Below are 57,416 nucleotides of genomic sequence, written 5' to 3' on the forward strand. Positions count from 1 at the left end.
ACCTCATCGACGAGCTCACCGAGGAGCGTCCGCTCAAGCCGGTGTTCCTCGTGCCGGGAACGACACCCCTTGAGGCTGCGCTCGACCTCGCGCGCACCGTGGTGAGGCGCGCGGAACGCCACACGCTGCGCGCGAAGGATGACGGGCACGTGGTGAGCGAGCCGGTTCGGCACTACCTGAATCGCCTCTCCGACCTCGTGTTCATCCTCGCGCGCCGTGCCGCGGATGAGGCGGAGGAGCCCGCAAGCCACGAGTGACCGCCTCAGGCCCGGAAGAAGGCCCTGATCCGGCCGACACCGTCGAGGAAGGCGGCCACCTCCGCATCCGTCGTGTACACCGAGGTGCTCGCTCGCGTGGATGCTGCCAGCCCTAACCGTCGGTGCAGTGGTTCGGCACAGTGGTGACCCACGCGGACGGCGATCCCCAACTCGTCGAGGAACTGCCCGACGTCGTGCGAGTGCACGCCGTCGACGATGAAACCGGCGAGTCCGACCCGCGGTTCGCCGGGCGCGGGGCCGAGCACCCGGATGCCCGGGATCGCGGTGAGGCCGGTCACGAGCGCCTGCCCCAGCTCGGCGTCGCGCTCGTGGACCTGCTCCATCCCGAGTTCGTCGAGGAAGTCCACTGCGGCAGCGAGGCCGATGGCCTGCGACACCGGCTGCGTCCCCGCCTCGAATCGTGCGGGGGACGGGAGGTATTCCGCGCGTTCCATCATGACGCTCGTGATCATCGAGCCGCCGGTCAGGAACGGTGGCATCGCATCCAGCAGTTCGCGGCGGCCGTACAGCACTCCGATGCCGAGGGGGCCGAGCATCTTGTGGCCGCTCAGCACGGCGAAGTCGACATCGAGCGCTTTCAGATCGAGCGACAGATGGGGAGCGGACTGGCATGCGTCGAGCACGACGAGAGCGCCGAATCGTCGTGCGAGTGCGACGAGCTCTGCGACGGGGTTGATCGCCCCGAGCACGTTGGAGACGTGGGCGAAGGCGAGGACCCGGGTGTGCTCGCCGATGACCTCCACCGCCTCATCCATCCGGAGGCGGCCGGCGTCGTCGACCCCGATGGGGCGGAGGGTCGCCCCCGTGCGGGCGGCGAGCTCCTGCCAGGGGATGAGGTTCGCGTGGTGTTCGAGTTCGGTGACGACGAGTTCGTCACCCGGCCCCAGACGGAACCGCTCCGCGGGCTCTCCACCTCGCCCCCTGCTCGCGTTGGAGAAGGAGTAGGCGAGAAGGTTGAGCGCGGCAGTGGCGCCCGCCGTCCACACGATCTCTTCCGGCGCCGCGCCGAGGAAGCGGGCGAGTCGCTCGCGGGACGATTCGAAGAGTTCGGTCGCCTCGGCGGCGAGAGTGTGCGCTCCGCGATGAACCGCCGCGTTGTGCTGCTCGAGAAACGTGCGTTCCGCGTCGAGCACGACGGACGGCTTCTGGCTCGTCGCCGCCGAATCGAGGTAGACGAGCGGATGATCGTTGACGCGACGCCGCAGTGCGGGGAACTGCGCGCGAATCCGGTCGATATCGAGCGGCATGATTCCAGCTTAGGCGTGTCGATCGTTGGGGAAGGTCGGCCCCCATCAGGCGTCGATGCGGGTCAGACCGTCTTCGAGAGCGGTCCAGGCGAGCATCGCGCAGTTGATGCGCGGCGGGTACAGCGAGACGCCGCTCAACGCGACCGCATCGCCGAGTAGCTCCTCGTCCCCGTCGTCCTTCCCCCGCGACTGCAGCATCGAACGGAAACGGTCGAGACAGCGAGTGCACTCGTCACGGGTCAGACCGGCCACGATGTCAGAGAGCATGGATGCCGACGCCTGCGAGATGGCGCAGCCGTGGCCGGTCCAGCCGACCGACTCGATGACACCGTCGCCTGCGCGGATGTGGAGGGTGATCTCGTCGCCGCACGACCGGTTGATCCCGTGGGATTCTGCGGTCGGGTCCTCCAGCAGACCGTAGCCGTGGCGTTCGTGCGAATGATCGACCAGAACGTCCTGGTAGAGATTGCGCAGGTCCTGGCGGCTCATATTTTCACTCTAGACCGGCGCACGAACGAGCGCCCTGGGGCCTGACGATCAGACGTTGAGCGCCTGGCCGACCGTCGCACCGCCGTCGACGATGAACTCGGTTCCGGTGGAGAACGTCGCATCGGCCACCAGGTACAGGATCAGCCTGGCCACCTCATCCGGTTCGCCGATTCGGGGTATCGGCTGGGACGCGTACATCTCGTTGCCCTCCAGTCCCGCCGTCATGGGCGTTCGGATTCCGCCGGGGTGTACAGACACCACGCGGATGTTGTCACGACCCAGGTCGAGGGCGGCGGCCTTCGTGAGTCCCCGCACGCCCCACTTGCTGGCGACATACGCGCTGAGGTTCGAGTAGCCCATCATCCCCGCCGTGGACGAGAGATTGACGATGACACCGCCCCCGGCGGCCTTCATCGTCTCCACGACGGAACGGATGCCGAGGAAGACGCCGGTGAGGTTGATGTCGATGACTCGATTCCACTCCGCAAGCTCCGTCGTCGCGACCGGGGTGAACGCGACGACGCCCGCATTGTTGACCAGGATGTCGATGTTCCCGATCGTGGCCACCACATCGGCGACGACCTCGCGCCAGTTGTCCTCGCTCGTGACATCGAGGTGGCGGTAGTGACCACCGATCGACGCCGCGACGGCGTTGCCATCCTTCTCGTCGACATCCGTCACGACGACCGTGGCACCCTCGCTCGCGAGAAGCGCCGCGTCCGCCGCACCCATGCCCATCGCGCCGCCGGTGATCAGAGCGACCTTTCCCTCCAGCTTTCCCATTGCCCTGCCCTTTTCTCTTCTGCCGGCCCCGGATGGGTCAGCTCGGCTTCTCTGCGTGCGGCCGCGCGTAGTACCACCACGCGAGGACCGTGCAGAACGCGCACCACACTGCGCAGACGATGAAGAACGCGGTGGGTGCCATGACGGACAGGGACATCCCGACGAGGAACGGCCCGAACGCCCCGATCGCCGCGGTCCATCCGATGGCACCGCCGGCCTGCCTCGGGGGGAAGATCATCGGCATCTGCTTGAAGGTTCCCGCGTTCGCGAACCCGGAGAAGAAGAAGATGAGCGTCATCCCGGTGAAGAAGCCGGAGAACTCGCTCGCCGAGGTCGGACTCAGGAAGAACAGGGTGACAATGGTTCCCCCCGTCATCCCGAGCCCGCCGATGAACGTGAATTTCGCACCGCCCCACCGATCGCACAGCGGTCCGACTGCCGCGCGAACAAGCGCGCCGAGCATCGGACCGATCCAGGCCCAGGTGAGCGGGTTCGGGGCATCCGGGAACGAGCCGTACACGTTGAGGATGATGAGGCCGGTCTGCGCGGCCAGACCGCTGAACGCGCCGAACGACATGAGGTAGATCGCGGTCATGATCCAGGTGTGCTTGAGGCGGAAGATGTCCAGCTGTTGCCGGAAGTTCGCCGTCACCGGCACGCGGCGCAGCACGACGACGGCCATCGCGACCGCGAGCAGGACCCAGGGGATGAGCACGAGACCGCCATTGTGCAGCCAGACGAGCTTGCCCTCCGAGTCGCTCTGCGGGGTGAGGAGCGCGGTGCCGAAGAGGCCGAAACCGACAACCCACGGGAGGAGGAGCTGCATGAGCCCGATCCCGAGGTTCCCGATCCCCGCCTGGATTCCGAGCGCCGTCCCGGCGAGCCGCTTCGGAAAGAAGTAGCTCGTGGAGGCCATGAGCCCGGAGAAGCTGCCACCGCCGACACCTGCGGCCAGCGACAGCGAGATGAGCACCCAGTACGGCGTCGTCGTGTCGCGTGCGGCGAGAGCCCATCCGAAGAGCGGAAGTACGAGGAGGGCGCCGCTGAAAGCCACGAGGATGCGGCTTCCCATAATGGGAGGCAGGAACATGAACACGAGCCGAAGGGAGCCGCCGGCGAGCCCGGGGACGGCCACGAGCCAGTAGAGCTGCTCCGTCGAGAGCATGTTCTCCGGGAGGCGGATGTCGTTCAACCGTGGCGCGATGGCGCTCACGAGATACCACGTGGCGAACGCCAGGATCATCGTGTACGTGGTCACCCAGAGGGTGCGCCACGCGAGCTTCTTATCCCAGGTCGATTCGTCTTCCGGGTTCCAGTTCGAGAGATCGGGTTTGAGCGCCGAGCCTGCGACGGTGGTCATCGGGGGCCTTTCATGGACGTAGTGATGGTGCTAACGATCGGAACTGAGCTTCTGCTTCTGCTTCGGCCTGGTCGAGTCGATCACGGGGCTCTTCTGCCAGCCGCGACGGATGGCACGGGCTCCGCGGTGGTCGTCGCGCGACCGGTAGACCACATACGGGCGGAACAGGTACATCACCGGCACGGACAGCACATGCACGAGCCGCGTGAACGGCCAGATCAGGAACAATCCCGTCGAGGTGAGCACGTGCAGTTTGAACGCGAGGGGAACGCCGACCATGAAGGTGGCATCCGGCTGGAACAGGATGAGGCTCCGGATCCACGGTGAGACCGTCTCGCGGTAGTTGTATCCGGTGGCCGGCGCCTGGAACTGGCCGATGACCTGGAACTGGACGACCGCGATCATGCCGAACACGAGTGAGCCGGCCAGGAACGCGTACATGATGACATCCATGGCGGTCGTGACCCGCAGGACCCTGCGAACAGCTCCGCGGCGCGCCATCAGGATGGCGAGCCCGGCCACGGTGATGGCTCCGACGATGACGCCGGCCCAGGTGGCCCCGAGGTGGTAGAGGTGCTCGGTGATGCCGAAGAACTCCAGCCACTGGTGCGGGATGAGCAGGCCGACGACGTGCCCGACGAAGACCCCGAGGATGCCGTAGTGGAACATCGGAGAGCCCCAGCGAAGCCATTTCGTCTCGTAGGTCTGGCTCGAGCGGGACGTCCAGCCGAACTTGTCGTACCGGTAACGCAGAATGTGTCCGACGATGAAGCTTGCGGCGGCGATGTAGGGGAACGCCACCCAGAGCAGAACGTCAAGGACGGTCAGGTCACTCATACCCGTACTCCTTCGCTGGACTCACCCGATGGGCTGAACGGCGCGAGCGCGCCGAGGAAGGTGGTGACCCCGACCATCTCGGTCGGCGGTCCCTCATTGACGAGGCGCAGGTAGCGCTCGCGGGTAGCGGCGTCGATCTCGGGGAACGAGCGGCAGACAGCGGCCACCACGTGGGAGTACGGGCTCCCGAACGACTCCAGCGCCGTGCGAAGCACCTCGATCCCCTCGCGGTAGGAGCTCAGGAGCTGGCCGGCGATGGGGGAGTCGCTGCGGGCGGAGAACTCGAGCACCATGGGCAGGTAGTCGGGTAGTTCGCCCTCCTCCACCTCCCAGCCGGCCGCACGATACGCCTCGATGAAACCGACGAGCGCCATCCCTCTCCGACGCGTGTCTCCCGTGGAGTAATAGGTGAGGTACGGGCAGCACTTCCGCTTCTGGTCGAAGATCGAGGTGAAGTGCGCCTCGAGCTCTCCCTGGCTCATGGCGGTGGCCTCGGAGAGGAACGCGTCGAAATCCGCCGCGATCTCCTGGGGAAGCACTGCGACGACGGATGCCACCTGGTCGAACTGCGCACGACGCTGCGGCTGGGGATAGTCGAGCAGGATGGAGGCCGCCATGTGCACGGTCCTCCGCTCGTCGTCGGTGAGCGCGGAGGTGTCGAGGCTCTTCGGCGCCTTCTTTCGTCGGCCTCCTGGCACCCTCCTGCGCTCGGTCACGGTCGTCATGCCGGGCTCCCGGACCCTGCAGGCGGGAACATCCCGTTCGTGATGCCCTTGCCGTTCCAGTTCAGGAGGTTGAGCCTGCCCGGTGTCGACGGCTCGCTCGGGTCGCTCACGTTCCGCAGCGCGTCGAAGCTGGCGACGGTCGAGTCGATCGGCGTGCCGGGGATGCGGTCCGTCGCACGAATGTCGCCCGTCGATCGCGCACCGCCCATGCCGGGGCCACCGTCCGTGTCGAGGGAGCACGCGAAGTCCTCGAGGTCGCGCGCAGACTCGACGTGGGCCTTCGGGATGACGTAGCGGTCCTCGTACTTGGCGATCGCGAGCAGGCGGTACATCTCCTCGATCTCCGCGCCGGACATCCCCACGGCCTGGGCGATGTTCTCGTTCGCCTCATTACCGAGGTTGATGTCGCGCATGTACGCGCGCATCGCGGCGAGCTTCTTGAGCGAGTACTCGATCGGAACGGTGTCGCCTGCGGTGAAGAGGCCCGCGAGGTACTCGACGGGGATGCGCAGCTTGTCGATCGCGGCGAACAGGTTGCGCACGTCCTCCCCGTCGTTGCCGCTGTTGGAGACGACATCCACGACGGGAGAGAGCGGCGGGATGTACCAGACCATCGGCATCGTGCGGTACTCGGGGTGCAGAGGAAGCGCCACCTTGTACTCGCTGATGAGCTTGTAGATCGGGCTGTTCTGGGCCGCCTCGATCCAGTCGTCGGCGATGCCGTCCTTCTTCGCCTGGGAGATGACGGCCGGGTCGAAGGGGTCGAGCATGACGGAGCGCTGTGCATCCAGCAGTTCGTGCTCGTCTTCGATCGCGGCGGCCTCGAGCACCCGGTCCGCGTCGTAGAGCATGAGGCCGAGGTAGCGCAGGCGCCCGACGCAGGTCTCGGAGCAGATCGTGGGCTTGCCCTGCTCGATGAGCGGGTAGCACAGCGTGCACTTCTCCGCCTTGTTCGTCTTGTGGTTGAAGTACACCTTCTTGTAGGGGCACGCGGAGACGCACATGCGCCAGCCGCGGCAGTCGTCCTGGTCGACGAGGACGATGCCGTCCTCTTCGCGCTTGTACATCGCACCCGAGGGGCATGCGGAGACGCAGGACGGGTTCAGGCAGTGCTCGCAGATGCGCGGCAGGTAGAACATGAAGGTGTTCTCGAACTCCATCTTCACGTGGTCGCTCATGTGGGCGAGGATCGGGTCATCCTGGGCGGTCTCCTGTGAGCCGCCGAGGTTGTCGTCCCAGTTGCCGGACCACTTGATGTCCATGTTCTCGCCGGTGAGCAGCGACTTCGGTCGCGCGACGGGGCCGTTCTTGGTCTGCGGCGCCGAGGTGAGCATGTCGTAGTCGTAGGTCCACGGCTCGTAATAGTCGTCGATCGTCGGCAGGTCGTTGTTGGAGAAGATGGTCGCGAGCTTCTTGAGGCGGCCGCCGGACTTGAGCTTCAGTCGGCCGTTCTTGTTGCGAACCCAGCCGCCGTTCCACTTCTCCTGGTCCTCGTACTGCCGCGGGTATCCGAGACCAGGCCTGGTCTCCACGTTGTTGAACCAGACGTATTCCATGCCGTCGCGGTTCGTCCACACCTGCTTGCAGGTGACGGAACAGGTGTGACATCCGATGCATTTGTCGAGGTTCATCACCATCGACATCTGGGCCATAACGCGCATCAGTACTCCACCTCCTGGCTGCGGCGACGGATCACGGTGACCTCATCACGCTGGTTCCCGGTCGGACCGAGATAGTTGAATGCGAACGAAAGCTGGGCGTAGCCGCCGATGAGGTGGCTGGGTTTCAACAGGATGCGGGTGAGCGAGTTGTTCGTTCCGCCTCGCTGTCCGGATGTCTCCGCGATCGGCACGTTGATCGTGCGATCCTTCGCGTGGTACATGTACACCGTTCCCTCCGGCATCCGGTGGGAGACGATGGCGCGGGCGACGACGACGCCGTTGCGGTTGTACGACTCGATCCACTCGTTGTCGCGGACCCCGATCTTGTTCGCGTCCTGCGGGGACATCCAGATGGTCGGACCGCCGCGCGAGAGCGTCAGCATCATGAGGTTGTCCTGGTATTCGGAGTGGATCGACCATTTCGAGTGCGGCGTGAGATAGCGCACGGTGACCTCGGCCCGGCCGGCCGAACCCGGCGCACCCGTGGCCTCCATCGAACCGACCGGCGAGTACCCGTCGAACAACCGGTGCATGTCGAGCGGCGGCCGGTACACGGGCAGTTGCTCTCCGAGTTCCGCCATCCAGTCGTGGTCGAGGTAGAAGTGCTGGCGACCGGTCAGCGTGTGCCAGGGCTTGAGGTTCTCGACGTTGACCACGAACGCGCTGTAGCGGCGCCCACCGTGCTCGCTCCCGGACCATTCGGGGGAGGTGAGGACGGGCACGGGCGCGTCGGAGACGTCCTTGAGGGTGAAGCGCCTGCCCTCGTTGTCGCTCGCCAACTGGGCGAGCTTCTGGCCGGTCTGCTTCTCCAGGACGCGGAAACCCTGCGTTCCCAGTCGCCCGTTCGTCGTGCCGGAGAACGCGAGGATCATCTCTGCTGCACGCTTGTCGGTGTCGAGCTTCGGGCGGCCCTTCGTCGGTCCGCTCCGCACCACACCGTTGCGGCGGGCGAGATCGGCGACCTCGACGTCCGGATTGAACTTCACGCCCTTGGTGATGAGTCCGAGCTTCTCGGAGAGCGGTCCGAGCGATGCCATCCGCGCGGCGAACGCCGGGTAGTCCCGCTCGACGACGGCGAGTTTCGGCATCGTGACCCCCGGGACCAGTTCCGGGTTGTCGACGACGATCCCGTGCGGGGTGGCCATCGCATCCGGAGTGTCGTGCAGGAGCGGGGACGCGACGAGGTCCTTGCGCACCCCGAGGTGCTCGACCGCGTACTCGGAGATCTTCTTCGCGAGCAGGTGGAAGATGTCGAAGTCGGTCTTCGCCTCCCACGGCGGGGCGATCGCCGGGTTGAAGGTGTGGATGAAGGGATGCATGTCCGTCGTCGAGAGGTCGTTCTTCTCGTACCAGGTGGCCGGCGGAAGCAGGACGTCACTGAAAGTCGTCGTCGAGGTGTTCCGGAAATCGCTCGTGACGAGCAGGTCGAGTTTGCCCTCCGGCGCCTCATCGACCCAGTCGATCGTCTTCGGCCTGCGGTCCGGACCGGATTCCTCGCCGCGGATGGCCGCATCCGTTCCGAGGAGGTGCTTGAGGAAGTACTCGTTCCCCTTGCCGGAGGATCCGATGATGTTCGCGCGCCAGACGTTGAGCACGCGGGGGAAGTTCTCCGGGGAGTCCGGGTCCTCGCACGCATAGCGGAGGTCGCCGCTCGTCAACTGGTCGACGACGTATTTCGCCGGTTCGACTCCGGCCTTCTCGGCCTGGTCGACGATGTCGAGCGGATTGCGGTTGAACGTCGGGTAGCTGGGCATCCAGCCCCGTTTGGCGGACTCGACGAGGGTGTCGGCCGTCGTGCGGCCCGCGAACAGCCCGTTGCCGAGCTCCGTGGACAGGCTGTCGGCCGGCAACCCGTCGTAACGCCACTGGTCCGTCGCGAGGTACCAGTACGCGGTGCTGATCATCTGGCGCGGCGGGCGCACCCAATCGAGACCGAAAGCGAACTGCGCCCATCCGGTGAGCGGACGCACCTTCTCCTGGCCGACGTAGTGGGCCCAGCCGCCCCCGTTCTTGCCCTGGCATCCGGTCATGGTCGTGAGGGCGAGGAACGAGCGGTAGATGAGGTCCGAGTGGAACCAGTGGTTCGTTCCCGCGCCCATGAGGATCATAGACCGGCCGTCGGAGTCCTCCGCGTTCTGGGCGAATTCACGCCCGATGCGCATCGCGGTCGCGGCGGAAACCGAGGTGATCTCCTCCTGCCACGCGGGCGTTCCCGGGGATGAGGCGTCGTCGTAACCGGTCGGCCATTCGCCGGGGAGCCCATCGCGACCGACGCCGTACTGCGCGAGCAGCAGGTCGAACACGGTCGTCACGGTGCGCCCGGCGACCTGCCGGACCGGAACCCCGCGGCGGATGGTGCCGGAGCCCCCTGCATGCTCCTGGCCGGGCTGCGGCTCGAGGTCGAACCGCGGCAGGTCGATCGAGACGGATTTCTTGTCATAGTCTGCTGCATCCGCGATCGACAGCAGAGGGTCGACGTCGCCGAGGTCGAGGTTCCAGAGGCCGGCGTCGGCCTCTGAGAAGCGGTGGCCGAGGGAACCGTTGGGAACGACGGGCGCGGCGTTCTGGTCGAGGAGTACGGGCTTGAACGCCGCGTTCGCGACCTTCCCGTCCTTGCCGGGAAGGGCATCCGCCATGAGGAACTTGCCCGGCACCCAGGCGTCGCCGCGCTTCACGAGCTCGATGAGGTACGCCGAGTCGCTGAACCTCTTCATGTAGTCGATGAACATCGGGGTCTTGCGCTCGAGGAGGAACTCCTTGAGGATGACGTGCCCCATCGCGATCGCGAGCGCGGCATCCGTACCGGGGTGGGTCGCGAGCCACTCGTCGGCGAACTTCGTATTGTCGGCGTAGTCGGGGGAGACGACGATGACCTTCTGGCCCTTGTAGCGCGCCTCCACCATGAAGTGGGCGTCGGGGGTGCGAGTGACGGGAACGTTCGAACCCCACATCATGAGGTACGACGAGTTCCACCAGTCGGCGGACTCCGGCACGTCGGTCTGGTCTCCGAAGACCTGGGGGGATGCGACCGGCAGGTCCGCGTACCAGTCGTAGAAGGAGAGCATCGTTCCGCCGAGCATCGTGACGAACCGCGAGCCGACCCCGTGCGAGACGATCGACATCGCAGGGATGGGCGAGAATCCGGCGATGCGGTCGGGGCCGTAGGTCTTGATCGTGTGCACGTGGGCCGCTGCCACGATCTCGGATGCCTCCTCCCAGCTCGCCCGGACGAGGCCGCCCTTTCCGCGGGCCTGTTTGTACGCGCGAGCGGTCTCCGGGTTTCCGGTCACCTCTGCCCAGGCCAGGACGGGGTCGCCGGTCTTCGCCTTCGCGGCGCGGAAGGCCTCGAGCAGCACGCCGCGCACATAGGGGTAGCGAACTCTGGTGGGCGAGTAGGTGTACCAGCTGAACGCTGCGCCGCGAGGGCAGCCGCGTGGTTCGTACTCGGGCGAGTCCGGTCCGACGAGCGGGTAGTCCGTCTGCTGCGTCTCCCAGGTGATGATCCCGTCCTTGACGTAGACCTTCCAGGAGCAGGAACCCGTGCAGTTCACCCCGTGGGTCGACCGCACCTCCTTGTCGTGGGACCACCGGTCGCGGTAGAAGGAGTCCGCCTCCCTCCCGCCCTTGAGGAACACCGAGCGGAGGTCCTCGGAGACCGCGCCAGGGCGGAGGAATCTGCCCAGATTGACGAGGGTGTCGGCGAGAAGGCCGTCCGTCCCTGCGCGTGTGGTGCTGGCATCCTTGCGAGTGCTCACGGCGGCTCCTGTAGTGCTCGGGGCGCCCCGCGGTCGCGATCGCGTCCTTTCGAACAGTCTTGTCGACACGCTCGAGGGCGGCAAGGACAAAGGCCGTGATAAATATCCGGGTCGAACCGGACTCAGGAGGCGTCCTCCGCGTCGGAGTCGTCCAGGTCGACCGTGCAGGTCTCCGGTCCGCAGAACGGGTGAAGCTCCGTCGCGCGCATCGGCCCGTCATCGATCGCCAGGGCGTCCTGTACGAGGACGAAATGCACCGCGCACACCTGCGGGTTGTCATGGGCGAGCCCGGCGAACGGACATCCGAACATCGTCATGTGGGTGCCGCTCGCGTTGATCTCGGCGTCGAATCCGCACTGCTCCATGTGGTCGTCGAGGGAGTCGAGCTGGCGGGTCCTCGCCTCATTCTCGCCCGTCACCTCCCGCACAGGGAGCAGGCGATGCAGGAGGGCTGTTCTATTCTCCGAGGACTCCTGCCTGCGCTTCCTGGCCGGGTCCTGCCGGTCACGGGCGGCACGGTAGCGCAACTGCGGCCGACCCCTCCCGATGCTCGGAATCGACTCGGAGTCGACGAAGCCCGCTTCGATCAGGCGGTGAAGATGCTCGCGCGCCGTGTTGTGGTGCAGGCCCGTCACGTCGGCGAGTTCTGTGACCGTCTTCGCGCCGTGTTGCTGCAACTCGTGCAGCAGGTTGATTCTGCTGAGCGAGGCCAGTGTCCGGTAATCCGGGAGACGGCGCGGAGCCATGTCCCTATTCAACGCCAACCCGCGCGGGAATGCCAGTGCCCTCCGCGGACGATTCCCGCGCGACCACGACATCCTTCTTTCCTGCGCCGAAGCGGACCAGCCGGACCGCGTTCAGGATGACGACGAGAACGCTCACCTCGTGCACGAGCATGCCCGTGGACATGAACACCTGCTGGGCGAGCACCCCCGCGAGCAGCAGCACGACGGTGCCGAGCGCGATGACCGTGTTCTGCTTCATGTTGCGCACGGTCGCCCTGGCCAGCGCGAGGGCGTGGACGAGCTGATCGAAGCGGTTCGCCATGAGGATGACGTCGGCGGTGTCGATCGACACGTCGGTTCCCGCGCCCATCGCGATGCCGACGTCGGCGGTGGCGATGGCCGGGGCATCGTTGATCCCGTCCCCGATCATGGCGACCCTGCGCCCTTCGGCCTTGAGCTCGCTGACCGCGGCGACCTTGTCCTGCGGGAGCAACTCGGCCCGGACCTCGTCGATGCCGAGTTCGTCCGCCACCCGCTGGGCCGTATGCGCATTGTCTCCTGTGAGCATGACGAACCGACTCACCCCTCGGCTCCGCAGGTCGGCGATCGCGGCGCCGGCCTCCGGCCGGATCCGGTCGGCGATGGAGGTGATGCCGGAGAGTGCCCCGTCGACGGCGATGAACACGGCGGTGTTACCGGCGCGCTCACGCTCCTCGGCGTAGGTCGCCGCGTCCTGCGGCAGCAGTACGCCCTCCGTCGCGAGTACCCGGCGCGAACCGATCGCGACCACGTGGCCGTCCACGAGTCCGCGGATACCGCCCCCCTTGATCACCTCGACGTCGTGCGGAGAGGCGGGAAGGGTCAGGCCGCGGACCTTCGCCTCGTCGACGATCGTGCGACCGAGTGGATGCTCGGAGGCGACCTCGAGGCCGGCCGTCAGCCGCAGCATACGGTCGTCGTCGTCGCCTGCGGCGGTCCAGATCTCGGTGACCTTCGGCATGCCCTGCGTGAGGGTACCCGTCTTGTCGAACACGAATGTGTCGGCCTTGGCGAGGCGCTCGAGTGCGTCGCCGCCCTTCATGAGCACCCCGTGCCTGGCACCGTTCCCGAGCCCGGCCACCATCGACACCGGGGTCGAGATGACGAGTGCGCCGGGGCAGGCGATGACGAGGAACGTGAGCGCGAACTCGACGTCGCGGGAGAGGACGAACACGAGAAAGGCGAGCACGACGATCGCCGGCGTGTAGATGCCCGCGAACCGGTCGAGAAACCGCTGGGCTTTCGTCTTCGTCTCCTGGGCCTCCTCGACGAGCTCGATGATGCGGGAGAACGTCGTCTCCTCTCCCACCCGGTCGGCGACGACCTCGAGGTAGCCGCTGTCCACGATCGTGCCGCTGAACACCGGTTCGCCGACGGTGCGGGAGACGGGCAGCGGCTCACCCGTGATGGTGGCCTGGTTCACATGTGCCTGGCCGAGGACGATCGTGCCATCGACGGCGATCGTGCCGCCGGAGTGCACGAGGACGCGGTCGCCCGGCACGACATCCTCGGCCGGGACGGTGACGGTCTCACCGTCGCGCAGTACCTGCGCCACCTGGGGGGAGAGATCGACGAGGTCCCGAAGCGACCGCCTCGTCTTCTCGAGAGTGCGAGCCTCCAGCCAGGCGCCGAAGACGAAGAGGAACGCGACGACCGCCGCCTCCACGTACTCGCCGATGATGAGGGCGCCGACGACCGCGATGGTCACGAGAAGGTCGATGCTGAAGGCCTTCGCGCGCAGGGCCTGGAACGCGCGCACAGCGGTGGGGGCCCCCGCTGCGACCGCGGCCACGACGAGCGCGAGGTCACGGACCGGCTCGAGAGAGCCCAGGTGCAGGCCGAGCGCCACGAGCAGCAGCCCGCCGGATGCTGCGGCGATCCAGAACTTCATGCGACCGGTCATCGGTCTCTCCTCACTCCATGCGCCGTGAACTCCGACGCGACCCCAGTCCACGGCACGCGACGCGAGGGCGCCTTGACCCCGATCAAGTTCCCGGGGCCGTGATTTCAGACGAGGCGAAGCGCCCGCGCTGTTTCAGACGAGGCGGAGCGCCCGCGCTGTTTCAGACGAGGCGAAGCGCCTCGATGTCGAGGATGTCGACGCGGCGGTTGCCGTTCAGGTGGACCCACTTGTTGTCCTCGAAGGCGGCGAGCCGGCGGCTCAGGGTCTCCGGCGTCAATCCGAGAAAGGAGGCGACATCCTTCTTGCTGATGGGGAGCATGAAGCTGTTCCGCTGGTAGTCGTCGGCGAGCCCGACGAGGTACGCTGCAACCCGGCCGGCGGCATCCTCGCCGGTCATCGCGCTCACCTGCTCCTCGGTGGTGCCGAGCCTGGCACTCAGTGTCTCCAGCATCGTGAACGCGACGGAGGGGTAGCGCAACAGGTAGCTGCGCATGTCCTCGTGGCCGAGGGAGCAGATCTCCGACTCGTCGAGCGTGACAGCGAAGTGATCGGACGCGCTCGGCGAGATGACGGCCCTCTCACCGAGGAAGTCGCCCGCTCCGAGGACCCGGATGACCTGCTCGTGCCCGGACTCCGTGATCCGGTACACCTTGACCGTTCCGGTGTGGATGATCCGCAGGTACGGATTGACGTCGCCCGCCCCGTAGAGCTGCTCATTGCGCGGGACGACCCTGGGCCTGACCCTGCTCGCGATCTCACTGATCTGCGCGTGGGTCAGGCCGGCGAAGAGCGGCACCTTCGCGACGAGTGCCTCGAGCTCTGCGTGTGCACCATCGCCGCCGCTCTCGTGCCCGTGGTGGTGATCCATGCCTCTAGTGAATCAGTTGACCTTCTGGCCGAGGACCGGATAGCCCAGTTTCGTGATCGAGTCGGCGATCTCGTCGGCCGTCACAACCGTCTCGTCGAAGGACACCTTGACCTTGTTCGAGTTGAACATGACCTGGGCCGATTCCACGCCGGGCTTCCTGCCCACGACGGCCTCGATCTTGTTGATGCACGACGGGCACGTGAACGGCTCCGTCTCGAACTTCGCGGTGCGGATGCCGGTGTTCATGATCTGACCTCCCTGTACCGAGCCCCTGCGGCCCGGTATCCCCATTGAGCCACCTGGGCGGCCGGTGCGCCTTGACGCAGGTCAACTCCGCCCGCGGCACTTGTCACGGCGCCCTCCATGGCCGGTCGAGAAGGTGAGGGCTACGCTGGAAGACATGATCCACCCGCCGTCCGACGACCAACTCTTTCCAGCACCAGACAAGGGCTACGCCACGAGCGGGGTCCACACGAGCTATCGGACGGAACTGGTCAAGAAACCCCACGACGTGGTGGACGAGGACTGGGCGGGCGGAGTACCGCCCCAGTACGGAGTCGCCCCGCGCATCCGTGTCGGTCGTGACAAGTGGTTCAACCTGCTCTGGCTCATCCCCATCGGACTCGTGCTGCTCGTGGCCGGCATCGCCGTCGCGAAGGGGCTGAGGGATCTCCCCGGCGTCCAGGAGTTCATCGCCCAGTACCCGGGAGAGTCGGAGCTCCCCGCCGGTGCTCCGGTCGGCTTCCCCGCCTGGCTCGGTTGGCAGCACTTCCTCAACGCCTTCTTCATGATCTTCATCATTCGCTCTGGAGTGACGATCCTCGCCGACCACCCGCGCCTCTACCTCACCCGGCACTCGACGCCGGGCAAGGACTGGTTCCGGATGCAGAAGCCGGTTCCCGCAGACCCGCTCTATACCGCGAAGATGGATTCGCTCACCCTGCCGGATGGCGTCGGACTGCCAGGACGCCGGCACTCGATCGGCCTCGCCCGCTGGTGGCACCTCGGCATCGACACGCTGTGGCTTCTGAACGGGCTCGTGTTCTTCGTCCTCATCTTCGTCACCGGCCAGTGGATGCGGCTGGTCCCGATGAGCTGGGACGTCATCCCGCACTCGATCTCGGTCGCCATCCAGTACCTTTCGCTCGACTGGCCGCTCGACAACGGCTGGGTGAACTACAACAGCCTCCAGCTCATCGCGTACTTCCTGACCGTGTTCGTCGCGGCGCCGCTCGCCCTCATCACCGGGCTCGGGATGTCTCCCGCCCTGTCGACCCGGTTCCGCTGGATCAGTTCGATCTTCAGCATTCAGGTCGCCCGCTCGCTGCACTTCGCGGTGCTGTGCTGGTTCGTGATGTTCATCATCGTGCACGTCTCGCTCGTGTTCGCGACCGGGGCGCTTGCCAACCTCAACCACATGTACGGGGGGCGGGACGACGAGTCCTGGGTCGGCTTCTGGGTCTTCGCGGCATCCCTCGTCGTCATGATCGTGGCCTGGGTGGCTGCGACCCCGCTCACCTACCGGTTCCCGCGGAAGGTGCAGAAGGTCGGTTACGCCCTCATCGGCCCCGCCCAGAAGCTCTTCGAGCACATCGACGCGAAGCCCGGCCAGTACACCGAGAAGGACATCTCCCCGTACTTCTGGCACAACGGCAAGTACCCGGAGACCGAGGAGTACCAGAAGCTGCGCGACGGCGACTTCGCCGACTACAAGCTGCGCATCAACGGGCTCGTGGAGAACCCCGTGGAACTGGACCTGGCCCAGTTGCGCGCTCTCGCCCATCACGAGCAGATCACCCAGCACTTCTGCATCCAGGGCTGGTCGGGTGTCGCGAAGTGGGGCGGCGTCTCGATGTCGACGATCCTCGACCTCGTGAAACCGAAGCCGGAGGCGAAGTGGGTGATCTTCTACTCGTTCGCCCTCGGGCCGGATGGCGGCATCTACTACGACGCCCAGTCGATCGAGCAGATGCGGTACCCGCTCACGATGCTTGCCTACGAGATGAACGACGAGGACCTCTCGTTCGGACACGGCGCGCCCCTTCGGCTGCGCAATGAGGTCCAGCTCGGTTTCAAGATGGTGAAGTGGATCAAGGGTGTCGAGTTCGTCGAACACTTCGATGAGATCGGTGGTGGTCACGGTGGATACAACAACGATCACGAGTTCTTCGGATACCGACAGTCGATCTGACGCCGCGCCGCTCGTCGACGTGCGGGGCCGCCCGCTCCACGACATCCGGTTCTCCGTCACGGACCGCTGCAATTTCCGCTGCGTGTACTGCATGCCCAAGGAGATCTTCGGGCGGGACTACGCGTTCATGCCGCGCGAGGAGCTGCTGACGTTCGAGGAGATCACTCGGCTCGCCGCCATCGGAATCGGCCACGGTGTCGAGAAGATCCGGCTCACCGGTGGCGAGCCGCTGCTGCGCAAGGGGCTCCCGGAGCTCGTCGCCATGCTGAGCGAGCTGCGCACACCGTCGGGGGCTGCTCCGGACATCGCCCTCACCACGAACGGCTCCGCGCTCGCCCACCTGGCCCCCGCGCTCAAGGATGCCGGGCTGCGCCGGGTGACGGTCTCGCTCGATTCCCTCGACGACGCCACGTTCCAGTCGATGAACGACGTGCGGTTCCCCGTGGCGAAGGTCCTGCACGGCCTGGACGTCGCCCACGAGGTGGGCCTCGGACCCATCAAGGTCAACATGGTCGTCAAGAAGGGCCTGAACGACCAGGACATCGTCGCGATGGCGCGCCACTTCAAGGGCACCCCGTTCATCCTGAGGTTCATCGAGTTCATGGACGTCGGAACGACGAACGGCTGGCAGCTTCGCGAGGTCGTGCCCTCCGCCGAGGTCATCGCCCGCATCCACGCTGAACTGCCGCTCGAGGAGGTCGAGCCGAACTACCGCGGCGAGACCTCACGGCGTTGGCGGTACCGGGATGGCGAGGGCGAGATCGGCGTGATCTCGAGCGTCACGCAATCGTTCTGCCACTCCTGCTCCCGGGCGCGCATCTCCGTCGACGGCCGGCTCTACACCTGCCTCTTCGCCGACACGGGGCACGATCTGAGGGCGCTCCTGCGGGGCGGGGCATCGGATGACGACCTGTCTGCTGCCATGGCGGCGATCTGGCGGGCGCGGACCGACCGGTACTCGGAATTGCGTGGTCTCAACACCCCCCGGCACTCCAGGGGAGCGAAGCGAATCGAGATGTCCTACATTGGCGGCTGAGACGGGTACCGGCGTGATCGTTGCGGTCAGATACTTCGCTGCGGCGGCGGATGCTGCGCAGTGCGAGGAGGAACAGCTCGTGCTCGACGACGGCGCGACGCTCGGCTCGCTCAAGGTACTTCTCGTCGAACGGTACGGCGACCTCATGCGCCGCGTCGTGGAATCGGGCTCCTTTCTTCTGAACGGCGTCGTGTGCAAGGACGACGCGCTTCCGGTGGGCGACCGAGTGGATGTGCTCCCGCCCTTCGCCGGCGGCTGACGCCGGTGCCCAGGGATCGCGGCGCCCCCTACGCCCAGGCGGTCGCCGACAACGCAGCGCAGGACCAGCTGCGGCTGAACGTTCCGGGCCACAGCGCCGATGCCGGGTCAGCGCCGGAACTCATCGAGTTCTTCGGCGAGGACACGGTCCGCAAGGACATCAGTCCACTCCTGGGCGGTGTCGACCTCGGGCCGGACAACCCGCTCTCCCGCGCCACAGCACTGGCCGCCGAGGCGTGGGGTGCCCGCCGCACCTGGTTCCTCACGAACGGTGCGTCGCAGGCGAACCGGATGGGCGCACTCGTCTTCGGTGCGCTGGGCGGGCCCCTCCAGCAGGTCGTCGTGCAGCGCAGCGCTCACTCGAGCTTCATCGACGGCATCATCCTCGCCGGACTCACGCCGGCCTTCGCGCAGCCGCTCATCGATGACCGCTACGGCATCGCCCATGGGCTCTCGCCCCGCGAACTCGCCCGGGTGCTGGCCGCGACGAACGACCCGAAGGGCGTCTACGTCGTGACGCCGAGCTACTTCGGCGCCGTCGCGGACGTGGCCGCGCTCGCCGAGGTCGCGCACGCCGCCGGTGTGCCGATCATGGTCGATGAGGCGTGGGGAGCCCACTTCGGATTCCACGAAGATCTTCCGGCGAATGCGCTCTCCCGGGGCGCCGACCTCGTCGTCTCGAGCACCCACAAGCTGGGAGGGAGCCTGACCCAGTCCGCGATGCTGCACCTGGGCGACGGCCCGTTCGGCGACGCCCTCGAACCTCTCGTGCAGCGCGCGCTCATGATCACGATGTCCACGAGTCCGAGCTCTCTGCTGCTCTCCTCACTCGACATCGCTCGCCAATCCCTGCAGACCGGGTGGGATCGGATCGGCGCGTCGATCGCGGCGGCGGAACGCATCCGAACGCGCGTCCGCGACGCCGGCGTCTTCGGGATCGTGAGCGACACCTGGGACTTCGAAGAGATCGTCGCCACGGACCCGCTCAGGGTCTCGATCGACGTGCGCCGGGCCGGATTCAACGGTCACGCCGTGCGCGAGGAACTCATGCGCACCGAGGGGATCTACACGGAGATCTCCACGGACTCCTGCATCGTGGCGTTCCTCGGGCCAGGATACGAGCCGGACGTGGATCGCTTCGTCGACGCACTGCACCGGCTGGAGCCGGTGGGGAGACTCGCGTACGCCGACACTCACGCACTCCCGTTGCCGCACTTCGGCCGCCCGAGCATGCGACCGCGGGACGCCTGGTTCTCTCCCGCCGTCACGATCGGGGCGCGCGAAGCGGTCGGCCGCGTCTCGGCGGACACGCTGGCCGCCTACCCGCCCGGAATACCGAACCTGCTGCCGGGGGAGATCATCACGGCCGAAGTGGTGGACTTCCTGCGGACCGTGGCGGCGAGTCCCGGCGGGCATGTGCGTGGCGCGATCGACCCCGCCGTCGACCGCCTGAGGGTCGTCGAGAACTGACCCGGGCGGCATCCTCGCGATTCAGGAGAACGCGGCGATTCCGGTCTGCGCCCGCCCCAGGATGAGCGCATGCACATCGTGGGTGCCCTCGTAGGTGTTGACGACCTCGAGGTTCACGAGGTGCCGTGCGATGCCGAACTCGTCGCTGATCCCGTTGCCGCCGAGCATGTCGCGGGCCTGGCGCGCGATGTCGAGCGATTTGCCCGCGCTGTTGCGTTTCATGATCGAGGTGATCTCGGGGGTCGCCGTACCGTCGTCCTTCATGCGCCCGAGGCGGAGGCATCCCTGCAGCGCGAGGGCGATCTCGGTCTGCATGTCGGCAAGCTTCTTCTGGATGAGCTGGTTCGCGGCGAGCGGACGGCCGAACTGCTTGCGGTCCAGCACGTACTGCCTCGCGGTGTGCCAGCAGTCCTCCGCCGCGCCGAGCGCACCCCAGGAGATGCCGTACCGGGCCGAGTTGAGGCACGTGAACGGCCCCTTCAGGCCCCGGATGTCCGCGAAGGCGTTCTCCTCCGGGCAGAACACGTCATCCAGGACGATCTCGCCCGTGATCGACGTGCGCAGGCCCACCTTGCCGTGGATGGCGGGGGCGGTCAGCCCCTCCCAGCCCTTCTCGAGCACGAACCCGCGGATATCGCCGGCGTCATCCTTCGCCCACACGACGAACACATCGGCGATGGGGCTGTTCGTGATCCAGGTCTTCGCGCCGGAGATGCGGTACCCGCCGTCCACGCTCCGTGCTCGTGTGACCATGCCGCCCGGGTCGGAACCGTGGTCCGGCTCGGTGAGTCCGAAACAGCCGATGAGCTCGCCGCTGGCCAGCTTCGGGAGGTATTTCTGTCGCAGCCCGTCCGTGCCGAACTCGAGGATGGGCACCATGACGAGGGAGGACTGCACGCTCATCATCGAGCGGTAGCCGGAGTCCACCCGTTCGACCTCACGGGCGATCAGCCCATAACTGACGTAGTTGAGGCCGCTGCCGCCGAACTCCTCTGGGATCGTCGCGCCGAGCAGCCCCAGCTCTCCCATCTCGCGGAAGACCGCGGGATCGGTGTGCTCGTTGCGGAACGCATCCAGCACCCTGGGGGCGAGCCTGTCCTGCGCGTATCTCGCCGCGGCGTCGCGGATCATCCGCTCGTCGTCGGTGAGTTGCTCGTCGAGGCGGAGCGGGTCTTTCCAGTCGAAGGCGGGTGCCATGCGCTCATTCTTCCCTATCGGTGGCCCCCGCCGTGGCGGGAGGTCAGGAACCCATCAACTGGCTGATCCAGTCGAAGCGGATGATGGTGCCGATCGCGACGAAGGCGAGAACGTTGAGGGCGACTGTGAACCAGAAGTACCGCGCGAACCTCTCCTTCTTCGTCTTGTGGCGGAACAGGTTCTGGGCGACGATGCCGCCCGGCCAGCCGCCGACGAGACCGAGCAGGTGGAGCTGCTCCTCCGGCACGCGCCAGGTTCCGGCGATCGCCGCCCTCTTGTCCTGCCAGTACAGGGCGAAGGAGATGATGCTCACGCCGCCGTAGATCGCGAAGACCCAGGCCGGCATGCCCCAGAATTCCACCTCGAGGACCATGATGACGAGGAAGCAGGCGACGGCCAGGTAGCCGATGATCTGCGTGCCGATGCGCCCCGCGGCCGGCGCGTGGGACCACTTCTCGCCGACCTCGACGACGTGCAGCGCCCGCAGCTGACCCTCGCGGTTGAGGAACGGCTCATACGTGACGGTCATGCCATCGTGCGGCCTCTGCCCGGCGCCCTGGAACTCCCTCATGTGCAGGAAGAGATCCGGCCCGCCCCCGTCCGGAGCGATGAAGCCGAACCCGCGTTCGTCGTGCCAGTTCGTCACGACGCCGCTGTGCCGCGTCGTCACAATCCGACCCACTCCGAACGGCCATCAGTGAAGTACTGGCGTTTCCAGATCGGCACGGTCGACTTGATGCGTTCGACGAGCAGTTCACAGGCGTCGAACGCCTCGCGTCGATGGGCTGCGGATGCCGCGGCGGCCAGGGCGACGTCCCCGATCTCGAGGTGGCCGATCCGGTGGATGGCAGCGACCGTGAGACCCGTCTCCTCCGACACCGACCGGCAGCACTCCGCGAGGATGCGCTCGGCATCCGGATGCGCACGGTAGTCCAGGGATTGGATATCCTGCCCTTCGTCGTGGTTTCGCACGACGCCGTGGAAGACCACGACGGCTCCACTGTGCGGCGCCCCGACCGCTTTCTGAACGGCACGCACGTCGATCTCATCGCTCGTGATGATGGCGAGGAGGTCCTGCGCTGTTCTCGAGTGCATGGTCAGTAGCGAACCAGAGCGGGGGAGACGGTGGCGGAGTACGAGTCGATCCCACCGACGAGATGGGAGGCGTTGTGGAATCCGGATTCGCGGAGGAATGCGAGGGCGCTCGCCGAACGCACCCCGGTATGGCAGTACAGCACCACGGGAATGTCGCGGCGGATCTCGTCGATTCTGTGCACCAGCGTGCCGAGTGGAATGAGCTCCGAGGGTTCGATCGCCGCGATCGCCCTCTCGTACGGCTCGCGGATGTCGATGAGCTGGATCGGGTCGCCGTCGGCCAGGAGGTCGGCGAGTCGCCGCGCGTCGATTTCGAAGCCGGGATCGAAGCCCGGCTCGAAGTTCGGTTCGAGGTCGGAGCCGACCGCTGACTTCTCGTCGCCGCGCACGGGCTCCGACGAGATCCCGCAGAACGCCTCGTAGTCGATGAGCTCGGTGATGGGCGAGCTGTCCGGGTCGGCCGCGAAGTCGATCTCCCTGAATCGCCCGGAGAGCGCGTCGTACGTCGTCACCGTGCCGAGGAGCGGCCGGCCGATGCCCGTAATGAGCTTGATCGCCTCGGCGCCCATGATGGCCCCGACGACCGCGCAGACGCTCGGCAGCACGCCGCCCTCGGAGCAGGAGGGGATGGTACCGGGGGCGGGAGGCGTGGGGAACAGGTCCCGGTAGGTCGGCCCGTGCCCCGCCCACGCGACGCCGACCTGGCCGTGGTACTGGAGGATCGCGCCCCACACGAGAGGCTTCCCGGTGAGCGCTGCGGCATCGTTGGCGAGGTACCGCGTCGGGAAGTTGTCGCTGCCGTCGAGCAGCACGTCGTAGTCGGCGAGGATGTCCAGGATGTTGCTGGAATCCACGCGCACGTCGTGGCGGATTATCGTGGTCGCGGGGTCGATCCCGGCCACCGTGTCGGCGATCGAGTCCAGCTTGCTCCTGCCGATGTCGGCGACGCCGTGCACGATCTGGCGGTGCAGGTTCGACAGCTCCACGACATCCGTGTCGATGACGCCGATCGTTCCCACGCCGGCCGAGGCGAGGTAGGGGACGGATGCGCTGCCGAGCCCTCCTGCGCCGATGACGAGCACCCTGGCGTTCGCGAGCCTGCGCTGGGCGACGTCGTCGAATCCCGGCAGCGCGAGTTGTCGGCTGTAGCGCGCGAGTCTCTCCGGCGCCAGACGGGCGCCCGGTTCGACGAGGGGGACCGGTGAACTCACGCTGACCTCCCTCATGTCGTCGGCGGAGGTTCGTCGACTGGCTGAGACCATTCTATTCGGCGGCAGCGAGCCCGGTTGCCGTGACGATCGCGTCCGAGACCGCAGTGGCGGGGTCGCTCCCTCCGGCGGCCGCGCGTCCGGCGGCATAGCCCACGAGGAAGGTCGTGACGGGCGCGGCAGGGCGCACGACGGAGCGTGCGGCGTCTCCGGCCAGATCGAGCACGCGGTCGATGTCGAACTCGAGGTCGTTCAACTCCAGCGCCTGGCGGAGCTTGTCCGCCCAGGCGTCGAGGGCAGTACGTTCGTCGTCATTCATGGGTATCCCTTCGTCGGAGGTGGAGTGGTACGGTCATCGGTTGGTCGGCGGCAGTGCGCTGAGTCGTGCAGCATCGGCCCACGAGTCGACATCGGAGGTGGTGCCGGCCGGCACGATGACGGGCCTGAGGTCGAGGTCCTCGATGAGTTCGAACACGCGCATCGAGTCGAGCGGCCCTGCTGCCCTCCGTCGTGCGACGGCCTCGGCGATGGCATGGGTACGGTAGCACGCTGCGAGCGGCTGTTCGCGATCGCCGGAGTCGACGGCGATGACTCCGTCCGCATCCGGATGCGCAGCGAGCGCCTGCTCGAGCGCTCCGACCGCGAGGTGAACCTGCGGCATGTCGCACGCGAGCACGAGTGTCGCCTCACTGGGTTCCGCCACGTCGCCCGCCCTGCCCGTCGGGCTCAGGAAGCCTTCGCGAAGTGCATCCAGTCCAGCTGCGATCGCGGCGACCGGCCCGGAGTAGGGTGGATCCTCCCGTGCCAGGAGCACGCTATCCGGAAGCGGCCGGCCGGGCTGCGGCCCGACTACCACGATGTGGCGGGCGCCCTCGATCGCCGCGATCGTCCGCTCCAGAAGCGTGACACCATCGACCGTGAATTCCGACTTGGGGACGGAATCCAGCCGCGCAGAACGTCCTCCGGACAGGACGATCGCGTCGATCAGCACGGGCTCGGCCCCGAGGCGGTGTCAGGCCGCCAGCAGCTGCCGCAGCACGTACTGCAGGATTCCGCCGTGCCGGTAGTACTCCGCCTCAGCCGGGGTGTCGATGCGTACGGCAGCCTCGAATTCGCGCGAAGTGCCGGCGTCGGCATCCGGTGTCACCGTCACCGTGACGCGAGCCGGAGCGGCGGTCGCCCCCTCCAGGCCCGAGATCGAGTAGGTCTCCTCGCCGGTGAGGCCGAGGCTCTCGGCGGTGTCGCCGGGCAGGAACTGCAGCGGCAGTACCCCCATCCCGATGAGATTCGAGCGGTGGATGCGCTCGAAGCTGGTCGCGAGCACCGCCTTCACTCCGAGCAGCAGCGTGCCCTTCGCCGCCCAGTCGCGGGAGGAGCCCGACCCGTACTCCGCTCCGGCGATCACGAGCAGCGGCACACCGTCGTCCAGGTACCGGCGAGAGGCGTCGAAGATGCTCGACTGCTCCCCATCGGGGAAGTGCCGCGTGAATCCGCCCTCGACCCCGGGCACGAGCTGGTTGCGCAGTCGGATGTTCGCGAAGGTTCCGCGGATCATGACCTCGTGGTTGCCGCGCCGCGACCCGTACGAGTTGAAGTCCTTCGGCACGACCCCCTGCTCCTGAAGCCACGTCCCGGCCGGCGAGTCGCGCTTGATGCTGCCGGCAGGAGAGATGTGGTCCGTCGTCACGGAGTCGCCGAGGAGCGCGAGCACGCGGGCGCCCCGGATGTCGCTGAGAGGCTCAGGGTCCCGCGGCATGCCGTCGAAGTACGGGGGCTGTCGCACGTAGGTCGAGGTGTTGTCCCACGCGAACATGTCCGCGTCGGGGATCTCAAGCCCCTGCCAGTTCTGGTCTCCGTCGAAGACGTTCGCGTAGCCCTTCGAGAACATGTCGGCCTCGACGACCTCGCCGACGACGGCCTGGACTTCCGCGACGCTCGGCCAGATGTCGCGCAGGTAGACGTCCTGACCGTCCTTGCCGACGCCGAGGGAGTCGGTCTGCAGATCGGTGTTCATCGTGCCGGCGAGCGCGTAGGCGATCACGAGCGGCGGGGAGGCGAGGAAGTTCATCTGCGTCTGCGGGTGGATGCGGCCCTCGAAATTGCGGTTGCCGGAGAGCACAGCGGACACGTTGAGGTGGTGGTCGTCGACCGCCGTCTGGATCTCCGGGATGAGCGGCCCCGAGTTGCCGATGCAGGTCGTGCAGCCGTATCCGACGAGGTCGAAGCCGAGCTGGTTGAGGTACGGGGTGAGCCCGGCCTTCTCGTAGTAGTCGGTGACGACACGGGAGCCGGGGGCGAGGGAGGTCTTGACCCACGGCTTGGAACTGAGGCCCAGCTCGACCGCCTTCTTCGCCATGAGGCCGGCGCCGATCATGACCTCGGGGTTCGAGGTGTTCGTGCAGGAGGTGATCGCCGCGATGACGACGTGGCCGTTGTCGATCGTCGTCTCACTGTCGCCGACTGTGACCGTGACCGGATCGGAGAGCCACGGGATCTCCTTCTGTTTGACCGTCCGGTCGATGGGCAGCGCGCTGCGGCCGACATCGCCGAGCGCGATCGGATCGCTCGCGGGGAAGGATTCGGCGCTCGCCTCGTCGAGACCGACGAGATCCTCTGGCGCCTGTGATCCTTCGGTGAGAATCGCGCTCACGACCTTGCGCGCCTTGCGCAGCGGGATGCGGTCCTGCGGGCGCTTCGGCCCCGCAATGGACGCCTCGACGCCTGCCAGGTCGAGTTCGAGCACGAGGGAGTAGTCGGCCTCGTGGTCCGGATCGTGCCAGAGCCCCTGCTCCTTCGCATAGGCCTCGACGAGAGCGACCTGGCTCTCCGGACGACCGGTGAGGCGCAGGTAGGAGAGCGTCTCGTCGTCGATCGGGAAGATCGCGCACGTCGATCCGTACTCCGGACTCATGTTGCCGAGGGTCGCACGGTTGGCGAGCGGGATCGCCGCGACCCCGGGGCCGAAGAACTCGACGAACTTGCCGACGACGCCGGTCTTGCGCAGCAGCTCGGCGACGGTGAGCACGAGGTCGGTCGCGGTCGTCCCCTCGGTCAGCGAACCGGTGAGCTTGACGCCGACGACCGGCGGAACGAGCATGCTCATCGGCTGGCCGAGCATGGCCGCCTCGGCCTCGATACCGCCGACACCCCAGCCGAGCACGCCGAGGCCGTTGACCATCGGAGTATGGGAGTCGGTGCCGACAAGGGTGTCGCAGTAGGCCTGGTTCGTGCCTCCACGCTCGCGCGTGAACACGACGCGGGAGAGGTACTCGAGGTTGACCTGGTGGCAGATGCCGGTGTCCGGCGGCACGACGAGGAAGTCGTCGAAGGCCTGCTGCGCCCAGCGCAGCAGCTGGTAGCGCTCCTGGTTGCGCTGGAACTCGAGGTCGGCGTTGATGCGGAACGCCTTCGGAGTGCCGAACGCATCCGCGATGACCGAGTGGTCGATCACGAGCTCGGAGGGGATGAGGGGGTTGATCTTCTGCGGGTCGCCGTCGAAGGCGGCCATGGCATCTCGCATCGCGACGAGGTCGACGACGCAGGGAACGCCGGTGAAGTCCTGCAGGAGTACGCGTGCGGGGGTGTACTGGATCTCGGCACCGTGGTCCGCTGCGGGATCCCACTCGGCCACTGCGCGCACCTGGTCGGCCGTGACGAGCGTGCCGTCCTCATTGCGCAGCAGGTTCTCGAGCAGCACTTTGAGGCTGTAGGGGAGGCGTTCGTATCCCGGTACGGCATCCAGTCGGAAGATCTCGTATGTCGTGCCGCCGACCGTCAAGTCCGCGCGCGCACCGAAGCTGTTCATGAGTCACTCCTCCGCCGGACCGCCGGAGATGCGCTCACCTTCGGCGGTGATTCTTCTCCCATCGTCCGCTGTTGTCTCCGAGGTGTCAACGTGAGGTGCCTTCGTGAACAAGTCGGACGTCCTAGTAATAGGCTGGAAGAGAAGCGGTCTAGGGAAAGCGAGGCCCGAATGGCGGACACACGACGTCCGGCAGGCGCCAGGAGGACCGCGAAGCAGGGTGGCGACTCCGCCGAGACGCTTCGCGGGTACTACGAGCAGATGGTGCTCGTGCGCGAGTTCGAACTGCGGGCCAGCGAAATGTACGCACGCGCGAAGATCGGCGGTTACTGCCACCTCAACCTCGGGGAGGAGGCCACAGTCGTCGGTCTTCTGGCCGCGCTTCGCGACACCGACTACCTCTTCACGACCTACCGCGACCACGGGTACGCGCTCGTGCGCGGCATGGAGCCCGGAGCGGTCATGGCCGAGCTGTTCGGGAAGACGACGGGTGTCGTGGGCGGCCGCGGCGGCTCGATGCACATGTTCGACGCAGACCTCCGGATGCTCGGGGGCTACGGAATCGTCGGCGGCCAGATCCCCCCGGCGACGGGGGCCGCCTTCGCGATCGACTATCGCAGCAAGGCGGGCAAGAACGCCGAAGCGGTCATGTGCCTCATGGGGGACGCCACCACCAACATCGGCGCGTTCCACGAGTCGCTCAACCTCGCCGGCCTCTGGAAGCTCCCCATCGTCTACGTCATCGTCAACAACCGGCTCGGTATGGGCACGCCGGTCGAGCTCGCCTCCGCGGAGCCGGACCTCTACAAGCGCGGCTCCGCCTACCGCATCCCAGGGGTCCGCGTCGACGGCGACGATCCCGTGGCCGTGCGGGATGCCGCGATCGCCGCGCTCGACAAGGCTCGGGCCGACCGTCAGCCGAGCATCCTCGAGACCATGAGCTTCCGCCTCAAAGGGCACTCGGTCGTCGATCCAGCGCGGTACCGCTCGAAGGAGGACAACGAGGAGGCCCAGGCCAATGATCCGGTGCCGGCCTTCCGCAACCGTCTCCTGAAGGCGGGCGCGCTCGACGAGAAGACGGCAGACGGCATCCACGACGCGATCGAGAAGCGGGTGACGGATGCCGTGGACTTCGCGGACGCGAGTCCGGATCCCTCCCCCTCCGAGCTGTTCGACGCCGTGTACGCGACGCCGGTCGCGAACGAGTCCCGTGCGTACCCCGGCGATCCGGTCACGACCGTGGAGTCGGTGGCGTCATGACCGAGCTGACCTACCGCCAGGCGCTCAACGACACCCTGCGCGCAGAGCTCACGCGAGATGAGAACGTGTACCTCATCGGCGAGGAGATCGGCGTCTTCGAGGGCTCGTACAAGATCACCGCCGGCCTGCTGAAGGAGTTCGGCCCCAAGCGCGTCGTCGACACCCCGATCTCCGAGGAGGGGTTCACCGGGGTCGCGATCGGCTCCGCCATGCTGGGCCTTCGCCCCGTCGTCGAGATCATGACGCTCAACTTCTCACTCATCGCGATCGACCAGATCGTCAACCACGCCGCCAAGATGTACGGGATGTTCGGCGGACGCGTGAAAGTGCCCCTGGTCATCCGCACTCCTGGCGGAGGCGGCCAGCAGCTCGCCGCGACGCACTCGCAGAACCTCGAGGTCTGGTACGCGCACATCCCCGGGCTCAAGGTCGTCGCCCCCTCGAACCCGGCCGACGCGAAGGCGTTGCTCACGGCCGCGATTCGCGACGACGACCCCGTGCTGTTCCTGGAGAACCTGGGCCTCTACAACACGAAGGGCGACGTTCCGGATGGCGAACAGGTCGCCGAGATCGGTCGCGCAGCGATCGCGCGGGAGGGTACGGACCTCACGGTCGTCAGCTACTCGCGCGGCGTCGTGACCGCTCTCGAGGTCGCTGAGCAGCTCGCAGGGGAGGGGATCTCCATCGAGGTCGTCGACCTGAGGAGCCTGCGTCCTCTCGACCGAGTGACGTTCTGCGAGTCCGTGAAGAAGACGAGCCGCGCCGTCGTCTTCGAGGACGACATGTTGAGCTACGGCGTCGGAGCCGAGATCTCGGCGACGATCGGTGAGGCCGTCTTCGACTGGCTCGACGCCCCCGTGCGCCGCGTCGCCGCCGCCGAGGTGCCGCTCCCATACGCGAAGCCGCTCGAACTCGCAGCGATGCCGGATGCCGCTGCGCTCACGAAGGTCATCCGTGAGACGCTCGCGGCGAGCGGTTACCGGAAGTAGGAGGCTGCCATGTCCGAGGTTGTGATGCCCCGCCTGTCCGACACGATGGAGGAGGGCGAGCTCTCCAAGTGGCTCAAGAATGTCGGGGACACGGTCGCCAAGGGCGATGTCCTCGCTGAGATCGAGACCGACAAGGCGACCATGGACCTCGAGGCCTTCGAGGCGGGCGTGCTCGAGCAGCAGCTCGTGGAGGCCGGCGCCGTCGTGCCGATCGGAACCCCGGTTGCGGTCATCGGCGACGGGAGCGGTTCGGCGGCGAAGCCCGCTCCGGCGCCCGCCGCCGAGGAAACCGCCGGGGCATCCGCTGACGCGCCTGCTGAGGCACCTGCAGGGGTTCCCGCCGAGAAGCCGTCGGCTGAGGAGCCGGCCGCCTCACCTGCTGAGGAGCCGTCGAGGACGGCGTCGGCTAGCCGGTCATCCGAGCAGGCCGAGCAGTCATCGGCTTCGTCGGCCGGCAAGCCGAGGACCTCCCCCCTCGCACGCAAGATCGCGAAGGAACACGGCATCGACCTCGCGACCCTGACGGGCTCCGGCACGCAGGGCCGCATCGTCCGCGCGGATGTCGAGGCCGCCATTTCGGCGGGCACGGGCAGCTTGGCAGCGCCGACGCCGTCGGCTGTCGCCCCGGCTCCCGCACCGCTCGGCGCCGACCAGCAGCGTGCGGACGTGCGCGTCCCCGCCAACCGCCTCAGGTCGGTTGCGGCGAAGCGGCTCACGCAGAGCCAGGCCGTGCCGCACTTCTTCCTCACGAGCGTCGTGGATGTCGAGAAGCTCCTCGCGTTCCGCGGCCAGGTCAATGAGGCGCTCGCCTCCCAGAACCTCAAGGCGAGCATCAACGATGTCATCGTGCGCGCGGTCGCTGTCGCGCTCCGACAGCATCCGGAGGCGAACGCGTCCTGGGTCGACGATGCAGACGGTCAGGCCGTCGTGCAGCACGGTCGCGTGAACGTCGGGATCGCGGTCGCGACGGAGGCCGGACTGCTCGTGCCGGTCATCCGGGATGCCGACCGCAAATCACTGGGGCAGATCGCCACCGAGACCGTCGCGCTCGCCGAGAAGGCGCGCGACGGAAAGCTCTCCCTCGACGAGATGACCGGCGGAACGTTCAGCGTGTCGAACCTCGGCATGTTCGGAATCGACCAGTTCACCGCCGTCATCAATCCTCCCGAGGCTGCGATTCTCGCGGTGGGTGCTGCAAGCCCCGTCCCCGCGCTGCGCGACGGGGTGCTCGTCGATGTTCCGAAGCTCAAGATCACACTCACCATCGACCATCGCGTCATGGACGGCGCGGTCGCGGCGGGCTTCCTGCGCGACCTCGTCGGCATCCTCGAGCAGCCGTTGCGGATGCTCCTCTAGCCGGAAACGGACATCGGTCGGCCGCGGCGCATCGTCGGCCGGGCGGAATTTTCACCGAGTTCCGCGGTGACACCGTCACGGGTGCCCGCGTAGCCTACGAATATGGCAACGGCGAAGACGACCGACGCGAAGCAGAGCAACCTCATGGCCGGCCGAAGCCGACTCGGAACCGCGGTTCGCAAACTGCCTCCCGGCGCCTTCGCCTTCGTGATGGCCACGGGCATCGTCGGAGCGGCGTTCTCACTGGTGGGTCAGGGCGCCATCACCGTCGCCCTGCTCGTCATCGCCGTCGTGAGCCTCGTCGCACTCCTGATCGCCCTGGTGTGGAGGGTGGCGCGCCACTGGGACCTCGTCTATGCCGACGCTCGCAACCCGGCGATCGCGTTCGGATTCGCGACCATCGTCGCCGCGCTCAACGTCGTCGGCGCGCTCTTCTTCTCGATCGAGCCGGCGGTGACCATCGTCCTCCTGTGCATCAGCGTCCCGTTCTGGCTCGTCCTGACCTACGGGATCGCCGCAGCGATGATGCTGGGCCCGCAGGATGGCGCCCCCGCGCTCAAAGCGAACGGGAGCTGGTTCATCTGGGTCGTCGCGACACAGTCGATCTCGGTCGTGACCGGCATCATCGACCACGGGCTCGAGGTCAACATCCTCGGCGTCGTCGCCGTCGGGATGTGGAGCATTGGCGTGGTCCTGTACATCGTGCTCACCGTGATCATCACGCTGAGACTCATGACGACTACGCAGGATGCGTTCGGCATCCGCCCCACCTACTGGGTGTACATGGGTGCGACGGCCATCACGGTGTACTCGGGCTGGTCGATCCTGAGCCTGCTCGCGGACCTGCCCATCATCAAGGCCACGCACGACTTCGTGTCCGGATTCACCTTCATGCTCTGGGCCTTCGGCGTCTGGTGGATTCCGCTGCTCGTCATCTTCGGGCTGTGGCGCCACGCGGTGAAGCGCTACCCGGTGCAATACGAGTCCGAGCTGTGGAGCATGGTCTTCCCGCTCGGGATGTTCTCGGTCGCGAGCATCCACCTGGGACGGCTTCTCGGCCTGCCGATCGTGCACGACCTGGGGATCATCTGCACCTGGATTGCCGGCGTGATGTGGGTCGCGGTGACCGCCCTCATGCTGAAATCGGCGGCCCGCAGGGATGTCCTGGGTGCGACGACGACCGAGAGGATCGCGCAGCATCGCTAGCACGGCGCGTCCCGGTTAGACTTGTCGCGGCTCCCCGTGTGGCGCCATCCAGGCCAACTCCCCCAGGACGGAAACGTAGCAAGGGTAACCGGGCTCTGGCGGGTGCGCGGGGAGTCCTCGCCTTAAGCTGGGTGGGTGGCTCGCTCCATCTACATCACCTCGGCCGAGGGCAACACCGGAAAGTCGACGGTCGCCCTCGGCCTGCTCGACACCCTGACTCGGTCGATCGAACGCGTGGGCGTGTTCCGGCCCGTCTCGCGCTCGACCACCCAGCGGGACTACGTCCTCGAGCTGCTGCTCGACCATGACGGTGTCGACCTCGACTACGACCTGTGCGTCGGGGTGAGCTACGAGGACGTACACAACGATCCGGATGCCGCGCTCGCCACGATCGTGCAGCGATACAAGGCCGTCGAGGAGCTGTGCGATGCGGTCGTCATCGTCGGCTCGGACTACACCGATGTCGGCAGTCCGACGGAGCTCGGGTTCAATGCGCGCATCGCGGCCAACCTCGGGGCCCCCGTGGTCCTCGTGCTCGGCGGCCGCGTCGGGGAGCGGTCTGAGCCACGCAGTGCCGACGCGCTCCGCCAGCTCGCCGAAGTGTCGACGGCCGAACTCCGCCACGAACACGCGACGCTCCTCGCCATCATCGCGAATCGCGCGGACCCGGATGCGCAGCCCGCCATCCGCACGGCGATCGAGTCGACGAACGCCGACATTCCGGTCTGGACTATTCCCGAGAATCCGGTGCTTGTCGCACCGACCATGCGATCGATCATGGAGGCGACGGAGGGCACGCTGCTGAAGGGCGACCCCGAGCTGCTGAGTCGCGAGTCGCTCGGCGTCGTCGTCGCGGCGATGGGCATGAACAACGTCCTGCCGAGACTCATCGAGGGCTCTGTCGTCGTCGTCCCCGCCGACCGCACCGAGGTGCTGCTCGCCGTCCTCATGGCGAACGAGTCCGGCACATTCCCGTCCGTCGCGGGCATCGTCCTCAACGGAGGGTTCGAACTACCGGAACCGATCGACCGGCTCATCGAGGGGATTCGCCCGACGCTGCCCATCATCCGCACCGAGCTGGGAAGCTACGATACCGCGGTCCGAATCACGCAGATCCGACCCAGGCTCGCTGCCGACTCGCAGCGGAAACTCGACACGGCGCGAGCCATGTTCGAGGAGAGCGTCGACGCGGCTCGGCTTCTCGCGCTGCTGGACGTGGAACGGAGCCCCGTCGTCACGCCGCTCATGTTCGAGTACGGGCTCGTCGAACGTGCCCGCTCCGTGCGTCGCCACATCGTGCTCCCCGAGGGCGGAGACGACCGCATCCTCAGGGCGACGGCGACGGTGCTGAGCCGCGGGATCGCCGACATCACGATTCTCGGCGAGGAGATCGAGGTGCGGTCGCGGGCCATCGGGCTGGGGCTCGATATCCAGAAGGCGGCCGTGCTGAGCTCCTTCGACGACGTGCTGCGCATCAAGTTCTCGGAGGAGTACCACCGGTTGCGCGAACACAAGGGCGTCACGCTCGACCGGGCACGCGACACCGTCACGGACCCCTCCTACTTCGGAACGCTCATGGTGCAGCTCGGGATGGCGGATGGGATGGTGTCCGGCGCCGCGCACACGACCGCCCAGACCGTGCGGCCGGCGTTCGAGATCATCAAGACGAAGGAGGGGGTCTCGGTCGTCTCGAGCGTGTTCCTCATGGCACTCGCCGACCGCGTGCTCGTCTATGGCGACTGCGCGGTCATCCCTGACCCGACCGCCGAGCAGCTCGCCGACATCGCCGTCTCCGCCTCTGAGACGGCGCAGCAGTTCGGCATCGAGCCGCGCATCGCGATGCTCTCCTACTCGACCGGAGAGTCCGGGGCAGGGGCGGATGTCGACAAGGTCCGCGAGGCGACCGCGATGGTGCGCGAACGGCTGGCCGGCATCCCCGTCGACGGTCCGATCCAGTACGACGCCGCAGCGGATGCCGCAGTCGCCAGGGCGAAGCTGCCCGATTCGGAGGTGGCCGGCCGCGCCACCGTGTTCATCTTCCCGGATCTCAACACCGGCAACAACACCTACAAGGCGGTTCAGCGCAGCGCGGGAGCCGTCGCCATCGGACCCATCATGCAGGGGCTTCGGCTTCCCGTGAACGACCTGTCTCGCGGCGCGACAGTGCAGGACATCGTCAACACGATCGCCATCACCGCCATCCAGGCGCAGGCCGCGCGCGCATGAGCCGCGTTCTCGTCGTCAACTCGGGGTCGTCGTCGCTCAAGTACCAGCTCATCGAGCTCGACGGCGAGCAGGTGCTGGCGTCGGGCCTCGTCGAGCGTATTGGTGAGGGTGGGGGTTCGTCAGTGGGCGACGGTTTGGAGTCTCCGCCCATAGACGCCCGCCACACCCGAGACTCCAAACCATCGCCCACCGACTCGACAGTCGCATCCGTCGCCGACGACTTCCGCAATTCCGTACCGGACCACGAGGCCGCATTCCAGGTCATGCTCACGGGGCTACAGGAGCAGGGCATCGACCTCGACGAGCCACTCGCCGCCGTCGGGCACCGGGTGGTGCACGGCGGTGCGAGATTCCTCGAACCGACGGTCGTCACCGACGAGGTCAAACGGGAGATCGATGAACTCTCAGTGCTCGCCCCGCTGCACAATCCGCCGAACCTGGCCGGCATCGTCGCCGCCGAGGCGACGTTTCCCGGAGTGCCCCAGGTCGCCGTGTTCGACACCGCCTTCCACCGGACGCTCCCGCCGGTCGCCCGCACCTACGCGATCGATGCCGACCTCGCAGAGCGGTACGGCATCCGACGTTTCGGATTCCACGGCATCTCCTTCGAGTACGTCTCCGGCGAGGCTGCGCGCTTCCTCGGTCGCTCGCTCGCCGACCTCAAGCTCATCGTGTTCCACCTCGGCAATGGCGCATCGGTGACCGCGGTTGACGGCGGCCGGTCGGTCGAGACCTCGATGGGGCTGACACCGCTCGAGGGGCTCATGATGGGCACGCGCGGCGGTGACATCGACCCCGGGGTGCTCCTCCACCTGCAGCGAGAGGGCGGCCTGACCGCGGATGCGGTCGACACGCTCCTGAATCATGGAAGCGGGCTGCTGGGCCTCGGCGGGTTCGGCGACATCCGGGACGTGCAGAAGGCTGCAGCCGCAGGCGACGCGCACGCAGCGCTCGCCTTCGAGGTGTACCAGCACCGCATCCGTGGTTACGTCGGGTCGTACCTGGCGCAGCTCGGGCGGGCGGATGCCATCGTCTTCACCGCGGGTGTGGGTGAGAACAACGCCTCGGTCCGGGCAGGATCGCTCGCCGGGCTCGAGGGGCTCGGCATCCGCATCGACGCGGCGCTCAACGAGTCGGAGTCGCGCGCAGCTCGTGCGATCTCCTCTGACGATTCCGCGATCGCCGTACTCGTGATTCCGACGAACGAGGAACTCGAGATCGCCCGTCAGGCGCTTGCGGTCGTGACGGGTCCCTGAATCAACCGGTGATCGCTCGCCGCCGTCGAGCGATCACGCCAGCGGCGATCACGAGACTCAGACCGACGAGAAGCACGCCGCCTCCGAAGAGCGCGAGTGGCGCCCGGTCGGCACCCGTTGCGGCCAGCCCGGTGGCCGTCCACTGGGCATAGGCGGTGGCGTCGCCCTCCAGCGGCACGGTGAAGTCATACGGTGTGGTGCCCGTTGCCGTGGTGAACCAGCCCTGGAAGGCGAAGTCGGCTGCCATGGGGCCGGTGGGTTGAGGAACCGTGTTTCCCGGAATCACAACGACCGGAGCGATGGCGGTTCCGTGCCCGCCCATGTTGAAGTTCAGTGTCGCGCCCGGGGCGGTGACGTAACCGTTCCACGGGCTCGGGGCGAAGTCGGCCGCATGGGCGCTCGAGTAGTAGACGGTCGTGTCGACGTCGCCGAATGAGCCGGAGCCTCCACCGCGTCCGGTGAAACCGAGCGGAGCCGGCCCCTGGAACACGACCGACGCCATCCCGGAACCGTTGGTGTTGAAGGCAAAGTCACCGATGTCGGTGACCGATGCGGGAATCGCGACCGTCGTGAGAGACGTCCCTGCGAAGGCGTTGTCGCCGATGGAGGTGAGGCCGCTTCCCAGAGTCAGGCTCGTCAGTGTGCCCACGGGAGAAAAGGCCTGGCCCGCGATGCTGGTGACCGTACCTGGGATCGTGAGGGACACGAAAGCGTTGAAGACGAATGCCTGATACCCGATGCTCGTGATGTTCGCGGGGATGTCAAGCGTCGTGAGCTGGCTTGCAAAGAACGTCCCGTCAGGAATGTTCGGAAGTCCAAGGCCGAGCGTCACGCTTGTCAGGTCATTCCACTGGAATGCCCAGGAGCCCAGCGAAGTGACAGAGTCCGGAATCACGAGGCTTGTCAGGTCGTTCATTTCGAAGGCGTGCCCGCCGATGCTCGTGACAGAGTCGGGGATCACGATGCTCGTCAGAGAGTTCGACCCGAACGCGCCATAGCCGATCGACGTGACGGTATTGGGGATCGTCGCACTCGTGAGGCTCATGCCGTTGAAGGCGGAGGTGCCGATAGCAGTCACCGTGTACGTGTTGGTGCCGTCACTGACCGTGGACGGTATCGTCGCCGTCGGGCCGCCCGTATAGCCGGTCACGGTAGCGGTCGTCGCGCTCGTGCTGTCGTACACGAAGTCGCCAACGGTGAACGCCGCCGCGTAGGCCGGGCTTGCGACGAGTACAGCGGATGCGGCGACGAGGAATGCCGCCAGCAGCATGGCCATCCCACGAGGAGAGCTGACGCGAGAGGTGGCGTGCTCGGCGCTCGGTCGGGTCGCGGTCATTGCCTTCCTCGCAGTCTAAGGATTACTCGAGACAGTTTAGAATGTAGAATACTGCAGTTCACGCAGAAATCCAGCCGTTTCTGACGGATAGTCAGTCACCGACCATCTCTGTCCGCGCCGAGTCGGCGTCAGAGGTGCCCAGTAGCATGGGGTGGTGGTCACCGCCCTGTATCGCCGTTATCGGCCAGAAACGTTCGCCGAACTGATCGGCCAGTCGCAGGTGACCGAACCCCTCATGACGGCTCTGCGCACCAACCGGGTCAACCACGCCTATCTGTTCAGCGGGCCCCGCGGATGCGGCAAGACGACGAGCGCACGCATCCTGGCCCGCTGCCTCAACTGTGTCGAAGGGCCGACCGACACACCGTGCGGAAAGTGCCCATCCTGCGTCGAACTCTCCCGCGACGGCGGAGGGTCACTGGATGTCGTCGAGATCGACGCCGCGAGCCACAACGGCGTCGATGACGCACGCGACCTGCGCGAACGGGCCGTCTTCGCGCCGGCCCGCGACCGGTACAAGATCTTCATCCTCGACGAAGCCCACATGGTGACCCCTCAGGGATTCAACGCGCTGCTCAAGATCGTCGAAGAGCCGCCCGAGCACATCAAGTTCATCTTCGCGACGACCGAGCCGGAGAAGGTCATCGGCACGATCCGCTCGCGCACGCACCACTACCCCTTCCGGCTCGTGCCGCCCGCTCAGATGCTCGAATACGTCCAACAGCTCTGCGAGAGCGAGAAGGTCACCGTCGCGCCCGGCGTCCTCCCTCTCGTGGTTCGGGCCGGTGGCGGCTCCGTGCGCGATACCCTCTCGCTTCTCGATCAGCTCATCGCCGGGTCCGACGGCGACTCGATCGAGTACGAGCGAGCGGTCGCTCTCCTCGGCTACACCCACGCCGCGCTCCTCGGTGAGGTCATCGACGCCATCGGCGCACGGGACGCCGCCGCCGCGTTCTCCGCGGTCGACCGCGTCATCCAGACCGGGCAGGACCCTCGTCGGTTCGTCGAAGACCTGCTGGAGCGCCTGCGCGACCTCATCGTCGTTGCGGCGACCGGAGGAGGGGCAGCAGCAGTGCTCCGCGGCATCCAGCAGGATGAGCTCGACCAGATGGTGGCGCAGGCCTCACGGTTCGGCGAGGCGGAACTCAGCAGGGCCGCGGATGTCGTGGCCGGCGCGCTCACCGAGATGACCGGCGCGACCTCCCCCCGACTGCACCTCGAACTCATGATCGCGCGCGTGCTGGTCCCTGCGTCGGATGCTTCTGCGCGCGGTACGCTCGCGCGCGTGGAGCGGCTGGAGCGGAGGGTCGGTGTGGAAGAGGCTGGCGAGGCTCCTACGGCATCGCGAGGGTCGTCGGAGGCCGTACCCGCGGAGGAAGTACCGGTCCCCGAGATCGCCGAAGGCCGTCACGAAGGGGGCATCGAAGAGACTTCGGCCGCCGCTCCCGACAAGGCAGTCACGTTCCAACAGCTCTCCGACGCCTGGGCCGAGATCCTCGAGATAGTCGGCAAGAAGAAACGCGCTGCCTGGGCCGTCGCCTTCACCGCGAAGCCGATGGGCCTCAAGGAGGACGTCCTCGCCCTCGCCTTCCCCAGCCAGAATGACGTCGAAAACTTCAAGAAGCCGCAGGCGGCCGACCAGAGCGTGAGCGAGATCCTGCGGCAGGCCATCATCGAGGTGCTCGGGCTCCGCGTGAAGTTCATCGCGAGAGCGGACGCAGCGGCCGCGAACGCCGCCGACGTTGAGGCGGATGCCCCGCCGACTGAGCCCGGCCCCGACCATCCTGCCGAGGTCGCACCCGAGCCTCGCCCCGCGGTCGACGCGGAGGGCTGGGCCGTGGCGCCGATCCCGACCGAGGAGCCCGCCTCCTCTCCTGCTGCACCCGAATCCCGACACGCTCGGCCCAAGAAGGCTCCGGTCGAGCCAGTTTCTTCCCCGGTCGAACCAGTAGAGACTGCCGCGCCCGCACCCGCAGCGAAGCCCAAGCCGGAGTCGAAGATCCCATCCGGTGGGAAGCAGCGCTACGGGGAAGCGGTCGTCCGTGAGATCCTCGGCGCGAACTTCATCGAGGAGCAGGCGATCGCCCCTCGCGTCACACCCACATCGGAGGCGTGACCCGTGTACGAAGGCATTGTCCAGGAACTCATCGACGAACTCGGACGACTCCCCGGAATCGGGCCGAAGTCGGCCCAGCGCATCGCATTCCACATCCTCCAGACGGAGGCATTCGACGTGTCCCGGCTTGCCGAAGTGCTCGTCGAGGTGCGCGAGAAGGTGCGCTTCTGCGAAGTGTGCGGCAACGTCACAGAACAGGAACGATGCGCCATCTGCCGCGATCCGCGACGCTCGGCTGCCACGATCTGTGTCGTCGAGGAGGCGAAGGATGTCGCCGCCATCGAACGTACGCGTGAATTCAAGGGTCTCTACCACGTGCTGGGCGGGGCCATCAGCCCGATCGACGGCGTCGGCCCTGAAGACCTCCGCATCCGCCAGCTCATGGAGCGCCTCGCTGATGGCACGGTCACCGAGGTCATCATCGCAACCGACCCCAACCTCGAGGGCGAGGCGACCGCGAGCTATCTCAGCAGGCTGCTCGTCCAGCCGAACCTGCGCGTCACCCGATTGGCGTCGGGGCTGCCGGTCGGCGGCGACCTCGAGTACGCGGACGAGGTGACGCTCGGTCGAGCCTTCGAGGGTCGACGCGTCGTACAGGGCTGACGGTCGCGCTCTCAGCGGAAATCAACCTTCATTACATAATATATACATATGAATATAAATGAGGGCCGGTTTGCCGGCAAAGTCGCCATAGTCACAGGGTCAGGGTCAGGAATCGGCGCTGCGGTCACGCGGAGGCTCATCGCCGAGGGCGCGAGCGTCGTCGGCGCCGACCTCAACCCGGGTGACGGGTCGGAGTACTACGTTCCCGTCGTCACCAACGTCACGGTCGAGGCCGACCTCGAGGCGGCCGTCGCGACCGCGGTGTCGTCGTTCGGCGGCCTCGATCTCGCTTTCAATATCGCGGGGGCCGCCAAGGGTGCGCCGATCGTCGACCACTCCGAGTCAGACTGGGACTTCACCGTCGACCTCGTACTGAAGGGCATCTTCCTCAGCACCAAGCACGAAGCTCGCGCCATGAAGAGCGGTGGCGCGATCGTCAACGTCTCGAGCCTCAACGCCCACGTCCCCATGTTCGGTGGGAGCGCCTATGCCTCCGCGAAGGCCGGAGTCGAGATGTTCAGCAAGAATGCCGCTCTCGAGCTCGGCCGAAGCGGCATCCGGGTGAACGCCATCCTCCCGGGACTTGTGTCGACACCACTGACCTCCGCCTTCAGCGAGAACGAAGCACTGGCAGCCGACTTCAACAGCAAGATCGTGCTGGGCCGTCCCGCCGATCCGGACGAGCTCGCTGGACCGATTCTCTACCTCGCGAGCGAGGATGCCGGTTACATCACCGGAACGAGCCTGGTCGTCGACGGCGGCTGGGAGATCACCGGTTACCCGGACCTCAGCAAGTACTAGAGCGGGCCAACCGGCTCGCCCCGGGGCCGAGCCGCGTAACGGGTGGCTCGGCCCGTTTAGAATGGGGAGTCACCCCGCAAATCCAGGAGCGTCCGTGAGTCTCATCGTGCAGAAGTACGGCGGATCGTCGGTCGCCGATGCCGTGAGCATCAAGCGCGTCGCGAAGCGGATCGTGGAGACCCGCAAGGCAGGGAACGAGGTCGTCGTCGTGGTCTCCGCCATGGGCGACATGACGGACGAGCTCGTGGACCTCGCGACGGAGGTCGCACCGCTCCCCTCCGGCCGCGAGCTCGACATGCTGCTCACGGCCGGTGAGCGCATCTCGATGGCGCTCCTCGCCATGGCGATCAAGGCGATGGGCTTCGAAGCGCGCTCCTACACGGGCAGCCAGGCGGGCATGGCGACGGATGCGCGACACGGCAGCGCTCGTATCGTCGAGGTGAACCCCACCCGGATCCGGGAGGCGATCGACGCCGGAGCCATCGCCATCGTGGCTGGCTTCCAGGGTTTCAACCGGGGCACAGGCGACATCACGACCCTGGGCCGCGGAGGATCCGACACGACCGCCGTCGCGCTCGCTGCTGCGCTCGGTGCCGAGGTGTGCGAGATCTATACGGATGTCGACGGCGTGTTCACCGCCGACCCGCGCATCGTCCCCACCGCACGCAAGCTGGAGCGCGTCACGAGCGAAGAGATGCTCGAACTCGCCGCCGCCGGGGCGAAGGTCCTGTATATCCGCGCCGTGGAATATGCGCGGAGGCATGGCGTGATCATTCACGTGCGGTCCTCGTTCAACAACAACGAGGGGACGCTCGTCGTCAACCCTCAGGAGGGAGAGACAGTGGAAGAGGCAATGATCGCCGGGATCGCTGTCGATCTTGGCGAGGCCAAGATCACCGTCGTCGGCGTACCGGACGTTCCGGGCAAGGCGGCGGAGATCTTCACGATCGTCGCGACGACAGAGGCCAACATCGACATGATCGTGCAGAACGTGTCGGCGGCGGACACTGGTCTCACCGACATCTCGTTCACCCTCCCCATGGCCGATGGTGCCCGCGTCATGCAGACGCTGCTGAACGAGAAGGAACGCGTCGGCTTCGAGAGCCTTCAGTACGACGACCAGATCGCGAAGCTCGCACTCGTCGGGGCGGGAATGCGCACGAGCTCCGGCATCTCGGCGAAGCTCTTTACCGCGCTCTACGAGGCAGGCGTGAACATCGAGATGATCTCCACGAGTGAGATCCGGATCTCGGTCGTCACGCGGGCGGACACGGTGGAGGATGCGGTCCGCGCGGTGCACACGGCGTTCGAACTCGACGGTGACGATGTCGCCGTCGTCCATGCGGGGAGTGGAAGATGACTCGAGAACTGAATGTCGGCGTCGTCGGCGCCACCGGTCAGGTCGGCGCTGTCGTGCGCGAGCTACTGGAGAGCCGGGACTTCCCCATCGCCGGCATCCGTTTCTTCGCCTCGTCGCGCTCGGCGGGCACGACCCTTCCCTGGAAGGGCGGCGAGGTCGTCGTCGAGGATGCCGCGACGGCGGATCCGACCGGCCTGGACATCGCGATCTTCTCGGCAGGCGCCACAACATCGAAGGCGCAGGCGCCCAGGTTCGCCGAGGCCGGAGTGACCGTCATCGACAACTCGTCCGGATGGCGGATGGACCCTGACGTCCCGCTCGTGGTGAGCGAGGTCAATCCCCACGCGATCCTTCAGGCGCGCAAGGGAATCATTGCGAACCCGAACTGCACGACAATGGCGGCCATGCCGGTGCTCAAGGTGCTCGACGCAGAGGCGGGGCTGACGCGCCTCGTCGTGAGCACCTACCAGGCCGTGTCCGGTGCCGGGCTCGTGGGAGGGGCGGAGCTGCTGTCGCAGACGCGAGCGGCCCTCGACCAGGATGCGGAGGGCCTCGTCCACACCAGCGCCGCGGTCGACTTCCCCGACGCCACGGTGTTCCCGCGAACGATCGCGTTCGACGTCGTCCCGTTCGCCGGGAACCTCGTCGACGACGGGCTCGGCGAGACGGACGAGGAGAAGAAGCTGCGCAACGAGAGCCGTAAGATCCTCGAGCTGCCAGACCTCCTCGTGAGTGGAACGTGCGTGCGCGTCCCCGTCCTCACCGGGCATTCCCTCTCCATCAACGCCGAGTTCGCTCGGTCGCTGTCGCCGGCGAGGGCGAAGGAGTTGCTGGCGGATGCCGCCGGCGTGAAACTGGAGGACATCCCGACGCCGTTGCTCGCGGTCGGAACCGATCCGAGTTACGTCGGGCGGATTCGGCAGGACGAGGGCGTGCCGGAAGGTCGCGGCCTCGCGATGTTCATCAGCAATGACAATCTTCGCAAGGGGGCAGCCCTCAACGCCGTCCAGATCGCAGAGCTCATCGCCGCGCAACCGGCGTGAGCGCGCGAGACTAAACTGGGTTCGTGAGTCCCGCAAAGCCATACGACGTCGTTCTCATCGGCGGTGGCATCATGAGTGCCACACTCGGTGCCATTCTCAAACAGGTCGAACCGGACTGGAGCATCCGACTCATCGAGGCGCTGCCGGAGTTGGCCCTCGAGAGCTCGAACCCATGGAACAACGCCGGAACCGGGCACTCTGCGCTGTGCGAACTCAACTACACGAAGGACCTTCCCGACGGCACGGTCGACATTTCGAGCGCCGTGAAGATCAACGAGCAGTTCCAGGTCTCGCGGCAGTTCTGGTCGTACCTCGTCAAGAAGGACCTCCTGCCGGAGCCGGAGCAGTTCATCAACTCGGTTCCGCACATGAGCTTCGTGTGGGGCGACGACAATGTGGCTTTCCTCAAGCGACGTTTCGATGCGCTCAAGGTCCACCCGCTCTTCGCGGGAATGGAGTTCAGTGAAGACCCCGCTGTCATCCACTCCTGGGCGCCGACGCTCATGTCCGGCCGGCCGCGGGCGCAGCACTTCGCCGCGACGCGGATGGCGGCGGGAACCGATGTCGACTTCGGATCGCTCACACGCGACCTCGCCGCCTACCTTGCGAACCACGGCGCGGTCCTGAGCACCGACGAGAAGGTCACCGGGCTGTCGCGTGGCGACGATGGCGTCTGGACCATCCGCCTGCGCCGCACGATCGGCAAGGCCACGAGCCGGCTGCGTTCTCGCTTCGTCTTCGTCGGCGCGGGTGGCGGTGCGCTGGGTCTCCTCCAGAGATCGGGGATCCCGGAAGCGCGGGGGTACGGAGGCTTCCCGGTGAGCGGCCAGTTCCTGCGCACCGACAATCCGAAGGTCGTGGCACGGCACAGGGCCAAGGTGTACGGCAAGGCGTCCGTCGGCGCTCCTCCCATGTCGGTGCCGCACCTGGACACGCGCATCATCGGTGGCACGGCGAGCCTCATGTTCGGGCCCTACGCGGGGTTCAGCCCGAAGTTCCTGAAGTCGGGTTCATGGCTCGACCTTCCGCTCTCGATCCGGCCGGGCAACATCATCCCGATGCTCGCCGCGTTCAAGGACAATCTCGATCTCTCCTGGTACCTCATCACGCAGTTGCTCGCGAGCAAGCGGACCAAGTTCGCGGCCCTTCGCGAGTTCATGCCGGATGCCCGCCCATCGGACTGGTACCTGATCACCGCCGGGCAGCGGGTCCAGGTGATCAAGAAGGATGCGAAGAAGGGCGGCATCCTTCAGTTCGGAACCGAAGTGGTGACCGGGGCGGACGGGACGATCGCCGGACTTCTGGGGGCATCCCCCGGCGCATCGACGGCAGTGCCGATCATGCTCGAGTTGATCGAGCGGTGCTTCCCCGACCGGGTCAAGGGCTGGACTCCCGCCCTGCGCGCGATGATCCCCACCTATGGCAAAGCACTTTCCGATTCACCGGCTCTCGCCGAGAAGACGCTCGGAGTCACTGCCCGTCAGCTCGACATCGCTCAAGGGGCTTAGCCCCAATTCGGGGCACAGAAAGCCACAGATCACGGGCTTCCGCGGGATATTGCTCCCAAGTTGGGGTACAAGTGTCGCACGTTCGATGCGATACTCGAGTCACGCGATACCCGAGCGGAAGTTATCTGACGTGTCTATAGGATTGCCTGCCCACCTGGCACCGGACGTCGTCCGGCGATCCTTCGTCGCCGCCCAGCACACCGTGGCCGTCACCCTTCTTGCTGTGGCCATGTTCGCCGTGCTGGTCTTCCAGAGTGCGTTGCCTACTGCCACGTTGTGGCCGGCGCTCATCGCGCTCGTACCCGCAGTCGCGCTCCTCGTCATCCGCCGAAGCATCCGAACGATGCTGTGGATCATCTCCTACCTCGTCGTCGGCGGGGTCGGCATCCATCTCTATGCGGTCGTCCTCCTCGGCCAGTCGATTCCGGTCGAGAACACCGACGGGTTCTCCTTCCTTTCCGTGAAGGTCGCGCTCATCATGATCGGCGGTGCGGTTCTCGGGGTGTGGCCGGGGATCCTGTGCTCGATTGCCGGATATCTTGTCGCCGAGGTCGCCGTCGGAATCGCGAAGGTCGGCGCGGGGACACCGCTCAGCTTTGACCCCGCAGCGCTCGTGGCGCTTGTTGCGACGGTGATCGTCATCCCCCTCATCGGCATCGACAACGGCAGACAGATGTGGGCTCAGCCGCGCCTTCACCGTGCCGCCCAGGACGAAGAGGTCGCGCTGCTCCGCTACCGGATCGAGGTGAAGGCGGCGACCCTCATGCACGACACGGTTCTCAATCACCTCGCCGCCGTTGCCGATTCGAGCGGAGAGGATCTGGTTCCCGAACTGCGGAATCAGATTCGTGAGGATGTGGATTCGCTGGTCGGAGAGGGGTGGCTGACAGAACCGGCGGATGCCGCCAATCATCGAAGCCGTCTCGAGTGGCAGCACAGCGGGCTGTTCACAGCCATCCAGGAGGGCCGCATGCTCGGTCTGGACATCGAGACGACCGGCGACCTCACCGCCGTGGGGCGCCTGGACCGAGACACCTCGATCGCCCTCGGACTCGCTGTCAAGCAGTGCCTCGTCAACGTGGTGAAGCACTCGGGGACGAACCGTGCCGAGGTTGCAGTGTACGGTTCCGGTTCGATTCTCTCGGTCATGGTCGTCGACACCGGACGCGGATTCACCGAAGCCGCCACCGGTGCCGACCGGCTCGGGCTGCGATCGTCCGTGCGCAAACGCATCGAGCTCGTGGGCGGGCAGGTGAGCGTCTGGTCCACCCCAGGGCGGGGAACCTCGATCATGATCAGGGTGCCGGCGGCCGGATCGGAAGTCTTGTCCCAGGCGGGTGAGAACGGATGAGCACTCTGGAGCGAACCCGGCAACAACTCGACCCGGTCGGAACGCTGGGCAGCCGCCGTGTCGCCGTCGCCCTGGCCGGCGGAGCGTTCCTCTACGGCCTCGCGATGACGATCAGGTCATTCGGCCAGGTGAGCAATCCCATGCTCGCGGTGCTGGCGCTCGCCTGGCTCGCCGCAGCGGCGATCACCGTCGCGATCGCGAGTTCGCCGAGCCGTGCCCCGTTCACCCGGTCATCCCACACCGTCGTCCAGCTGCTCGCCCTCGGTTCGGTTGCACTCTCGGCGGCCAGTCAATGGGGGACGAACCGCTACATCCAGGATGATTTCGGTGCGGTCGCGCTCGGTCTGCTGATCCTGTCCATGGGCGTCTACCGACCGGCGACCGAACTCGCGACGGTCGGGGCGCTCGCCGCCATTTTCGTGGGATTCGTGACGCTGCTGCAGGTGCCAGGACTTGAGTCGTCGACTCCGCCCGTGTCGTTCGTTCTGGTGGGGATGACACCCATTCTCGCGCTCGCGTTCGGGGCCGCCAGCTACTCCGGCGGGCTGGTGTACTCCCTGGAGAGGTGGAACGAGCGTGTTCGCCGGTCGGTGGCACGACGTACCGATCGGATGCGGGACGGGATCGCCGAGTCGGTCAGGCAGGACAGGGTCATGATCCTCGGCCGGGATGTCCTGCCGTTCTTCAATTCGCTCCTCGAGCGCGACACGATTGGGCCGGATGACCGTGCGCGTGCGAGGGACATCGCCGAGTCGATCAGGGCGCTCATGGTGGCGGAAGCCGACCGCACCTGGCTCGAGGTCGTTGCGGGTGACGACGGACTCGCAGTCAGCGACGTGAAGGGATCCATTCTCGATGTCGACGGGCGCGCATCGTGGATGAGCATCGACCAGCGCACGGCGCTGCGTGCGCTGATCGTCGCGTTACTGGACGAACCATCCTTCCTTCCTGGGTCGATGACGATCACGCTCGTCGGGTCGCCGACCACGAGCCGGGGGGTGATGACGGCCGCATTCGACCGGGAGGCGCACGACATCCGGACTGCGCTGGCGCCGTACTTCGCAGTCCTGCGAGTCGTCTTCGTCGGACTCGTCGTCGACTACCAGAATTCCACTCTGACGCTAAGGTTTTCTTATGAGCAGCGCTGACCCGGGCATGCCTGCCACGCAGGTTGCTGCCGGCCATGCGCCGATCCGGCTTGCCATCCTCGACGACCACGAGGTACTGCTGGACACCCTCGGGAGCTGGATCTCCACGAATGCGCCGGACTTCGACCTGGTTCTCAGCGCGCAGACCTGGCTGGAGCTCGTGCACAGCGACCAGTTCCCGACAGAGCTGGTCTTCCTCGACTTCCAGCTCAGGGAGTCGGTATCGATCGAGGCGCGAGTGCGCACCTGCCGCGCGGCGGGAGCGAAGGTCATCGTCCTGAGCAGTCTTGACACGCGGGAGGCGCGCGAGCGGGCGAAGGCGGCCGGTGCATCCGACTTCCTCTCGAAGTCGCTTCCGATGCGCGAGGTCATGGATACCGCTCGGCGCGTCATGGGGATGAATATCGCCGACCACGGGCAGCGGGACTGGCGACCACTGCCGGCCGGCGCCGTCATCCAGGCACGCCCAAAACTCAGCCGTGGCGAGGAAGATGCCCTCCGGCTCTACGTCTCCGGTCTCAGCACGAACGAAGTGGCGGAGAATATGAGTGTGCAATATGAGACGGCGAAGACCTACCTTCGACGCGTGCGGGAGAAGTACGCGAAAGTGAACAGACCGGCCAGCAAGAAGGCGGACCTCATCCGCAGGGCGGCCGAGGACGGATATCTGGAATAGTGGCGAAGCTGTACTTTCGTTATGGGGCGATGAACAGCGGCAAGAGCACGAACATGCTCCAGGCCGCATACAACTATGAGGAGCGCGGCCAGCAGGTGCTCCTCGCGAAGCCCCGGATCGACACGAAGGGCGACTCCGACATCGTGTCGCGGCTCGGCGTTCGGCGACCAGTCGACTTCGTGATCGCGCCGGAGGACGACCTCTGGGAGCTGTTCGCCGCCGAGCGGGCGAAGCTCGAGGAGGCGACCGGGAAGCCGCTCAACTGCCTGCTCGTCGATGAGGCGCAGTTCCTCACCGAGACCCAGGTGGATGACCTGCTGCGCATCGCGATCCTCGCGGATGTCCCGGTGCTGGCGTACGGCATCCGCACCGACTTCCAGACGGTCGCCTTTCCCGGCAGCAGGAGGCTGCTCGAGATCGCGCACTCGCTCGAGGAGCTCAAGACGATCTGCCGCTGCGGCCGCAAGGCGGTGTTCAACACGCGCACCGTGGGCGGGCAGTACATCTTCGACGGCGACCAGGTGGCGATCGAGGACGGCGTGGATGTCGTGTACGAGTCGCTCTGCGGCGCGTGCTATCTCGAGGAGAGCGGTGGTGTCTTCAATCGCGGCCGTCGCGTGCTCGTCGAGCCTCTCGGCACCGTCTACAACTCGGCTCCGGACCCGGATTTCACGTAGCAGTACGACGTGGGCGTCCTCGTCGGCTGCATTGCTATTTCGGCCGATCAGCTGGGTGACGGCGACGGACGGTGACGGCTGCGGCACCGGTCAGGAGCAACAGCCAGGCCAGGCCGGCGAGTCCTGAGGTGTCTGCTCCGGTAGCGGCAAGTTCTGTCTGCACCGTCCAGCCGGCGACAAGCGTCGTCGGTGCCGTGATCGGCGTGGCGAAGTTCCACAAGGCTCCGGATGTCGTGCCCAGGTGCCACCCCGTGAACTCATATCCGCCTCTGGTGGGCGCCGGAGGCTCAGTTGCCGCGTCGCCGTCGTCGACGATCTGGTCGGCGACGAGGCTGCCGGAGGCGCTGTCGAAGCCGACCAGGAAGTGGAACACGATGGTGACGGTTCCGCCCGAGGAGGCTGGAATGTAGCCGTCGGCGGCCGTCGCGGTGTAGCTCACTCCGGGCGGCGTCACCGAACTGCTCAGCGTCGCGGCCATGCCTCCTCCGATTCCGAACGCGACGCCGTCGCCGGCGCTCGTCGCGGATCCGAGTGTCGCCGTCGCCTGGACATCGATACCGGTTCCACCGGAGCCGCCTGCAGAACCGCCTGGAGGGCCGCCACTGCCGGCGCCCCCGCCGCCGATGCCGCTTCCACTGCCGTCGTAAGTGCCGAAGTCGCCGTCGCCGCCTGTCGCGGTGACCGTGCCGCCGGTGATCGTGACGCTGCCGCCTGCGCCGCCGTCGCTTCCACCCCCACCTCCGCCGATGCCGCTGCCGCCTCCGCCGAGGTAGCCGCCGGCCCCGACTGCTGTGACAGTGCCGCCGGTGATCGTGACGTTCCCGCCGCCGCCGCCAGGGGCATAGATCGAGGTCGAGGCGTTACCCCCTCCGCCGATGCCGCTTCCGCCGCCGCCGCCGCCGAGGCGGCTCCGGCCGCCGTGCGCGAAGACTGTGCCGCCGGTGATCGTGACACTGCCGCTGCTGGAGAGGTCGTCGCCGTTGAGGCCGATCCCGCTTCCGCCGCCGCCGCTGCCGAGACCGTCACTGCCGCCGGTGGCGAAGAGGCTGCCGCCGCCTGTGGCCTGAATCGTCAGATGCGCCGTTGCCGGTACGTGGATGCCCGCATATCCTGGGCCGAGGCTCTCGATCGTCAAGGTGTGGCCGTTGAGGTCCAGGACGAGCGTGCTGCCCGGCGCGACCGCGAGTCCCGCCCCGCCCGTGTCTGCGGTGATATCGGCGCCGAGAGCGACGATGTCGCTTGACGACGCCGTGGCCATGGCAGCCTGCAATTGCGCCCAGGTGTTGGGCGTGAGGGTGACGGCATCAGCGGGAGATACCCCGGCGACGATGCTCAACGGAATCGCGAGTGCGACCGAGGCGAACAGTACGAGGAGACGAGTCATGGGTCTTTGCCTTCGACAGGTGTGCCTCGCCGTGGGCCGACTCGGTGCGTCACTGTAGCACGGGTGAAATCGGTCCCACAAGAGACGTTGGAGCCGCCCGAAACGGTGACGCAATAACACGCAGTGCTGGTCGGATCGATCCTGAAGTCCCCTTCGCCCCATCGGGGTAAACCATCAGGGCCGAACGCGGATGACCGTCTTACCCTTCGATCGCTCGGTCGGGTTGAGGGCGGCGACGGCATCCTCCAGCGACGCGATGGTGCCGATGTTCGTCCGCAGCCGACCGTCTCGCACCCGCTGGACGATCTCACCCAGCTGGGCGCGGTCGGACTCGACGACGAAGTCGACGCTCATTCCGTTCTCGGGTCGCGATTCGACCGGGCCGGAGGCGGTCACGAGCGTTCCGCCCGCCCGTACCAGCCGTGCCGACCGCGTCAGGATGTCCCCGCCGATGACATCGAACACCAGATCGACGACTCCGACGTCGTCGAGGGAATCGTTGTCGAGGTCGATGAATTCATGGGAGCCGAACTCGAGCGCCTTCTGGCGGTCGGCGGCGCGTCCCGCCCCGATCACATGAGCACCCGCCAGGCGCGCGAGTTGGGTGACCATCGTCCCGACGGCGCCCGCCGCACCGTTCGCGAGGACGCTTTGTCCCGCCTGGAGGCGGCCGTGCACGAAGTGCCCCTGCCACGCCGTCAGACCTGAGATCGGCAGGCTCGCGCCCACCGTGAAGTCGACGTCGCCGGGAAGCGGAGCGAGGTTTCGCGACTCGATCGCAACATACTCCGCCAGAGTGCCGTCGCGGTGCCAGTCCGAGAGGCCGAAAACCCGCTGCCCCACGGAAAGTCCGGTCGTGCCATAGCCGAGTGCGCTGACCACCCCGGCCAGTTCGTGCCCGACGATCGAGGGCGCCCGGTCGTGCCCGGCGCGATCCGTCCAGGTCGAGGGCCACCCCACCTCGGTCGGAACGAATCCCGCCGCATGAACCTCGACGATGACGTCGTTGATCGCCGGCTGCGGATCCGCAAGCTCGACGAGCCTCGCGCCCGCAGTCCCCGCGGATGCATCCGTTACTGCAATCGCCTTCATCGAGGCCTCCTGTCTTCTGCTAAAACTGGACTAAATGGTCCATTCCATTCGATGATACTCGGATGGGCCGCATCGGGGAATCGTCGACCGGCTTCGGGCAAGGAGCCGATCGCCTCGCGGCGCAGGGTGCGAGAGGGCGGCTCGATACCATGGAGTCGTGATGACAACCGTCGACGAGCCCGCCGGCCGACGCCTGACGGAGCGCGGCGCGAAGACGCGAACGCGGATCATCACCGCGGCAACCGATCTCATGTACACCCGGGGAGTCGGGGCCACAACGCTCGACGACGTCGTCGCGGCGAGTGGAGTGAGCAAGTCGCAGTTGTATCACCACTTCGCCGGCAAGGATGCGCTCGTCCGGGCCGTGATCGACCACTCGGGCAAGCGGGTCATCGATCGCGAACGCGAGGCACTCCGCCGAGTCTCCTCGATCGCGGGCCTGCGGCGATGGCGGGACGCGTTGGTGCGGAACAACGCTGTGCAGCACGGCGCCTACGGTTGCGCGCTCGGCTCACTGGCGTCCGAGGTCGCCGATCGCGATGATGTTGCGCGTCAGACCTTGTCCGGGCTCTTCGCCGAATGGGAGGGGCTCCTGGCGGACGTGCTGGGAAGGCTCCAGGATGCCGGCACGCTTCCCGACGACGCCCCGATCGACGAGCTCACGACGGGGCTCATGGGCGCCCTCCAGGGTGGCTACCTGATGGCGCAGACCGCGCATGACGTCACACCGATGGCGACCTCGATCGACATGGCGCTCAACTATATCGAGAGCCTGTCGGCGGAATGACCCCGCTCTGGGGTCGCGTGCCACGGATCGGCAATTTTTCGTCCAACCCATCGGTCAGTGAAATCAATTTCCTGTCGGGGTAGCGGGATTTGAACCCACGACCTCTTCGTCCCGAACGAAGCGCGCTACCAAACTGCGCCACACCCCGATACTGCATCCGAACCGCCTGGCGGACCGAACCTCATCAAGAATAGCCGAAATCATCTCCGGTCAGTGTCACGACCACCGCTTCCGGCGGGCAGGCGAATCTCACCGGAGCGTAGATCGACGTTCCGATGCCGGCGGAGACCTCGAGGTACGCCGCGTTGAACGCGTGGTGCCACACGTGCAGGCCGTTCGCGTACTCACGAGGCAGGTCGCAATTTGTGACGAGAGCGCCGAATCCGGGCACCTGCACCTGGCCACCGTGGGTGTGCCCGGCGAAGATCACGTCTGCGCTGTGATTCACGAAGGAATTGAGAACCCGCTGGTACGGAGCGTGGGTGAGTCCGATCGTCACCGGCTCCGGCCCATCGCGGTCATCCTGCCATCCGACGTTCTCCCGCATCTCATCGAGCGCGCCCGGCAGCTTGTCGAGCCGGTCCCAATTCCTGTGCGCATCGTTCACACCCAGGAACTCGAGGCGCGATCCGTTGATCGACATCGCGCGCGCCGTGTTGTCGAGGTTCAGCCATCCGAGGGACTCCAGGAAATCGTCGAGGCTCCTGGTGTCCAGTCGCGCCGACTCCTTGTCCCCGGATGATCCAGCCATGAGGTAGCGGAACGGATTCTTCGCCGCGGGGGCGAAGTAGTCGTTGGAGCCGTGGACGAACACTCCGGGGATCCCGTGGAACGGTTCGAGCGCTCGCTGCACCCCTTCGAGCCCGCGTTCGTGCCCGAGAAGGTCCCCGGTGAGCACGACGAGGTCCGGTTCATAATCCGTAAGTGACCGAATCCACTCCTGCTTGGCGGTCTGCCATGGAGCCATGTGCAGATCGGACAAGTGCAGCACGGTGACCGGGCGCGCTGCCGGGTCGAGCACAGGGACGCTGTCTCGGCGCACGGTGAATCGATTGCGCTCCACGAGGGCACCCCACGCGAACGCGCCGAGGGCCGCGGCACCGAGGGTCGCGAGCACCGACCCCGCTATGCGCGCGCCCCCAGCAGTCGTCACGGGGTGCAGCCCGGTGGTGGTGTTCCGTCCGCGTCACTTCCCACGGTGAGTGTCACCGGATCATTCTTGGATGCCGGTGCGCCACCAGCGGGGTCAGAGTCGATCACCTTGCAGAACTCGCCAGGGTTCTGCACCATGACCCACGTATACGAGATGTTGTTCTTCTTGAAGCCGAGAGCCACCAACTCGTCGACGGCGCTATTCAGATGCTGCCCTGGCAGGTCGGTGGGCATATCGACGTAGAGCGTTCCATCACTCGTGAAGATTGTGATGTTGTAGCCCTTCGAGACCTTGGTGCCGGGGGGCGGGTCGGTTGTGGCCACCGTCCCGACCGGGAATGACGACGCCTTCTTGCCGCCGATCGTCACCGTGAATCCGAGACTCTCGAGGAGCGTCTTCGCGGCTTCAGGGTCCTGGCCCGCGACGGAGGGAATCGGAATCGTGACGCCGTGGAGCATGCTCGCCGGCGGGGCCGGGAATGCACTTCCACCGTATTCCCTGGTCAACGGGCCGAGAACTCCGAGGCCGATTCTGTGTCGGATCAGAGCGCCGAACGTGCCGGCGACACTGATCGACCTGAGCGACTGGTGGCCGACGATGTTTCCCACCCAGACCGCCATGGCCACCTTCGTGCTGGAGCTGATCACCCAGGTGTGCCAGGCGTGGTCATCCGTACCCGACTTGCCGATGAGGGGTGTGCCGTTCCTGGGGTTGGACGCGTAACCGGTACCACCGCCATCCATCACCGCCTTGAGCGCGTATGCGGCGCCGGCCGCGACATCCTTCGGGATCGCCTGGTGGCAATCCGACTTCTGTCCGCCCAGGTCGTTTCCGTTGGCATCCACCATCTTGTCGACGGCGATGGGGGCGCAGTAGACACCTCCGCCGCCGACGGTCGCGATGGCGGACGCCATCGTCATCGGCGCGACTTCGTTGACTCCGAGCACCGAGGACGGAAGCGTCAACAGTGGTTCGCCGTCCGCACGGTGGACGCCCATCGACTTCGCGACGTTCGCGATGTCGCACAGGTCGAGCTGGGATGCCATGGAGAGGAAGATTCCGTTGACGGAACGTGCCGTACCTCTCAAGACCGACCACGGTCCGGATTCGCCGGCATCGTTGGCCGACCGGTACGGGCCGTAGTAACCGCCACCGCTCACGCAGGAGGCTTTGAAGTAGGTCCAGACCTGTGGGGTCGCGTTGAGGACCTCGTTCACGCCGTGTCCGTTCAGGAGCCAGTCGGTGAGGGTGAAGAGCTTGTAGGTGGATGCGGCGGGAAAGCCGGAGGATCCGCCGTAGGCCCGGTCCGTGTTGAAGTTGACGGCGGTCGTCTTGACCTTGTCGCCCTGGCCTGTGTCGTCGAACCCCTTGTTCTGCGCCATCACGAGGATGCGCCCGGTGCCGACCTGGACCGCCGAGACGGTCGCGCCGAGTTTGAACCGGTTCTCGGAACTGGGAGCGTATGTTGACAGTTGCTTCTGCGCGTTGTCCTGCTGGTCGAGGTCCAGGGTCGTGTACACGTTGTACCCGCCGCGATCCCAATTGGCCTGACGTTCTGCTTCGGAGTTGCCGAGCATCGTGAAGTCCTTGACCGACTTGAGGATGTAGTCGCAGAAGGTCTTCGCGTCTGCAGCGTACGTGCATCCGCTCGTCGGGTAGGAGTAGTGCACGTAATCCTCGACGGGAGTGTTGATCGCCTCTGTGTACTGTTCCTGGGTCAACATGTTCAACTCGAGCATGTTGCCGAGGATGAAGTCGCGACGCTTCTGGTTCGCCGGGTACTTCTCCGGCTTGTCGAGGTTTCGATCGTTCGGCAATTGGACGATCGCGATGAGGCTCGCGGCCTCGGCAGGGGTCACGTCGATGGCCGACTTTCCGAGATATTCCTTGGCGGCAGCCTGAATTCCGTAGGTGTTGCCACCGAACCCCGTGATGTTCAGGTAGGCCAGCATGATCTGATTCTTCGTATAGTTCTTCTCCAGGCCGATCGCGAACTTCGCTTCCTGGAGCTTGCGGTCGAGCGTCTTCGCCTGGGCGTCGGCGATCGCCTTGTCACGCGCGGCCTTGTCCGGGAGCAGGAGTGCTTCCTGGATGTTGATGTTCTTGACGAGCTGCATGGCCAGTGTCGACGCGCCACTGCCGATCTCGTTGCTCGAGAGGTTGCCGATGGCAGCGCGCACGATCGACTGGATGTCCACGCCCCCGTGCTCGTAGAAGCGGCGGTCCTCTCCCGCGACCAGCGCATTCTTGATGTAGGGGGACACCTGATCCCAGCTGACCTCTTCGCGGTTGTGCTTGTAGACCTCCGCGAATTGCACGTACTTTCCGCCGCGCTTGGCCCACATGACGTTCTTCTGCGACAACGCCCCGATCTCCATGTATTCGGGGAGGCCCTCGAAGACGCTGATCGACGCATTCGCGGTCATGCTCGTGACGGCCAGTGCAGGTGTCACGAGCGCGGTCACGAGGACTCCGGCGAGGACGCTGAAGCTCACGAGTCCGGCGATACCGGAGAGCACGCCAAGCGGCTTGTTGTTCGGTCGGGGCATAGGATACAGAGTAACGGGTGAACCGCCCGGGAAACCTGAATGGATGCCGTGATGCCGCGCTGGGAGTACCTCACGACGCCGCTCATCGTTCACAACACCACTGCCATCCTCAATAACTGGGGCGATCAGGGCTGGGAGCTCGTGCAGGTCGTCCAGGGTCCGGAAGGCGGGCTCGTGGCGTACCTGAAGCGCGAGTCGGCACCCGACACATCGAAGGAGAACAGCTGATGTCCGCTCTCGACGACCGCATCGCCGAACTGGGACTCGTGATTCCTGAGGGCTCCAAGCCGGTTGCCGCCTACATTCCGGCCGTCGTGAGCGGGAGCCTCGTCTACACGTCCGGTCAACTGCCGATGGTGGGGGGAGTGCTCCCCGCGACCGGCAAGGTGGGTGCGGCCGTGACTCCAGAGGATGCCAAGACTCTCGCGCGCACGTGCGTGCTCAATGGGCTTGCGGCCGCTCGGTCGGCGATCGGATCGCTCGACCGCATCACCCGCGTTGTGAAGGTGGTCGGATTCGTCGCCTCCGACCCGTCGTTCACCGGCCAGCCGGGTGTCATCAACGGCGCGTCAGAGTTGCTGGGCGACATCTTCGGGGAGTCCGGTCAGCACGCGAGAAGCGCCGTCGGCGTTGCGGTGCTGCCGCTGGATGCCCCGGTCGAGATCGAGTTCGTCTTCGAATTCGCCTGATCCGCGCTATCTCAGCTTGTCGGTGATGACATTCATCACCTGGGTGTCCGCGAGCGTCGTCGTGTCGCCGACCTCCCTGCCCTCCGCGACATCCCGAAGCAGACGGCGCATGATCTTGCCCGACCTGGTCTTCGGCAGTTCGGTGACGATGAAGATGCGGCGTGGGCGAGCGATCGCTCCGATCTGTTCTGCGACCTGAGCCTTGAGGAGCGCTTCCGCCTCGGCGGCGGTCTGGGCCTCGGCCTGCTTGGCGCGGAGGATCACGAACGCCACAACAGCCTGGCCCGTCGTGTCATCCGACGCCCCGACCACTGCGGCCTCCGCCACGATCGGGTGCGAGACGAGCGCGGACTCGATCTCCATGGTCGACAAGCGGTGACCGGAGACGTTCATGACGTCATCGACCCTCCCGAGGATCCAGACGTCGCCGTCGGAGTCGAGCCGCGCGCCGTCGCCGGCCAGGTACATCCTGCGATTCGGGGAGCCCTCGAAGTCGAACTTCTCCCAGTAGGTCTCGATGAAGCGCTCGGGGTCGCCCCAGATGCCGCGCAGCATCGACGGCCAGGGTTCGGTCACGACGAGCAGGCCACCGTTCCCGTTGCCGACGCGGTTGCCGGACTCGTCGAGCACATCCACCGAGATCCCCGGGAGGGGAACCTGCGCGGAGCCGGGCTTGGCCGAAGTGATCCCGGGGAGGGCTGACACCATGATCGCGCCCGTCTCGGTCTGCCACCAGGTGTCGACGACCGGGGTCCTGCCGCCGCCGATGATGTCGCGGTACCAGATCCACGCCTCCGGGTTGATCGGTTCACCCACCGACCCGAGCACGCGCAGCGAGCTGAGATCGAACTTCTGCGGGTATTCCCGACCCGTCTTCATGAAGGCACGGATGGCGGTCGGCGCGGTGTACAGGATGGTCACCCCGTACTTCTCGATGAGCTCCCACCAGCGCCCAGGGTGGGGGGTGTCCGGCGTGCCCTCGTAGATGAGCTGGGTCGCGCCATTGGCGAGCGGACCGTAGACGACGTAGCTGTGCCCCGTGACCCAGCCGACATCCGCCGTGCACCAGAACACGTCGGTCTCGGGGTGCAGGTCGAAGACGTTCTTGTGCGTGTATGCGCACTGGGTGAGGTAACCGCCGGAGGTGTGCAGGATGCCCTTCGGCTTCCCCGTCGTGCCGGAGGTGTAGAGGATGAAGAGCGGGTTCTCCGCCTCGAACGGCTCGGCCTCGTGCTCGTCGGGCGCGGAGTCCACGACATCGTGCCACCAGAGATCCCGCCCCTCGGTCCAGTCGACATCGTTCTCGCCGCGGCGGACGACGAGCACGTGCTCGACCGTCGACGTGCCATCCGTCTGGGAGGCGATCGCGGAATCCACGGCGTTCTTGAGGGGGAAGACCTTGCCTTTGCGCCAGCCGCCGTCGGCGGTGATCACGAGCTTCGCGTCGGCATCCTCGATGCGGGAGCGCAGCGACTCTGCGCTGAAACCGCCGAAGACGACCGAGTGGATGGCGCCAAGGCGTGCGACGGCGAGCATCGCGATCACGGCCTCGGGGATCATGGGGAGGTAGATCGCGACCCGGTCTCCGCGCCGAATGCCGAGGGCCTCGAGCGCGTTCGCCGCCTTCATCACCTCCCGGGTGAGTTCCGCGTAGGTGATGGACCTGGAGTCGCCCGGCTCGCCCTCCCAGTGGATGGCCACCCGATCGCCGTTGCCGGCGAGAACATGACGGTCGAGGCAGTTGTACGCAACGTTGAGTCGGCCGTCGGCGAACCAGCGGGCGAACGGCGGGTTGTTCCAGTCGAGAGTCTCGGTGAACGGGGTGCTCCACTCGAGCAGTTCACGGGCCTGGTCCGCCCAGAATGCGAGGCGGTCCTTCCCGGCATCCTCATAGAGGGCGGGTGTGGCGACCGATGTGGCAGT

The 57,416-nt window shown here is 66.6% G+C and carries 51 protein-coding genes, 2 tRNA genes and 1 other RNA gene (2 of these 54 cut by a window edge); 28 read left to right on the top strand and 26 right to left on the bottom strand.

What is annotated here, in order from left to right; all coding sequences use genetic code 11:
• Positions 1–257, top strand: partial view of a cob(I)yrinic acid a,c-diamide adenosyltransferase gene (locus tag BKA04_RS08755; RefSeq protein ID WP_167309708.1) — the 3' end only. The gene continues 295 nt to the left of window position 1, outside the view; 257 of the gene's 552 nt are visible here — the last part of the coding sequence; the start codon falls outside the window, past its left edge; its stop codon occupies positions 255–257.
• A 5-nt stretch (positions 258–262) separates the two neighbouring features.
• On the opposite strand, the gene BKA04_RS08760 is transcribed toward BKA04_RS08755, so the two are convergent.
• Genes BKA04_RS08760 through BKA04_RS12300 form a run of 8 tightly spaced genes read right to left on the bottom strand, consistent with a single transcriptional unit; the run spans position 263 to position 8,975 of the window.
• Positions 263–1,525, bottom strand: a complete 1,263-nt coding sequence (locus tag BKA04_RS08760; protein WP_104096069.1) for a SufS family cysteine desulfurase — start codon at positions 1,523–1,525, stop codon at positions 263–265.
• Positions 1,526–1,570: 45 nt separating this feature from the next.
• On the bottom strand, positions 1,571–2,014 hold the full coding sequence (sufU, locus tag BKA04_RS08765; protein ID WP_104096070.1) for a Fe-S cluster assembly sulfur transfer protein SufU: 444 nt from the start codon (positions 2,012–2,014) through the stop codon (positions 1,571–1,573).
• Positions 2,015–2,062: 48 nt separating this feature from the next.
• A complete protein-coding gene (locus BKA04_RS08770) occupies positions 2,063–2,797 on the bottom strand; it encodes an SDR family oxidoreductase (RefSeq protein WP_104096071.1) in 735 nt (244 codons plus the stop codon).
• 37 nt (positions 2,798–2,834) lie between these two features.
• Entirely contained in the window at positions 2,835–4,157 is a 1,323-nt protein-coding gene (locus BKA04_RS08775; RefSeq protein WP_104096072.1) for an MFS transporter, read from the bottom strand.
• A gap of 30 nt (positions 4,158–4,187) precedes the next feature.
• A complete protein-coding gene (narI, locus tag BKA04_RS08780; protein ID WP_104096073.1) occupies positions 4,188–4,994 on the bottom strand; it encodes a respiratory nitrate reductase subunit gamma in 807 nt (268 codons plus the stop codon).
• Positions 4,991–5,719: a nitrate reductase molybdenum cofactor assembly chaperone gene (narJ, locus tag BKA04_RS08785; protein WP_104096074.1), complete on the bottom strand. Its 729-nt coding sequence runs from the start codon at positions 5,717–5,719 to the stop codon at positions 4,991–4,993. The genes narI and narJ overlap by 4 nt, the downstream gene beginning before the upstream one ends.
• A complete protein-coding gene (gene narH / locus BKA04_RS08790; RefSeq protein ID WP_104096075.1) occupies positions 5,716–7,380 on the bottom strand; it encodes a nitrate reductase subunit beta in 1,665 nt (554 codons plus the stop codon). The genes narJ and narH overlap by 4 nt, the downstream gene beginning before the upstream one ends.
• Positions 7,380–8,975, bottom strand: coding sequence for a molybdopterin dinucleotide binding domain-containing protein (locus BKA04_RS12300; protein WP_167309709.1), 1,596 nt, complete (start codon positions 8,973–8,975; stop codon positions 7,380–7,382). The genes narH and BKA04_RS12300 overlap by 1 nt, the downstream gene beginning before the upstream one ends.
• Positions 8,976–8,978: 3 nt before the next feature.
• Here BKA04_RS12300 and BKA04_RS08800 point away from each other — a divergent pair.
• The 3 genes from BKA04_RS08800 to BKA04_RS12175 all read left to right on the top strand — a co-directional run bounded on the left by BKA04_RS08800 (position 8,979) and on the right by BKA04_RS12175 (position 10,434).
• Positions 8,979–9,082: transfer RNA gene (locus BKA04_RS08800), tRNA-OTHER, on the top strand.
• A gap of 670 nt (positions 9,083–9,752) precedes the next feature.
• Positions 9,753–9,899, top strand: a complete 147-nt coding sequence (locus tag BKA04_RS08805; RefSeq protein ID WP_167309710.1) for a hypothetical protein — start codon at positions 9,753–9,755, stop codon at positions 9,897–9,899.
• Positions 9,900–10,299: 400 nt separating this feature from the next.
• Positions 10,300–10,434 carry a hypothetical protein gene (locus BKA04_RS12175; RefSeq protein WP_269902568.1) on the top strand — a complete coding sequence of 45 codons (135 nt, stop codon included), beginning with the start codon at positions 10,300–10,302 and terminating at the stop codon, positions 10,432–10,434.
• Positions 10,435–11,257: 823 nt separating this feature from the next.
• Here the strand turns inward: BKA04_RS12175 and BKA04_RS08810 are convergent.
• The 4 genes from BKA04_RS08810 to BKA04_RS08825 form a co-directional block, all read right to left on the bottom strand.
• Positions 11,258–11,881 (bottom strand): helix-turn-helix transcriptional regulator, encoded by a 624-nt coding sequence (locus tag BKA04_RS08810; RefSeq protein WP_167309711.1) that lies wholly within the window; start codon positions 11,879–11,881, stop codon positions 11,258–11,260.
• Between the two features lie 4 nt (positions 11,882–11,885).
• Positions 11,886–13,802 carry a heavy metal translocating P-type ATPase gene (locus BKA04_RS08815; RefSeq protein ID WP_104096078.1) on the bottom strand — a complete coding sequence of 639 codons (1,917 nt, stop codon included), beginning with the start codon at positions 13,800–13,802 and terminating at the stop codon, positions 11,886–11,888.
• 160 nt (positions 13,803–13,962) lie between these two features.
• On the bottom strand, positions 13,963–14,670 hold the full coding sequence (locus BKA04_RS08820; RefSeq protein ID WP_104096079.1) for a Crp/Fnr family transcriptional regulator: 708 nt from the start codon (positions 14,668–14,670) through the stop codon (positions 13,963–13,965).
• Positions 14,671–14,682: 12 nt separating this feature from the next.
• Positions 14,683–14,916, bottom strand: coding sequence for a heavy-metal-associated domain-containing protein (locus BKA04_RS08825; protein ID WP_167309712.1), 234 nt, complete (start codon positions 14,914–14,916; stop codon positions 14,683–14,685).
• A gap of 154 nt (positions 14,917–15,070) precedes the next feature.
• Here BKA04_RS08825 and BKA04_RS08830 point away from each other — a divergent pair, with 154 nt between their 5' ends.
• The 4 genes from BKA04_RS08830 to BKA04_RS08845 are packed head-to-tail and all read left to right on the top strand — an operon-like array spanning position 15,071 to position 19,625.
• Positions 15,071–16,861, top strand: a complete 1,791-nt coding sequence (locus BKA04_RS08830; RefSeq protein ID WP_104096080.1) for a molybdopterin-dependent oxidoreductase — start codon at positions 15,071–15,073, stop codon at positions 16,859–16,861.
• Positions 16,812–17,897 (top strand): GTP 3',8-cyclase MoaA, encoded by a 1,086-nt coding sequence (gene moaA / locus BKA04_RS08835; protein WP_269902554.1) that lies wholly within the window; start codon positions 16,812–16,814, stop codon positions 17,895–17,897. The genes BKA04_RS08830 and moaA overlap by 50 nt, the downstream gene beginning before the upstream one ends.
• A gap of 13 nt (positions 17,898–17,910) precedes the next feature.
• Positions 17,911–18,156, top strand: coding sequence for a MoaD/ThiS family protein (locus BKA04_RS08840; protein WP_104096717.1), 246 nt, complete (start codon positions 17,911–17,913; stop codon positions 18,154–18,156).
• A gap of 5 nt (positions 18,157–18,161) precedes the next feature.
• Complete coding sequence (locus tag BKA04_RS08845; protein WP_232842017.1) at positions 18,162–19,625, top strand: aminotransferase class I/II-fold pyridoxal phosphate-dependent enzyme; 1,464 nt, start codon at positions 18,162–18,164, stop codon at positions 19,623–19,625.
• A 21-nt stretch (positions 19,626–19,646) separates the two neighbouring features.
• Here BKA04_RS08845 and BKA04_RS08850 read toward each other — a convergent pair whose 3' ends face one another.
• The 7 genes from BKA04_RS08850 to acnA are packed head-to-tail and all read right to left on the bottom strand — an operon-like array spanning position 19,647 to position 26,930.
• The gene (locus BKA04_RS08850) at positions 19,647–20,822 is read right to left on the bottom strand and encodes an acyl-CoA dehydrogenase (protein WP_104096082.1); all 1,176 of its coding nucleotides are present in this window, start codon (positions 20,820–20,822) and stop codon (positions 19,647–19,649) included.
• Positions 20,823–20,865: 43 nt separating this feature from the next.
• Positions 20,866–21,492, bottom strand: a complete 627-nt coding sequence (locus BKA04_RS12305) for a cold shock and DUF1294 domain-containing protein (protein WP_167309713.1) — start codon at positions 21,490–21,492, stop codon at positions 20,866–20,868.
• Positions 21,489–21,917 (bottom strand): molybdenum cofactor biosynthesis protein MoaE, encoded by a 429-nt coding sequence (locus tag BKA04_RS08860; RefSeq protein WP_104096084.1) that lies wholly within the window; start codon positions 21,915–21,917, stop codon positions 21,489–21,491. Before BKA04_RS08860 ends, BKA04_RS12305 begins: the two co-directional genes overlap by 4 nt.
• Before the next feature lie 2 nt (positions 21,918–21,919).
• Entirely contained in the window at positions 21,920–23,143 is a 1,224-nt protein-coding gene (locus BKA04_RS08865) for a ThiF family adenylyltransferase (protein ID WP_104096719.1), read from the bottom strand.
• A gap of 37 nt (positions 23,144–23,180) precedes the next feature.
• On the bottom strand, positions 23,181–23,444 hold the full coding sequence (locus BKA04_RS08870; RefSeq protein ID WP_104096085.1) for a DUF6457 domain-containing protein: 264 nt from the start codon (positions 23,442–23,444) through the stop codon (positions 23,181–23,183).
• Between the two features lie 33 nt (positions 23,445–23,477).
• A complete protein-coding gene (gene mobA / locus BKA04_RS08875; RefSeq protein ID WP_104096086.1) occupies positions 23,478–24,116 on the bottom strand; it encodes a molybdenum cofactor guanylyltransferase in 639 nt (212 codons plus the stop codon).
• A 21-nt stretch (positions 24,117–24,137) separates the two neighbouring features.
• The gene (gene acnA, locus BKA04_RS08880) at positions 24,138–26,930 is read right to left on the bottom strand and encodes an aconitate hydratase AcnA (RefSeq protein ID WP_104096087.1); all 2,793 of its coding nucleotides are present in this window, start codon (positions 26,928–26,930) and stop codon (positions 24,138–24,140) included.
• 168 nt (positions 26,931–27,098) lie between these two features.
• Between acnA and pdhA the strand changes: the two genes are divergently transcribed.
• From pdhA to BKA04_RS08915, 7 genes are all read left to right on the top strand, one after another.
• Positions 27,099–28,187, top strand: a complete 1,089-nt coding sequence (gene pdhA, locus BKA04_RS08885) for a pyruvate dehydrogenase (acetyl-transferring) E1 component subunit alpha (RefSeq protein WP_104096088.1) — start codon at positions 27,099–27,101, stop codon at positions 28,185–28,187.
• Positions 28,184–29,176, top strand: coding sequence for an alpha-ketoacid dehydrogenase subunit beta (locus tag BKA04_RS08890; RefSeq protein WP_104096089.1), 993 nt, complete (start codon positions 28,184–28,186; stop codon positions 29,174–29,176). Before pdhA ends, BKA04_RS08890 begins: the two co-directional genes overlap by 4 nt.
• A 9-nt stretch (positions 29,177–29,185) precedes the next feature.
• Entirely contained in the window at positions 29,186–30,532 is a 1,347-nt protein-coding gene (locus BKA04_RS08895; RefSeq protein WP_104096090.1) for a dihydrolipoamide acetyltransferase family protein, read from the top strand.
• A 102-nt stretch (positions 30,533–30,634) separates the two neighbouring features.
• Positions 30,635–31,738 carry a tellurite resistance/C4-dicarboxylate transporter family protein gene (locus BKA04_RS08900; protein ID WP_104096091.1) on the top strand — a complete coding sequence of 368 codons (1,104 nt, stop codon included), beginning with the start codon at positions 30,635–30,637 and terminating at the stop codon, positions 31,736–31,738.
• Positions 31,739–31,763: 25 nt separating this feature from the next.
• An RNA gene (gene ffs / locus BKA04_RS08905) (signal recognition particle sRNA small type) lies at positions 31,764–31,860 on the top strand.
• 13 nt (positions 31,861–31,873) lie between these two features.
• A complete protein-coding gene (gene pta / locus BKA04_RS08910) occupies positions 31,874–33,964 on the top strand; it encodes a phosphate acetyltransferase (protein WP_104096092.1) in 2,091 nt (696 codons plus the stop codon).
• On the top strand, positions 33,961–35,220 hold the full coding sequence (locus BKA04_RS08915) for an acetate/propionate family kinase (RefSeq protein WP_104096093.1): 1,260 nt from the start codon (positions 33,961–33,963) through the stop codon (positions 35,218–35,220). The genes pta and BKA04_RS08915 overlap by 4 nt, the downstream gene beginning before the upstream one ends.
• A gap of 1 nt (position 35,221) precedes the next feature.
• Here the strand turns inward: BKA04_RS08915 and BKA04_RS08920 are convergent, their stop codons facing one another.
• On the bottom strand, positions 35,222–36,556 hold the full coding sequence (locus BKA04_RS08920) for a leucine-rich repeat protein (RefSeq protein WP_104096094.1): 1,335 nt from the start codon (positions 36,554–36,556) through the stop codon (positions 35,222–35,224).
• Between the two features lie 154 nt (positions 36,557–36,710).
• Here BKA04_RS08920 and BKA04_RS08925 point away from each other — a divergent pair, with 154 nt between their 5' ends.
• The 10 genes from BKA04_RS08925 to BKA04_RS08970 all read left to right on the top strand — a co-directional run bounded on the left by BKA04_RS08925 (position 36,711) and on the right by BKA04_RS08970 (position 47,839).
• Complete coding sequence (locus BKA04_RS08925) at positions 36,711–38,672, top strand: DNA polymerase III subunit gamma and tau (RefSeq protein ID WP_104096720.1); 1,962 nt, start codon at positions 36,711–36,713, stop codon at positions 38,670–38,672.
• Between the two features lie 3 nt (positions 38,673–38,675).
• Positions 38,676–39,275: a recombination mediator RecR gene (recR, locus tag BKA04_RS08930; RefSeq protein ID WP_104096095.1), complete on the top strand. Its 600-nt coding sequence runs from the start codon at positions 38,676–38,678 to the stop codon at positions 39,273–39,275.
• A gap of 48 nt (positions 39,276–39,323) precedes the next feature.
• Positions 39,324–40,076 (top strand): SDR family NAD(P)-dependent oxidoreductase, encoded by a 753-nt coding sequence (locus tag BKA04_RS08935; RefSeq protein WP_104096096.1) that lies wholly within the window; start codon positions 39,324–39,326, stop codon positions 40,074–40,076.
• A 94-nt stretch (positions 40,077–40,170) separates the two neighbouring features.
• On the top strand, positions 40,171–41,436 hold the full coding sequence (locus BKA04_RS08940) for an aspartate kinase (protein ID WP_104096097.1): 1,266 nt from the start codon (positions 40,171–40,173) through the stop codon (positions 41,434–41,436).
• Entirely contained in the window at positions 41,433–42,479 is a 1,047-nt protein-coding gene (locus BKA04_RS08945) for an aspartate-semialdehyde dehydrogenase (protein WP_104096098.1), read from the top strand. The genes BKA04_RS08940 and BKA04_RS08945 overlap by 4 nt, the downstream gene beginning before the upstream one ends.
• A 23-nt stretch (positions 42,480–42,502) precedes the next feature.
• Positions 42,503–43,987, top strand: a complete 1,485-nt coding sequence (locus tag BKA04_RS08950; RefSeq protein WP_104096099.1) for a malate:quinone oxidoreductase — start codon at positions 42,503–42,505, stop codon at positions 43,985–43,987.
• A 142-nt stretch (positions 43,988–44,129) separates the two neighbouring features.
• The gene (locus BKA04_RS08955; RefSeq protein ID WP_104096100.1) at positions 44,130–45,338 is read left to right on the top strand and encodes a sensor histidine kinase; all 1,209 of its coding nucleotides are present in this window, start codon (positions 44,130–44,132) and stop codon (positions 45,336–45,338) included.
• A complete protein-coding gene (locus BKA04_RS08960; protein ID WP_104096101.1) occupies positions 45,335–46,486 on the top strand; it encodes a hypothetical protein in 1,152 nt (383 codons plus the stop codon). The genes BKA04_RS08955 and BKA04_RS08960 overlap by 4 nt, the downstream gene beginning before the upstream one ends.
• The gene (locus BKA04_RS08965) at positions 46,473–47,162 is read left to right on the top strand and encodes a response regulator (protein WP_104096102.1); all 690 of its coding nucleotides are present in this window, start codon (positions 46,473–46,475) and stop codon (positions 47,160–47,162) included. Before BKA04_RS08960 ends, BKA04_RS08965 begins: the two co-directional genes overlap by 14 nt.
• A complete protein-coding gene (locus tag BKA04_RS08970; protein WP_104096103.1) occupies positions 47,162–47,839 on the top strand; it encodes a thymidine kinase in 678 nt (225 codons plus the stop codon). Before BKA04_RS08965 ends, BKA04_RS08970 begins: the two co-directional genes overlap by 1 nt.
• Before the next feature lie 34 nt (positions 47,840–47,873).
• Here BKA04_RS08970 and BKA04_RS12185 read toward each other — a convergent pair whose 3' ends face one another.
• The gene (locus BKA04_RS12185) at positions 47,874–49,223 is read right to left on the bottom strand and encodes an InlB B-repeat-containing protein (protein WP_167309714.1); all 1,350 of its coding nucleotides are present in this window, start codon (positions 49,221–49,223) and stop codon (positions 47,874–47,876) included.
• A gap of 174 nt (positions 49,224–49,397) precedes the next feature.
• The gene (locus BKA04_RS08980; protein ID WP_104096106.1) at positions 49,398–50,315 is read right to left on the bottom strand and encodes an NADP-dependent oxidoreductase; all 918 of its coding nucleotides are present in this window, start codon (positions 50,313–50,315) and stop codon (positions 49,398–49,400) included.
• 160 nt (positions 50,316–50,475) lie between these two features.
• Here BKA04_RS08980 and BKA04_RS08985 point away from each other — a divergent pair, with 160 nt between their 5' ends.
• A complete protein-coding gene (locus BKA04_RS08985; protein WP_104096107.1) occupies positions 50,476–51,102 on the top strand; it encodes a TetR/AcrR family transcriptional regulator in 627 nt (208 codons plus the stop codon).
• 74 nt (positions 51,103–51,176) lie between these two features.
• On the opposite strand, the gene BKA04_RS08990 is transcribed toward BKA04_RS08985, so the two are convergent.
• From BKA04_RS08990 to BKA04_RS09000, 3 genes are all read right to left on the bottom strand, one after another.
• Positions 51,177–51,250: transfer RNA gene (locus tag BKA04_RS08990), tRNA-Pro, on the bottom strand.
• Positions 51,251–51,286: 36 nt separating this feature from the next.
• Positions 51,287–52,255 carry a metallophosphoesterase gene (locus BKA04_RS08995; RefSeq protein WP_232842018.1) on the bottom strand — a complete coding sequence of 323 codons (969 nt, stop codon included), beginning with the start codon at positions 52,253–52,255 and terminating at the stop codon, positions 51,287–51,289.
• Positions 52,252–54,804: a transglycosylase domain-containing protein gene (locus BKA04_RS09000; protein ID WP_104096108.1), complete on the bottom strand. Its 2,553-nt coding sequence runs from the start codon at positions 54,802–54,804 to the stop codon at positions 52,252–52,254. Before BKA04_RS09000 ends, BKA04_RS08995 begins: the two co-directional genes overlap by 4 nt.
• A 39-nt stretch (positions 54,805–54,843) precedes the next feature.
• Here BKA04_RS09000 and BKA04_RS09005 point away from each other — a divergent pair, with 39 nt between their 5' ends.
• Complete coding sequence (locus BKA04_RS09005; RefSeq protein WP_104096109.1) at positions 54,844–55,032, top strand: DUF4177 domain-containing protein; 189 nt, start codon at positions 54,844–54,846, stop codon at positions 55,030–55,032.
• Positions 55,032–55,493 (top strand): RidA family protein, encoded by a 462-nt coding sequence (locus BKA04_RS09010; protein ID WP_104096110.1) that lies wholly within the window; start codon positions 55,032–55,034, stop codon positions 55,491–55,493. Before BKA04_RS09005 ends, BKA04_RS09010 begins: the two co-directional genes overlap by 1 nt.
• Positions 55,494–55,499: 6 nt before the next feature.
• Here the strand turns inward: BKA04_RS09010 and acs are convergent, their stop codons facing one another.
• Positions 55,500–57,416 carry the 3' portion of an acetate--CoA ligase gene (gene acs, locus BKA04_RS09015; protein WP_104096111.1) on the bottom strand. 63 nt of this gene lie beyond the right edge of the window, so only the last 1,917 of its 1,980 coding nucleotides appear in the window; the start codon falls outside the window, past its right edge — the gene reads right to left on this strand; it ends in the stop codon at positions 55,500–55,502.

Origin of the sequence: Terrimesophilobacter mesophilus, assembly GCF_014200375.1 — a bacterium.
In the GTDB taxonomy this organism is placed as follows: Bacteria; Actinomycetota; Actinomycetes; order Actinomycetales; family Microbacteriaceae; genus Terrimesophilobacter; species Terrimesophilobacter mesophilus.

What these genes read in the sequence shown, in the direction of transcription:
- narH (WP_104096075.1), bottom strand. Translation starts at nt 7,380, where the DNA reads ATGCGCGTTATGGCCCAGATGTCGATGGTGATGAACCTCGACAAATGC.
- BKA04_RS09005 (WP_104096109.1), top strand. Translation starts at nt 54,844, where the DNA reads ATGGATGCCGTGATGCCGCGCTGGGAGTACCTCACGACGCCGCTCATC.
- BKA04_RS08810 (WP_167309711.1), bottom strand. Translation starts at nt 11,881, where the DNA reads ATGGCTCCGCGCCGTCTCCCGGATTACCGGACACTGGCCTCGCTCAGC.
- BKA04_RS08825 (WP_167309712.1), bottom strand. Translation starts at nt 14,916, where the DNA reads ATGAACACCGGCATCCGCACCGCGAAGTTCGAGACGGAGCCGTTCACG.
- BKA04_RS09010 (WP_104096110.1), top strand. Translation starts at nt 55,032, where the DNA reads ATGTCCGCTCTCGACGACCGCATCGCCGAACTGGGACTCGTGATTCCT.
- BKA04_RS08770 (WP_104096071.1), bottom strand. Translation starts at nt 2,797, where the DNA reads ATGGGAAAGCTGGAGGGAAAGGTCGCTCTGATCACCGGCGGCGCGATG.
- BKA04_RS12185 (WP_167309714.1), bottom strand. Translation starts at nt 49,223, where the DNA reads ATGACTCGTCTCCTCGTACTGTTCGCCTCGGTCGCACTCGCGATTCCG.
- BKA04_RS08815 (WP_104096078.1), bottom strand. Translation starts at nt 13,802, where the DNA reads ATGACCGGTCGCATGAAGTTCTGGATCGCCGCAGCATCCGGCGGGCTG.
- BKA04_RS08985 (WP_104096107.1), top strand. Translation starts at nt 50,476, where the DNA reads ATGACAACCGTCGACGAGCCCGCCGGCCGACGCCTGACGGAGCGCGGC.
- BKA04_RS08890 (WP_104096089.1), top strand. Translation starts at nt 28,184, where the DNA reads ATGACCGAGCTGACCTACCGCCAGGCGCTCAACGACACCCTGCGCGCA.
- BKA04_RS08775 (WP_104096072.1), bottom strand. Translation starts at nt 4,157, where the DNA reads ATGACCACCGTCGCAGGCTCGGCGCTCAAACCCGATCTCTCGAACTGG.
- BKA04_RS08935 (WP_104096096.1), top strand. Translation starts at nt 39,324, where the DNA reads ATGAATATAAATGAGGGCCGGTTTGCCGGCAAAGTCGCCATAGTCACA.
- BKA04_RS08865 (WP_104096719.1), bottom strand. Translation starts at nt 23,143, where the DNA reads ATGAGGGAGGTCAGCGTGAGTTCACCGGTCCCCCTCGTCGAACCGGGC.
- BKA04_RS08920 (WP_104096094.1), bottom strand. Translation starts at nt 36,556, where the DNA reads ATGACCGCGACCCGACCGAGCGCCGAGCACGCCACCTCTCGCGTCAGC.
- sufU (WP_104096070.1), bottom strand. Translation starts at nt 2,014, where the DNA reads ATGAGCCGCCAGGACCTGCGCAATCTCTACCAGGACGTTCTGGTCGAT.
- BKA04_RS08945 (WP_104096098.1), top strand. Translation starts at nt 41,433, where the DNA reads ATGACTCGAGAACTGAATGTCGGCGTCGTCGGCGCCACCGGTCAGGTC.
- BKA04_RS08900 (WP_104096091.1), top strand. Translation starts at nt 30,635, where the DNA reads ATGGCAACGGCGAAGACGACCGACGCGAAGCAGAGCAACCTCATGGCC.
- BKA04_RS08960 (WP_104096101.1), top strand. Translation starts at nt 45,335, where the DNA reads ATGAGCACTCTGGAGCGAACCCGGCAACAACTCGACCCGGTCGGAACG.
- BKA04_RS08915 (WP_104096093.1), top strand. Translation starts at nt 33,961, where the DNA reads ATGAGCCGCGTTCTCGTCGTCAACTCGGGGTCGTCGTCGCTCAAGTAC.
- BKA04_RS08805 (WP_167309710.1), top strand. Translation starts at nt 9,753, where the DNA reads ATGCTCCTGGCCGGGCTGCGGCTCGAGGTCGAACCGCGGCAGGTCGAT.
- BKA04_RS08760 (WP_104096069.1), bottom strand. Translation starts at nt 1,525, where the DNA reads ATGCCGCTCGATATCGACCGGATTCGCGCGCAGTTCCCCGCACTGCGG.
- narJ (WP_104096074.1), bottom strand. Translation starts at nt 5,719, where the DNA reads ATGACGACCGTGACCGAGCGCAGGAGGGTGCCAGGAGGCCGACGAAAG.
- pdhA (WP_104096088.1), top strand. Translation starts at nt 27,099, where the DNA reads ATGGCGGACACACGACGTCCGGCAGGCGCCAGGAGGACCGCGAAGCAG.
- narI (WP_104096073.1), bottom strand. Translation starts at nt 4,994, where the DNA reads ATGAGTGACCTGACCGTCCTTGACGTTCTGCTCTGGGTGGCGTTCCCC.
- BKA04_RS08965 (WP_104096102.1), top strand. Translation starts at nt 46,473, where the DNA reads ATGAGCAGCGCTGACCCGGGCATGCCTGCCACGCAGGTTGCTGCCGGC.
- BKA04_RS08860 (WP_104096084.1), bottom strand. Translation starts at nt 21,917, where the DNA reads ATGCACTCGAGAACAGCGCAGGACCTCCTCGCCATCATCACGAGCGAT.
- acnA (WP_104096087.1), bottom strand. Translation starts at nt 26,930, where the DNA reads ATGAACAGCTTCGGTGCGCGCGCGGACTTGACGGTCGGCGGCACGACA.
- BKA04_RS08830 (WP_104096080.1), top strand. Translation starts at nt 15,071, where the DNA reads ATGATCCACCCGCCGTCCGACGACCAACTCTTTCCAGCACCAGACAAG.
- BKA04_RS08895 (WP_104096090.1), top strand. Translation starts at nt 29,186, where the DNA reads ATGTCCGAGGTTGTGATGCCCCGCCTGTCCGACACGATGGAGGAGGGC.
- BKA04_RS08850 (WP_104096082.1), bottom strand. Translation starts at nt 20,822, where the DNA reads ATGGCACCCGCCTTCGACTGGAAAGACCCGCTCCGCCTCGACGAGCAA.
- BKA04_RS08820 (WP_104096079.1), bottom strand. Translation starts at nt 14,670, where the DNA reads ATGGATCACCACCACGGGCACGAGAGCGGCGGCGATGGTGCACACGCA.
- BKA04_RS09000 (WP_104096108.1), bottom strand. Translation starts at nt 54,804, where the DNA reads ATGCCCCGACCGAACAACAAGCCGCTTGGCGTGCTCTCCGGTATCGCC.
- BKA04_RS08980 (WP_104096106.1), bottom strand. Translation starts at nt 50,315, where the DNA reads ATGAAGGCGATTGCAGTAACGGATGCATCCGCGGGGACTGCGGGCGCG.
- BKA04_RS08870 (WP_104096085.1), bottom strand. Translation starts at nt 23,444, where the DNA reads ATGAATGACGACGAACGTACTGCCCTCGACGCCTGGGCGGACAAGCTC.